This window comes from Vibrio sp. OPT20, assembly GCF_963889365.1.
GTDB classification, from domain to species: domain Bacteria; phylum Pseudomonadota; class Gammaproteobacteria; order Enterobacterales; family Vibrionaceae; genus Vibrio; species Vibrio splendidus.
Map to the genome: position 1 here is coordinate 267,288 of NZ_CAWPOA010000031.1, position 57,671 is coordinate 324,958.

General features: G+C 44.9%; 51 protein-coding genes. 32 read left to right on the forward strand and 19 right to left on the reverse strand.

The features are described 5' to 3' along the window. The 5 genes from AACR09_RS02345 to ebgR all read right to left on the reverse strand — a co-directional run. On the reverse strand, positions 1-613 hold a 613-nt coding region (locus tag AACR09_RS02345; protein ID WP_228010905.1), incomplete at its 3' end, for an amino acid permease. Between the two features lie 574 nt (positions 614-1,187). Further along, positions 1,188-2,612 (reverse strand): amino acid permease, encoded by a 1,425-nt coding sequence (locus tag AACR09_RS02350; RefSeq protein WP_004734429.1) that lies wholly within the window; start codon positions 2,610-2,612, stop codon positions 1,188-1,190. Between the two features lie 165 nt (positions 2,613-2,777). After that, on the reverse strand, positions 2,778-3,230 hold the full coding sequence (locus tag AACR09_RS02355; protein ID WP_193835958.1) for a beta-galactosidase subunit beta: 453 nt from the start codon (positions 3,228-3,230) through the stop codon (positions 2,778-2,780). A gap of 3 nt (positions 3,231-3,233) precedes the next feature. Then, on the reverse strand, positions 3,234-6,335 hold the full coding sequence (gene ebgA, locus AACR09_RS02360; RefSeq protein WP_193835959.1) for a beta-galactosidase subunit alpha: 3,102 nt from the start codon (positions 6,333-6,335) through the stop codon (positions 3,234-3,236). Positions 6,336-6,658: 323 nt separating this feature from the next. Beyond that, complete coding sequence (ebgR, locus tag AACR09_RS02365; protein WP_108121807.1) at positions 6,659-7,642, reverse strand: transcriptional regulator EbgR; 984 nt, start codon at positions 7,640-7,642, stop codon at positions 6,659-6,661. A gap of 393 nt (positions 7,643-8,035) precedes the next feature. On the opposite strand from ebgR, the gene galE reads away from it, so the two are divergent. The 4 genes from galE to galM all read left to right on the forward strand — a co-directional run bounded on the left by galE (position 8,036) and on the right by galM (position 13,027). Beyond that, positions 8,036-9,055 carry a UDP-glucose 4-epimerase GalE gene (galE, locus tag AACR09_RS02370; protein ID WP_193835960.1) on the forward strand — a complete coding sequence of 340 codons (1,020 nt, stop codon included), beginning with the start codon at positions 8,036-8,038 and terminating at the stop codon, positions 9,053-9,055. 340 nt (positions 9,056-9,395) lie between these two features. Then, entirely contained in the window at positions 9,396-10,451 is a 1,056-nt protein-coding gene (locus tag AACR09_RS02375; protein ID WP_193835961.1) for a UDP-glucose--hexose-1-phosphate uridylyltransferase, read from the forward strand. A gap of 224 nt (positions 10,452-10,675) precedes the next feature. Continuing rightward, a complete protein-coding gene (gene galK / locus AACR09_RS02380) occupies positions 10,676-11,836 on the forward strand; it encodes a galactokinase (RefSeq protein ID WP_004734423.1) in 1,161 nt (386 codons plus the stop codon). 111 nt (positions 11,837-11,947) lie between these two features. Beyond that, complete coding sequence (galM, locus tag AACR09_RS02385; protein ID WP_193835962.1) at positions 11,948-13,027, forward strand: galactose-1-epimerase; 1,080 nt, start codon at positions 11,948-11,950, stop codon at positions 13,025-13,027. A gap of 218 nt (positions 13,028-13,245) precedes the next feature. On the opposite strand, the gene AACR09_RS02390 is transcribed toward galM, so the two are convergent. Next, a complete protein-coding gene (locus AACR09_RS02390) occupies positions 13,246-14,244 on the reverse strand; it encodes a substrate-binding domain-containing protein (RefSeq protein ID WP_017080052.1) in 999 nt (332 codons plus the stop codon). Between the two features lie 197 nt (positions 14,245-14,441). Here AACR09_RS02390 and AACR09_RS02395 point away from each other — a divergent pair, with 197 nt between their 5' ends. Next, positions 14,442-14,774, forward strand: a complete 333-nt coding sequence (locus tag AACR09_RS02395) for a tRNA-binding protein (protein ID WP_004734420.1) — start codon at positions 14,442-14,444, stop codon at positions 14,772-14,774. A gap of 46 nt (positions 14,775-14,820) precedes the next feature. Here AACR09_RS02395 and AACR09_RS02400 read toward each other — a convergent pair whose 3' ends face one another. Beyond that, positions 14,821-15,375 (reverse strand): gamma-glutamylcyclotransferase family protein, encoded by a 555-nt coding sequence (locus AACR09_RS02400; protein ID WP_102495364.1) that lies wholly within the window; start codon positions 15,373-15,375, stop codon positions 14,821-14,823. 308 nt (positions 15,376-15,683) lie between these two features. Here AACR09_RS02400 and AACR09_RS02405 point away from each other — a divergent pair, with 308 nt between their 5' ends. Further along, the gene (locus AACR09_RS02405) at positions 15,684-16,868 is read left to right on the forward strand and encodes an NnrS family protein (protein WP_193835963.1); all 1,185 of its coding nucleotides are present in this window, start codon (positions 15,684-15,686) and stop codon (positions 16,866-16,868) included. 91 nt (positions 16,869-16,959) lie between these two features. Here AACR09_RS02405 and AACR09_RS02410 read toward each other — a convergent pair whose 3' ends face one another. After that, positions 16,960-17,970 carry an adenosine deaminase gene (locus AACR09_RS02410; protein ID WP_193835964.1) on the reverse strand — a complete coding sequence of 337 codons (1,011 nt, stop codon included), beginning with the start codon at positions 17,968-17,970 and terminating at the stop codon, positions 16,960-16,962. A 354-nt stretch (positions 17,971-18,324) separates the two neighbouring features. Here AACR09_RS02410 and AACR09_RS02415 point away from each other — a divergent pair, with 354 nt between their 5' ends. Then, complete coding sequence (locus AACR09_RS02415; protein ID WP_004734416.1) at positions 18,325-18,642, forward strand: DUF3622 domain-containing protein; 318 nt, start codon at positions 18,325-18,327, stop codon at positions 18,640-18,642. A gap of 193 nt (positions 18,643-18,835) precedes the next feature. On the opposite strand, the gene AACR09_RS02420 is transcribed toward AACR09_RS02415, so the two are convergent. Next, positions 18,836-19,882, reverse strand: coding sequence for a succinylglutamate desuccinylase/aspartoacylase family protein (locus AACR09_RS02420; RefSeq protein WP_004734415.1), 1,047 nt, complete (start codon positions 19,880-19,882; stop codon positions 18,836-18,838). Positions 19,883-20,153: 271 nt separating this feature from the next. Here AACR09_RS02420 and AACR09_RS02425 point away from each other — a divergent pair, with 271 nt between their 5' ends. Then, positions 20,154-20,693: a DUF3332 family protein gene (locus AACR09_RS02425; RefSeq protein WP_004734414.1), complete on the forward strand. Its 540-nt coding sequence runs from the start codon at positions 20,154-20,156 to the stop codon at positions 20,691-20,693. Positions 20,694-20,863: 170 nt separating this feature from the next. Here AACR09_RS02425 and AACR09_RS02430 read toward each other — a convergent pair whose 3' ends face one another. After that, positions 20,864-22,336, reverse strand: a complete 1,473-nt coding sequence (locus tag AACR09_RS02430; RefSeq protein ID WP_193835965.1) for an aminoacyl-histidine dipeptidase — start codon at positions 22,334-22,336, stop codon at positions 20,864-20,866. 1,065 nt (positions 22,337-23,401) lie between these two features. Here AACR09_RS02430 and AACR09_RS02435 point away from each other — a divergent pair. From AACR09_RS02435 to AACR09_RS02505, 15 genes are all read left to right on the forward strand, one after another. Next, entirely contained in the window at positions 23,402-24,691 is a 1,290-nt protein-coding gene (locus tag AACR09_RS02435) for an NCS2 family permease (protein ID WP_017080057.1), read from the forward strand. A gap of 84 nt (positions 24,692-24,775) precedes the next feature. Next, the gene (tet(34), locus tag AACR09_RS02440) at positions 24,776-25,240 is read left to right on the forward strand and encodes an oxytetracycline resistance phosphoribosyltransferase domain-containing protein Tet(34) (protein ID WP_017084190.1); all 465 of its coding nucleotides are present in this window, start codon (positions 24,776-24,778) and stop codon (positions 25,238-25,240) included. Positions 25,241-25,329: 89 nt separating this feature from the next. Next, on the forward strand, positions 25,330-26,583 hold the full coding sequence (frsA, locus tag AACR09_RS02445) for an esterase FrsA (protein ID WP_026012376.1): 1,254 nt from the start codon (positions 25,330-25,332) through the stop codon (positions 26,581-26,583). A gap of 143 nt (positions 26,584-26,726) precedes the next feature. Next, positions 26,727-27,116, forward strand: a complete 390-nt coding sequence (crl, locus tag AACR09_RS02450; RefSeq protein WP_004734391.1) for a sigma factor-binding protein Crl — start codon at positions 26,727-26,729, stop codon at positions 27,114-27,116. Between the two features lie 76 nt (positions 27,117-27,192). Further along, positions 27,193-28,377: a glutamate 5-kinase gene (gene proB, locus AACR09_RS02455; RefSeq protein ID WP_017084187.1), complete on the forward strand. Its 1,185-nt coding sequence runs from the start codon at positions 27,193-27,195 to the stop codon at positions 28,375-28,377. A 66-nt stretch (positions 28,378-28,443) separates the two neighbouring features. Next, a complete protein-coding gene (locus tag AACR09_RS02460) occupies positions 28,444-29,694 on the forward strand; it encodes a glutamate-5-semialdehyde dehydrogenase (protein ID WP_193835966.1) in 1,251 nt (416 codons plus the stop codon). A gap of 156 nt (positions 29,695-29,850) precedes the next feature. After that, entirely contained in the window at positions 29,851-30,300 is a 450-nt protein-coding gene (nrdR, locus tag AACR09_RS02465; protein ID WP_004734394.1) for a transcriptional regulator NrdR, read from the forward strand. Positions 30,301-30,310: 10 nt separating this feature from the next. Continuing rightward, positions 30,311-31,465 (forward strand): bifunctional diaminohydroxyphosphoribosylaminopyrimidine deaminase/5-amino-6-(5-phosphoribosylamino)uracil reductase RibD, encoded by a 1,155-nt coding sequence (gene ribD / locus AACR09_RS02470; protein WP_193835967.1) that lies wholly within the window; start codon positions 30,311-30,313, stop codon positions 31,463-31,465. Positions 31,466-31,549: 84 nt separating this feature from the next. Then, positions 31,550-32,206 carry a riboflavin synthase gene (locus tag AACR09_RS02475; protein ID WP_193835968.1) on the forward strand — a complete coding sequence of 219 codons (657 nt, stop codon included), beginning with the start codon at positions 31,550-31,552 and terminating at the stop codon, positions 32,204-32,206. Positions 32,207-32,314: 108 nt separating this feature from the next. After that, positions 32,315-33,424: a bifunctional 3,4-dihydroxy-2-butanone-4-phosphate synthase/GTP cyclohydrolase II gene (gene ribBA / locus AACR09_RS02480; protein WP_004734397.1), complete on the forward strand. Its 1,110-nt coding sequence runs from the start codon at positions 32,315-32,317 to the stop codon at positions 33,422-33,424. A 280-nt stretch (positions 33,425-33,704) separates the two neighbouring features. Further along, positions 33,705-34,175 carry a 6,7-dimethyl-8-ribityllumazine synthase gene (ribH, locus tag AACR09_RS02485; protein ID WP_004734398.1) on the forward strand — a complete coding sequence of 157 codons (471 nt, stop codon included), beginning with the start codon at positions 33,705-33,707 and terminating at the stop codon, positions 34,173-34,175. Beyond that, positions 34,175-34,642: a transcription antitermination factor NusB gene (gene nusB, locus AACR09_RS02490; protein WP_004734399.1), complete on the forward strand. Its 468-nt coding sequence runs from the start codon at positions 34,175-34,177 to the stop codon at positions 34,640-34,642. The genes ribH and nusB overlap by 1 nt, the downstream gene beginning before the upstream one ends. Before the next feature lie 115 nt (positions 34,643-34,757). Continuing rightward, positions 34,758-35,732, forward strand: a complete 975-nt coding sequence (gene thiL / locus AACR09_RS02495; RefSeq protein ID WP_004734400.1) for a thiamine-phosphate kinase — start codon at positions 34,758-34,760, stop codon at positions 35,730-35,732. Then, positions 35,732-36,238 carry a phosphatidylglycerophosphatase A gene (pgpA, locus tag AACR09_RS02500; protein ID WP_029222743.1) on the forward strand — a complete coding sequence of 169 codons (507 nt, stop codon included), beginning with the start codon at positions 35,732-35,734 and terminating at the stop codon, positions 36,236-36,238. Before thiL ends, pgpA begins: the two co-directional genes overlap by 1 nt. A 50-nt stretch (positions 36,239-36,288) precedes the next feature. Then, on the forward strand, positions 36,289-36,648 hold the full coding sequence (locus tag AACR09_RS02505) for a putative quinol monooxygenase (RefSeq protein WP_193835969.1): 360 nt from the start codon (positions 36,289-36,291) through the stop codon (positions 36,646-36,648). Between the two features lie 125 nt (positions 36,649-36,773). On the opposite strand, the gene dxs is transcribed toward AACR09_RS02505, so the two are convergent. From dxs to xseB, 3 genes are read right to left on the reverse strand one after another with little or no spacing between them, the layout of a single operon-like run. Next, a complete protein-coding gene (gene dxs, locus AACR09_RS02510) occupies positions 36,774-38,657 on the reverse strand; it encodes a 1-deoxy-D-xylulose-5-phosphate synthase (RefSeq protein WP_193835970.1) in 1,884 nt (627 codons plus the stop codon). A gap of 21 nt (positions 38,658-38,678) precedes the next feature. Next, positions 38,679-39,563 carry a (2E,6E)-farnesyl diphosphate synthase gene (gene ispA / locus AACR09_RS02515; RefSeq protein ID WP_004734404.1) on the reverse strand — a complete coding sequence of 295 codons (885 nt, stop codon included), beginning with the start codon at positions 39,561-39,563 and terminating at the stop codon, positions 38,679-38,681. A 20-nt stretch (positions 39,564-39,583) separates the two neighbouring features. Continuing rightward, a complete protein-coding gene (gene xseB, locus AACR09_RS02520; RefSeq protein WP_004734405.1) occupies positions 39,584-39,826 on the reverse strand; it encodes an exodeoxyribonuclease VII small subunit in 243 nt (80 codons plus the stop codon). Positions 39,827-40,124: 298 nt separating this feature from the next. Between xseB and pomA the strand changes: the two genes are divergently transcribed. From pomA to rlmM, 7 genes are all read left to right on the forward strand, one after another. Continuing rightward, positions 40,125-40,889 carry a flagellar motor protein PomA gene (gene pomA / locus AACR09_RS02525; RefSeq protein WP_004734406.1) on the forward strand — a complete coding sequence of 255 codons (765 nt, stop codon included), beginning with the start codon at positions 40,125-40,127 and terminating at the stop codon, positions 40,887-40,889. Positions 40,890-40,901: 12 nt separating this feature from the next. Further along, complete coding sequence (locus AACR09_RS02530; RefSeq protein WP_004734407.1) at positions 40,902-41,849, forward strand: flagellar motor protein MotB; 948 nt, start codon at positions 40,902-40,904, stop codon at positions 41,847-41,849. A 353-nt stretch (positions 41,850-42,202) separates the two neighbouring features. Next, complete coding sequence (gene thiI, locus AACR09_RS02535) at positions 42,203-43,651, forward strand: tRNA uracil 4-sulfurtransferase ThiI (RefSeq protein ID WP_004734408.1); 1,449 nt, start codon at positions 42,203-42,205, stop codon at positions 43,649-43,651. Positions 43,652-44,314: 663 nt separating this feature from the next. After that, positions 44,315-45,223, forward strand: coding sequence for a transcriptional regulator GcvA (locus AACR09_RS02540; RefSeq protein WP_017080068.1), 909 nt, complete (start codon positions 44,315-44,317; stop codon positions 45,221-45,223). Beyond that, on the forward strand, positions 45,216-45,839 hold the full coding sequence (locus AACR09_RS02545) for an alpha/beta fold hydrolase (RefSeq protein ID WP_193835971.1): 624 nt from the start codon (positions 45,216-45,218) through the stop codon (positions 45,837-45,839). The genes AACR09_RS02540 and AACR09_RS02545 overlap by 8 nt, the downstream gene beginning before the upstream one ends. Next, the gene (locus tag AACR09_RS02550; protein WP_004734382.1) at positions 45,829-46,227 is read left to right on the forward strand and encodes a DUF423 domain-containing protein; all 399 of its coding nucleotides are present in this window, start codon (positions 45,829-45,831) and stop codon (positions 46,225-46,227) included. The genes AACR09_RS02545 and AACR09_RS02550 overlap by 11 nt, the downstream gene beginning before the upstream one ends. Then, positions 46,224-47,315, forward strand: coding sequence for a 23S rRNA (cytidine(2498)-2'-O)-methyltransferase RlmM (gene rlmM, locus AACR09_RS02555; protein ID WP_004734383.1), 1,092 nt, complete (start codon positions 46,224-46,226; stop codon positions 47,313-47,315). The genes AACR09_RS02550 and rlmM overlap by 4 nt, the downstream gene beginning before the upstream one ends. Before the next feature lie 61 nt (positions 47,316-47,376). Here the strand turns inward: rlmM and AACR09_RS02560 are convergent, their stop codons facing one another. From AACR09_RS02560 to queF, 6 genes are all read right to left on the reverse strand, one after another. Then, complete coding sequence (locus AACR09_RS02560; RefSeq protein WP_193835972.1) at positions 47,377-48,138, reverse strand: DNA/RNA non-specific endonuclease; 762 nt, start codon at positions 48,136-48,138, stop codon at positions 47,377-47,379. A 161-nt stretch (positions 48,139-48,299) separates the two neighbouring features. Then, the gene (xni, locus tag AACR09_RS02565) at positions 48,300-49,076 is read right to left on the reverse strand and encodes a flap endonuclease Xni (protein ID WP_017080072.1); all 777 of its coding nucleotides are present in this window, start codon (positions 49,074-49,076) and stop codon (positions 48,300-48,302) included. Positions 49,077-49,217: 141 nt separating this feature from the next. Then, complete coding sequence (gene ppnN / locus AACR09_RS02570) at positions 49,218-50,585, reverse strand: nucleotide 5'-monophosphate nucleosidase PpnN (RefSeq protein WP_004734386.1); 1,368 nt, start codon at positions 50,583-50,585, stop codon at positions 49,218-49,220. A gap of 376 nt (positions 50,586-50,961) precedes the next feature. After that, on the reverse strand, positions 50,962-52,527 hold the full coding sequence (locus AACR09_RS02575) for a GGDEF domain-containing protein (protein WP_193835973.1): 1,566 nt from the start codon (positions 52,525-52,527) through the stop codon (positions 50,962-50,964). A 118-nt stretch (positions 52,528-52,645) separates the two neighbouring features. Continuing rightward, the gene (locus AACR09_RS02580; RefSeq protein ID WP_193835974.1) at positions 52,646-54,904 is read right to left on the reverse strand and encodes a tetratricopeptide repeat protein; all 2,259 of its coding nucleotides are present in this window, start codon (positions 54,902-54,904) and stop codon (positions 52,646-52,648) included. Between the two features lie 57 nt (positions 54,905-54,961). Next, entirely contained in the window at positions 54,962-55,807 is an 846-nt protein-coding gene (gene queF, locus AACR09_RS02585) for an NADPH-dependent 7-cyano-7-deazaguanine reductase QueF (RefSeq protein ID WP_054542962.1), read from the reverse strand. Between the two features lie 131 nt (positions 55,808-55,938). On the opposite strand from queF, the gene syd reads away from it, so the two are divergent. Then, complete coding sequence (syd, locus tag AACR09_RS02590) at positions 55,939-56,484, forward strand: SecY-interacting protein (RefSeq protein ID WP_017089736.1); 546 nt, start codon at positions 55,939-55,941, stop codon at positions 56,482-56,484. 4 nt (positions 56,485-56,488) lie between these two features. After that, the gene (locus AACR09_RS02595; RefSeq protein ID WP_004734369.1) at positions 56,489-57,265 is read left to right on the forward strand and encodes a Zn-ribbon-containing protein; all 777 of its coding nucleotides are present in this window, start codon (positions 56,489-56,491) and stop codon (positions 57,263-57,265) included. The last annotated feature ends 406 nt before the right edge of the window (positions 57,266-57,671 follow it).

Consider the following 57,671-nt stretch of genomic DNA (forward strand, 5'->3'; position numbering starts at 1 on the left):
TCCAAGTGATTACCCCAAGGAATGCCCAGTTAAAGCTTGGTGTCATCGCTTCAATGGTGATTGGGTCTGCTGGCTCGATACCACCGATCAAAGCACCGCCAGACAACAAGATGTAAGACATTGTTAGCAACAACATAAGCGACGATGTTAGTGAGGTGATGGGGCCTAGTAGTTTCGCGCCATTGTTTGAAATGTGCGTAGCAATCGCAAACAAAATGGTACTGAGGATCGCCGTGGTGATTGGCGTGAATATGTACTCAAACCCTAAGAACGCATACGACGCATAAGCGATGATTCTAGGCAGCAGAGAGGTGAAGAAGAACAGGTTAACAAACCAGTAGGTATAAGCCGAAATAAACGCCCAGCGGCCGCCTAGAGAGCTTTTAACCCAAGAATAAACGCCCGCTTCAGAGTTTTTATTCAGTGACACAAACTCTGCGACGATCAAACAAAAAGGCACAAAGTAAAAGATGGTGGCTAGAAAGAACATCGGCGCCGAGGAAAGGCCTATCTCGATGTTGTTGTTAATGATGTTGTTGAAGCTGTATACCGCCGCGAAGGTCATAGACAGTAGGGCAAACTTGCCTATCGTACTGCGTTTATTTTCGGACATGATGTTCTCCGGTGAATCACGTTGATGATCGTTATAACTTGGTCCTAGAGAGGGAGGCTCTAGGCCGCACTTTTATTGTTATGTTGGTTTGGCAAACACCCGCTTTGTTTTGTCAGGGTTGGCTCATTGTTGTTTTTATAGATTTACGATCGGACTTCTTAGCGCTTTTCTTTCTTGATTTTCAGTAAAGTTATTACCAAAACAAAGAGTTAAAGGTTAAGAGGTTCATCAAAGAGATTGTTTGTTTCATGAACGACGATTTGTAAGGCTTGTAGGGGCTTTTTGTCGTTTTTAAATATGAACTCTTTCGTCTCTTCAGCAAGAAGATTAAAGATTAAGCGGCGGGAAGTTAATCAAAATTGATCAAATATGTGACCTTGAGTAAATAAATTTAGTTAATGTTTTACCTTTGTTTTTGTTCGGGTTTTATTACGATTTAATTAACGTTTTTCGTGAAGTAAATCCTTGACGGAATGGCATTTTTATTTTCGGGTGTTGGTTTTTAATTGTCTGATTTAAAACAAAAAAGCGCCATGACAGGCGCTTTTGAAATTGGTTCTAATGCTGCTAAGTATTACGATTGTTTAGCCGCTTCTAGCTTTGCATCTTTACCTGCTTGCTTCTTTTCAAAGCGAGAGATCCACCACCAAGCGATAGCTGAGAATACAGCCGTCATAAATACGTTGACGAAGAACGCTTGCATTAAGTCTACACCCGTTGGGAATGCTGATGCCGTCATGCTTACAACAAAGATACCGATAAGTACTGACACAACCGACATACCTTGAACTCGAGTACCCATGCGGAAGTCACGTGGTGTATCGTCATGCTTCAAGCGGAATACAAAGTACGCCACCATGATGAAGATAGGCGGTAACATTGCGGTACCTGCTGTTAGGTTGATTGCTGTGTTCATCATGTCTTGTACAGACTCAGAACCGAAGCCGTTAACCACTAGCATTAGGAATACGAAAGCGAATTGCCACCATGCTGCGCGAACAGGCACGCCGTGCTCGTTAAGCTCAGTCGTTTTCTCACCGTAAACACCTTTAGGGATTTCAGAGAAGTGAATTTTTACTGGCGCTGCTGTCCACATCATCATCGAACCGAACATAGCGACGAACAGAATGATACCGACGAAGCGACCCGTTAGAGATTGTGAAATGTCGAAGTAGTTCGCCATACCAGTGAAGATTTCAACCATGCCGCCAGCATAAGTGAGTTCGTCACGAGCAACGAATACGTTCACTAATAGAGAACCGACTGCGTACATGATACCGATAGCGATACCCGCGCTGATGATCACCTTGATGAAAGACTTATGACCACCTTTAACATCGTTTAGGTAAGCGGCTGCGGTTTCTGCACCACCGGCTGCTTGGAAGATCCAACACATAATGCCTAACGTTGCCCAGTTGATGGTTGGTGTCATGGCTTCAAGCGTGATTGGCTCTACCGGCTCATGGTTACCACCGAGTGCCATCATTGCACCGATAACGTAAACCGCGAACAGTGCAAATACACCGTATGCAACGATCTCTGCAATTTTGCCTAACCAGCTCGCCCCTTTGGTCGAGATGTGTGTCGCTGCTGCAAACAGACCTATTGAGATTGCCGAAGTCACTATCGGAGAGAAGGCGTACTCGTAGCCAAGCATCGCGTAAGACGCGTATGCGATAACGTTGGGCAGTAATGATACAAACCAGAATAGGTTCACGAACCAATATAGGAATGAACCTAAGTAGGCCGCTTTGGAACCCAGCGGTTGTTTAAGCCAGTCATACATGCCTGACTCAGAGTTTTTATTTGCTGATACGAATTCAGCAATAATGAACACGAATGGAATGAAGTAAATAAGGGTGGCGAGCAAAAAGATAGGAGCAGAACTCAATCCCAATTCGATGTTGTTATTTACAATGTTGCGAACGTTAAATACCGCTGCAAATGTCATGGAGAGCAAGGCAAATTTACCTAACTTACCGCGTACAGATTCAGACATAGTGTCCTCCAAGGGTCACGTAATTATAGTCGTTATTTCTTTAGGCTTCCTTGTAGGGAAGAAGCGTAAAGGCGTTGTGCAGTGTGACTGAGCCTTGAACGGCAAGGCTCGGTACACACTGTGAATAGATCTTGTTGTTGCTTTCGTTTGTTTAGCTTCAGTTACTTACTTATTAAGGAAGTAACCGTCTTCGATAGTCACTTTCAGCACCACTTTACGAACTCGGTTATCACCGTGGAATCGGTAGGCTTTGCTGTTATCAAAGATCGCTACTTGGCCTTCAGCTAACTCGCAAGTCTCGCCGTTACCTATTAGGTGTTCTCGGTCAGTCTCATCGCTGTAAGCTTGGGTCTGTTCAAGTTGAGATTTATCTGAAAATTCAACCGTTTCACGACCTTCTAGGTAGTAATGCACGTCGAAGTAACGACGGTTACCAGTGAAGCTTTCTGTGTTTCGAGCCACACCGTCTTCAATCATGTAAGCCAGTGAGTCACCAATGGAATACATCACGCCATCTTTGATGTTGCCGATGTTTTCAATCGCTTCTACACAGCGTTGCCATTTACGACCGTCGCGGTAAACGACTTTAAATTGCTCTAGGTTGTCTAAAATGATCATCGCTTATGCCTCGTTCTGTTGTGGTTGAGCTTTCGGTGTATTCGCCGTAAAAAACTCATCGCCAAAGTTGTGATTGATTAGGTGTTGCGCGTCGCAATCGCCTGCTTGGAATGGAATCAGAGTTAAGCCGTAGCGGAACTCATCCATGTAAACTCGGTAAGAGTCGAGCACTTCGCTGCCCCAAGAATTCGAGCCTAAGCCCATCACTTGGTGGTCTAGGTTTAGCGTGATGTAACCGCTCTTCTCTAGCTCAATGGTGTGTTGTGCTTGATGTAGGTTTTGGTTGGTGTAGAACCATGCGCTGAAGTTGATTTCTTGCTGTGGTTTGACTGCAATACCATTACCCGCGCGGCTTGAAAGCGCAGCCCAACGAACGTGTTGGCGGTTGCCGTTGTTTTGTGGGAACGGGTAGTTCTCGAACATGTCAGCCACCGTTGATTGGTAAACATCAATCATGTTGGCTTGCTTGCTGTCTTGGTAGTTCTCTTCAGGGCCGCGGCCGTAGTATTGAACTTGGTCGAAGTCGCTGTTAATGCCCATGTCGAAACCAATCACTGGAATCACGTGAGGGTAATCACCGTAACGTTCGCCACTTAGCTCAACGTTCAGTTGACCTTCAGCACTGATTTGGTAGCGATACTCACAACGCATGCCGAAATCAAATACTGGTGGAGCAACGATGCTGGTGGTGGTGATCTCTACCTTGCCGTTAACTTGCTCAACGTTTAGCGTGCGGAAGTGCTCTTGCATGATCTGTAGGTGTGCAGGCTCCCAGTAACCATCGTGCTCTTGCTTATGGTTATCAATCATTGGCTTGAAGAAGTTCAGCTTAGGCTCAGACTTAATCAGTTCCTCGCCATTCACTAACCATGACGTCAGTTTGCCGTTCACTTTCGAGAAGTTCAGAGCAAAGTTGTGGCCTTTGATTAGGTAGGCTAAGCGAGATTCTTCAACATTCAGTGCTGTCGCATTGTTGTTGGTGAAGGCGTCAAGCTGTGCAGTGTTCTCTTTCACTTGGAACTGATAAACCGCAATGTCGTGGTTCGCTTCGCTGTATGAAGTACGAGAATCCTTACGAACTGTAAAGTTCACAAACACTTCACGCTCATCAAGCTCTGGCAAATTAAGCGTCAGTTCACGGCTAGAGTTCTCAGCCAGCTCTTCAACCTTGATATGCTGTACCGCAATGGTTTTACCCTCAGCACGGATTTCCGCAGTGATGGTGTAGTCATCGATGTTTGAGAACCAAAGCTTGTTGTCTACTGTGAAGGTGCCCGTTTGTGCATCGAAATCGCTAAGCTTCACTGGGGCAATCACTTGTTTGTACTCTTTCAAGCCAGGGCCTGGTGTTTGGTCTGGGTAGATCAAGCCGTCCATGCAGAAGTTGTAGTTGTTCGGGTAGTCACCATAGTCACCTCCGTACTTGTAGAACTCTGTGCCTGCTTCATCACGCGCTAGAATGCCGTGATCACACCATTCCCAAACGTAGTGACCTTGAATCGCGTCATGCTTGTAGAACACGTTTTGGTATTCAGTTAAACCGCCTGGGCCGTTACCCATTGCGTGTGCGTATTCACAGATGATGCGTGGCTTTTCGTGTGGGAATTCACCGAAGGCATTCATCAGTTGAGCACGTGAGTACATGGTTGAAATGATGTCGACCACTTCAGCATCACGGTCTTCTTCGTAGTGAACTAGACGGGTGTCATCAATCGCTTTTGCTGCATCGTACATAGAACGGATGTTGCAGCCGTAGCCTGACTCGTTGCCTAGCGACCACATGATGATAGAAGGGTGGTTCTTTTGAGCGTGGATATGACGTTCGATACGTTCAACAAACACCGCTTCCCATGCTGCATCGTTAGTGATGCGGCTTAGGTCGCCAACGTTAGCAAAGCCGTGAGTTTCAACATCGGTTTCGCCCATCACGAATAGGCCGTAGATGTCACACAATTCGTAGAAGCGTGGGTCGTTCGGGTAGTGCGCTGTACGTACTGAGTTGATGTTGTGTTGCTTCATCAGTACTAAGTCTTTCTCGACGCGATCCATGCCAACAGCACGACCTTTCAGGTGGTCGTTGTCGTGACGGTTCACACCGTGCAACATCACGTACTTGTTGTTGATGTAGAACAGACCATCGCGAACTTTAATATCACGGAAACCAACGCGTTGTGGAATCACTTCCAACACCTTGCCGTCAGCGTCTTTCAGCGTAAGCAACAGTTGGTATAGGTAAGGGTTTTCAGCGTTCCATTGAACAGGGTTAACCACATCAATAGAGAATTGAGTATCTACATTGCCGTCGACGGCTAAGCTATCTACAGAGCCTTGCGAGATAACTTGTCTGCCATCAAGCAATGCGTACTCAAGGGTTGCGTTTACCGCTGCTGCTAGGTTTTCTAGTTCCACTTTGCACGACAGAGTAGCGCTTTGGTAAGCGTCGTCGAAGTCAGTGCGAACGGTAACGTCTTGAACGTGCAGCTGTTCTTTGCCCACTAGGTAAACGTCACGGAAGATACCGCCCGTCCACCACATGTCTTGGTCTTCAATGTAGGTTGAATCGGCCCACTGCATCACACGAATAGAAAGTAGGTTGTTGCCTGCTTTTACATGGTTAGAGATATCGAATTCAGCGGTGAGGCGGCTGCCTTTGCTGAAACCGACGTATTCGCCGTTTACGTAAACTTCGAAATAAGTTTCAACGCCATCAAATTTGATGATGGTTTGTTTCTCGTCCCAGCTTTCGCCAAGGAAGAAAGAGCGTTGGTATGCGCCTGTTGGGTTGTCTGATGGGACGAAAGGCACATCAATTGGGAATGGGAAACCTTCATCTGTGTATTGAAGATCGCCGTGGCCTTCCATTTGCCACATGTTTGGAACCGTAATGTGGCCCCAGTCTTTCATTTCTTGAGAGTAGAACTCTTCAGGAACCAATAGTGGATTGGTGAAATAGCTGAAATTCCATTGGCCACTCAATAGTTGGAAGTGGCTGCTAAGTTCACGCTGAAACGTTTTTGCATTCTTTTCTGATGCGTATGAGAAGAAGTATGCACGCGGTGCCATACGGTTCTCATGTAAGTTCAGGAAGTTTTCCCAGTTGTTCACGTTGCCTCTCTCTCGGCCTAGATGCAATTTGCTGACCGACGTTCTTATGCGTAATTGGGTCGTAGTGAATACGAGTATTTTTGGACTGAGGTAATTATTAGTAAAAGTTTTACTAAATGAAATTGATGAAAACGTTTTACTTTAACTCCATCACGTTTTTTGTGGGCTTTTTACAGTGCTGTGTGATCCACTTAAAAGAATGCCATTTGGTGATTTAGGTGAGTATTTGAGAAGGGATATATGCGTATGTTGGCGTATATGAAAGACATAAAAAGGCCACCTTCAATAAAGGTGACCTTATTTTATATATTTGATTTATATGATTATTTTGTAGTGTCGCGCAGCTTGAGTTTACTTGGGACATAGACACGTAGTGGGATAGTACGGCCGTCGCGTACTTTCTCAATCAACAGGTTAACGCCTTGAATTCCCATTAGTTCAGAGTGAATACGAACAGTCGATAAAGATGGGAAGGTAAATTTAGCTGTTGGGATGTCATTTACACTAATCAGCGCAATATCTTCAGGAATGTTTAATCCGTGCTCATGAACGGCTCGTAAAACACCAATTGCGATGGAATCTGACGCAATAAACATGGCTTTAGGGTAGTCGCCCGTCGCTAGCATCTGTTTTGCAAGCTGATAACCTGAAGAGCTAGAGAAGTCTCCACGATAGATGTCTTGCTCGCTGACAACGTTCTTAAGGCTACCGTATTCAGCAAAGGCGACTTCGCGAATATCAGGAGTGTTGACGTTATCTTGTCCGCCAATAAAACCAATGCGTTGATAGCCTTGGTTGATAAAGAAGTTGGTGATCTCTTTGCTGATCAAAGCCAGGTCGATATCGACAGAGTCATAAGGTTCAGAGTGATCAGTGAAATCGACATAACAGATATTATCGCTTAGCTTTTTGGCTTGTTCGATAACCTCCGGTGTCATTCTTCCCACCAACAATACACCAGTGATAGGCGCTGAATTTACGTGTATTTTACTTTCATAACAGTTGGTTAGTTTAACTTCCATCTTGTCACATTGGGTTTCAATCCCGTGGCGAATCGATAGATAGTAAGGGTCGTTCACTTCAGCTTCTTGCTTGTAGTTATACAGCGCAAGGAAGTGATGATTTTGTTTTTTACTGCTAACGGCTTTTCGTGAGCTGCTGGTTTTGTATTCCAACTTCTCTGCAATTTCAAAGATACGCCTTTTGGTCTCTTCCTTGACGCTTAATGTTGGATCTTCATTGAGAACCCTTGAAACTGTAGCCAATGAAACATGTGCTTCAGTCGCGATATCTTTTAACGTTGCCATACTCACTTCCTGTTATTGGAACATTGCGCTGCTTTGAAATTGGTATTTAGTAAAAAAGCAATGCACCTCTTTATTCTACAGACCTATTGTAATCAAACTGGAAGTCATTGCATTAACTTTTAGTAAAATAAATGCTCAACTCCTCTATGATGTCTCAAATCTAACTATCTATAATTATCTTATTAAAATTCAATGAATTAGATGTGTTTTTTTATAGGTTCTCTCTATGTCACGTTCAGTAACAATGATATGAGTTAGTGTAAACGTTTACACTTCGTGGTTTTGATCACAGAATTATAGTCAAAATGGCTGCTACTATTTCTGGCATACGGTGCTACTGAGCTGAATGTCAGTTCGAGTTAGTCCAAGAATGACGACAAAGAGAGGTTGATTGTGAAAGTACTGGTTACGGGCGGCATGGGTTACATCGGAAGTCATACATGTATTCAAATGATACAGGCGGGTATGGAGCCAATCATTGTTGATAACCTTTGCAATAGCAAAGAGCTAGTACTGGAGCGAATCGAATCATTGACCGGTAAGCGACCAACTTTTTATCTTGGCGACATTCGTGATCAATCTTTTCTAGATAGTGTGTTTTCAGAAAACGATATCCAAGCCGTGATTCACTTTGCTGGCCTGAAAGCGGTTGGGGAGTCGGTGTCTAAGCCTTTGGAGTACTACGATAACAACGTCAATGGATCATTAGTGTTAGCTCGCAGCATGAAGAAAGCGGGTGTGAAGAGCATTGTATTTAGCTCTTCGGCTACCGTTTACGGTGATCCAGAAGTGGTGCCAATTACTGAAAGCTCTCCAACGGGTGTAACAACTAATCCTTATGGTCGCAGTAAGTACATGGTCGAAGAATGTTTGAGTGATTTGTTCCACGCTGAGAACGATTGGAGTGTGACATTACTGCGTTACTTCAACCCAGTTGGCGCCCATTCATCGGGCACTATGGGTGAAGACCCACAAGGTATCCCAAACAATCTGATGCCGTTTATTGCTCAAGTAGCGGTAGGTCGTCGCGACAAATTGGCTGTTTTTGGAAACGATTACCCAACAGTCGATGGCACAGGCGTTCGCGACTATATTCATGTTATGGATTTAGCGGACGGACACGTAGCCGCATTGAAAGCGGTTGGCGAGAAGGCGGGCTTACATATTTATAATCTAGGTACAGGTAAAGGTTCCAGTGTGCTTGAGATGGTTGAGGCCTTCGCACAAGCATCGGGTAAGCCCGTTCCTTATGAACTTTGCCCACGCCGCGCTGGTGATATTGCTGAATGTTGGGCAAGCACTAAAAAAGCAGAACGCGAGCTTGGCTGGAAAGCGACTCGCAGCGTGATGGAAATGACCGCAGATACGTGGAATTGGCAGTCGAATAACCCGAACGGCTATTCCCCTTCGTAATTGAAGCCGCAGCGTTGTTAGCTGCGCTTACCAATTCCAATCACATATAAGATCTATGCTCATGGATATTGGAAATCTTGCTGCCTAGCTGTAACTCCAATTTCTTTGGGGAAGGCAAAGACAAGAGATGAGAAAAGCGAGATTCCAGATATCTCGTCCCTCGATTCTGGAATGACGGATGAGCATAAGGCTATGAAGTGGTTGCCTTTGCACAAATAGCACAACGAGATCACACGTCATTCCCTACAGCGAGGAACGAGCGTGATAGGGAATCTCCTTGTAGAAGAATTATTCATCTTGGTGAATTGACCAAGACACAAAATTTGAGAGCAATCTAAACATGTCAAAAGTTGAATTTAACCCAGTAGACCATCCGCACCGTCGTTATAACCCATTAACGGGTCAGTGGATCTTAGTCTCACCGCACCGAGCAAAGCGTCCTTGGAGTGGCCAAGATGAAAAACCATCGACAGCGCAGCTTCCTGAGTATGAGAAAGAGTGTTTCTTGTGCCCAACCAATACGCGTATTTCGGGCGATGAAAACCCAGATTACGACGGCACTTATGTATTCAGTAATGATTTCGCGGCGTTGATGCCTGACTCACCTGATGCTCCAGAGTCTGATAACCCTCTATTCAAGACTCAAGGTGTACGTGGGTTGAGCCGCGTGATCTGTTTTTCTCCGGACCACAGCAAAACGCTGCCGGAGCTTCCGGTAAACAAGATCCGTGGTGTTATCGATACCTGGAATGAACAGATTGAAGAGCTAGGTAAAGACTACCTGTGGGTTCAAGCGTTTGAAAATAAAGGTGAGACCATGGGCTGCTCTCAGCCACACCCACACGGTCAAATCTGGGCAAACAGCTTTTTACCCAACGAGATTGAACGCAAAGAAAAACTGTTAAAAGAGTACTTTGAACAGCAAGGTTCTAATCTTTTAGTGGATTACGTTGAAGCTGAAATGAAAGACGGCTCTCGCACTGTGGTTGAAACTGAACATTGGATTGCAGTGGTGCCTTACTGGGCAGCGTGGCCATTTGAAACCATGTTGCTGCCAAAAGCACACATCCGCCGTATGAGTGAACTGACTGACGAGCAGCGTGATGATTTAGCGCTTGCGATCAAGAAGCTGACGAGCCGTTACGACAACTTATTCCAATGCTCATTCCCTTACTCAATGGGCTGGCACTATGCGCCGTTCTTCGAAGAAGGTACTGACATCGACCATTGGCAGCTACATGCGTTGTTCTACCCGCCACTGTTGCGCAGTGCTTCGGTTCGTAAATTCATGGTCGGCTACGAAATGTTGGCTGAGTCTCAGCGTGATTTAACCGCAGAACAAGCGGCACAACGTCTTCGTGATTTGAGTGACGTTCACTACAAAGAGCAGGAATAGCCTGTTCCGTTGATAGTAAAACTAATCGATAACTCGGTTACTAAATAAAAAAGCGAGATTCCTGATATCTCGTCCCTCGATTCTGGAATGACGGCAGGTGAGAAGCTGATGTTGTCATTCCCTACCGTGAGAGACGAACGAGATAGGGGATTTAAAAGAATTAAAGTGGTGCCGTAAAGGGGCCATAACCAATTGAACAAAGAGTTTAACCAGAGAGTTTACTTATGTCTGACCTAATCCAAAACGTGAAAGCATCTTTTGAGCAAGTCCTTGGTTACCAAGCGACTCATATTATCCAAGCGCCAGGTCGTGTGAACCTGATCGGCGAGCACACTGACTACAACGATGGTTTTGTTCTACCGTGTGCCATTAACTACCAAACGGTAGTCGCAGCGGCTAAGCGTGACGACAACATCGTGCGCGTAGTATCAGTGGACTACGGAAATGCAGTAGATGAGTTCGACTTAACTCAAGAGATCACATTCCAACAAGACAAGATGTGGGCTAACTACATTCGTGGTGTGGTGAAGTGCTTAAAAGGTCGTGGTTTTGAATTTACAGGTGCAGACATCTCTGTAACGGGCAACGTGCCTCAAGGTGCAGGTTTAAGTTCTTCTGCGGCACTGGAAGTGGTCATCGGTCAGACATTCAAGGTGCTTTACAACCTAGAGATCAGCCAAGCCGAAGTGGCGCTTAATGGTCAGCAAGCCGAAAATGAATTTGTAGGCTGTAACTGCGGCATCATGGACCAGATGATCTCAGCTGAAGGTCGTGCAAATCATGCGATGCTTTTGGATTGTCGTAGCCTAGAAACTCAAGCGGTTTCTATGCCTGAAGATATGGCTGTGGTTATCATCAACTCAAACAAGAAACGTGGCTTAGTCGACAGTGAATACAACACGCGTCGTGAACAGTGTGAAGAAGCGGCGCGCATCTTTGGTGTTCCTGCACTTCGTGATGTGACTATTGAACAATTCAAAGCGAAAGAGTCTGAGTTGGATGAAATGGTCGCGAAACGCGCTCGTCACGTGATCACTGAAAATGACCGTACCGTTGAAGCGGCTCAAGCTCTGCGTACTCATGATATGAAACGCATGGGTGAATTGATGGCTGAATCACATGCGTCAATGCGTGATGACTTTGAAATCACAGTCAAAGAAGTCGACACCTTAGTTGAGCTAGTAAAACACGTGATTGGTGATCAAGGTGGCGTGCGTATGACTGGCGGTGGTTTCGGTGGTTGTATTGTGGCATTGGTTCCACCTGCATTGGTTGATGAAATTAAAACAACCGTTGAGCAGAAATATCAAGCGGCGACGGGTCTAAAAGAATCTATTTATGTGTGCCAAGCGAAAGACGGAGCAGGCTTAGTTGAAGTAATCTAAACGCTTCGAGACTTAATATAGAGCTTACCAAGTAAAAAGATCATGGTAGGCCAAATGCTAAAGCCTTTATTTCAGATAGAGGCTTTTTACTGGCACTAGAAGGAATTTAGAATGACACAAGAGCAAAACCTGCATCAATCCATGACACAAACTCCAGCCTATGATGGCCAACCCGCTCAGTTAGTGACGCTATCAAATACGCATGGCATGCAAGTGACATTCATGGACATTGGTGCAACATGGTTGAGCTGTATCCTGCCAGTAAAGGGAAATAAAAGAGAGGTTTTGTTGGGTGTTAACTCAATGGAGAACTTCGATAAACAAGCCAGCTATATGGGCACAACTGTTGGTCGTTATGCTAACCGCATAGCCAATGGTCGTTTCAAAATTGATGGTCAAAACTACAAGCTGGAAACCAACCAAGCGGGCAATACTTTACATGGTGGTCCGAACGGTTTTGATAAACGTCGTTGGAATATTGCCGAGCAAACCGAAACGTCAGTGATGTTTACTCTTGAGTCTGCTGATGGCGACCAAGGATTCCCAGGGAATTTGAATGTGTCGGTGCGTTATGACATCACCGAAGACAATCGAGTTTCCATTAATTACTCTGCAACCACAGACAAGCCGACCGTAGTCAACCTAACGAATCATGCGTACTTCAATCTACTTGGTGCAGAAGCCGGCCACGATTGTTTGTCACACATTGTGAGCATCAACGCCAATCAGTTCTTACCGACCAACTCGGTAGGTATTCCATTAGGCAATCTTAAATCGGTGAAATCGACCAGCTTCGACTTCAATCAGCCTATTATGATCTCAGAGCGTTTGTTGGGTGATGAACAGCAGAAAGCAGCAAAGGGTTACGACCACTCTTTCTTATTGGCTGATGGCTGTAAGCGCACTCAATGCGCTGCGACCGTAACGTCACCGGACGCGCTAGTCTCACTAAAAGTATTTTCAACCAAACCTGCAATGCAGCTATACACCGGAAACTGGCTTGGTGGTACACCAAACCGAAGTGGTGGCAGCTATGAAGACTACGCTGGTTTGGCGTTAGAAACCCAGTTCTTACCTGACTCTCCTAACCACCCAGAGTGGAAGCAGGACAGTTGTATTCTCAAGCCTGAACAAGAATATAACTACCGTACCTGTTACCAGTTTGAATTTTCGGGGGATTCTTCAAACTAGTACGCTCTAGCTCAAAACGGTTATGCCAATTGCTTTTGTTTGTGAATAGAACGATGTGAGTTATCGCGTTGTTCTTGGGGGATGAGCAAAAGTGGCGCTCAACGAGTGTGTGATTTATTAAGCGCGATTGTTGGGTATCAGAGTAAGGTAGGAAAGCCCTAACAGAAGCGATTCTGTTAGGGCTTTTTTTGTTTGTTGTTTGGTGAGTTGACCAGAGCTTAGATTTTCTCTACCGAATTACGGCGCACCAAAGTCGGAGAGAACATCATTGGCTCCGTTGAGGTGTTTTCACCTTTGGCTAAGTGCAACGCGAGTCGTGTCGCTTTCTCTGCCATCATCTGAATCGGGTAGCGAATGGTGGTTAGCTTTGGATGAACATAGCGTGCAATCAAGCCATCATCGAAACCGATGATCGACATTTTGTCCGGCGCTTGAATACCGTTCTCATCTAAGACAGACAGAGCACCTGCCGCCATGTAATCGTTGTACGCAACAATGCCTGTGATTGGCAGTGATTTAGTCAAAAGGTTGGTCATGGCGTATTCACCCCCTTCACTGGTGGGAGCTGAGTACTCAATATAGCTGTCAGATAACGCTATTTTGTAATCCGAGAGTGCTGACAAGTAACCTTGTACACGCTCATCGGCATCTTCAATGCTGTGCGATGAAGCGATACAGGCAATATTTTTATGACCATGACGAATCAGATATTCAGTCGCAAGATACGCGCCTTTCTTGTTGTCCAAGAAAATACAACGGTTGGCAATCTCAGCAATATAGCGATTGATCAGCACTAAGCCTTTGACTTCTTTTGCATAGGCAATCAGTTCTTCGTCTGTCAGGCCTTTTGAGTGGATCACTAAGGCGTCGCAACGGCTATTGATCAGTAACTCAATCGCTTGTCTCTCTTCTTCACGATCGTGTGAGCCATTACCGACGAGGATATGCTTTCCGTTCTCACGAGCGACGTTATCGACAGCCTTAACCAGCGTGCCAAAAAAAGGATCGGAGATATCACCAACCAACACACCGACGGTATTGGTGCTCTGGCTTACCAGCGCGCGAGCATTGGCATTCGGGCGATAGCCGAGTTTAGACATCGCTTTGGTGACGGATTCAATTGAGTTCGCACTTGCCTTCGGAGACTTATTTACGACTCGAGATACGGTTGCAACAGAAACACCTGCTTCCCTTGCGACATCTTTAATTGTTGCCATTTTTAACCTCTATACATTGCTGCATCTATTTAACACCGACAATGAGTGCAAGGCAACGAAACTCTCATTTTACTTCCAGTAATGAGATCTTTACCGCTTGTAATTATTAGGCTTAATGCTAGTGTAAACATTTACATTTTACTTAATTTTAGTAAATGATTTAATGAGTGAAAATAAATCAATATAGGAAGTGAGAAATGGATACTGTCTCTTATGGTGACTTTGCTAAGTTAGAAATGCGTGTCGGTAAGATCATTGAGGTTGTGCGTCATGAAAACGCAGACAAGCTTTACATCGTGCAAGTGGATATCGGTGAGAAGACGCTACAAACGGTGACCAGCCTAGTGCCTTACTACACCGAAGAAGAGTTGATGGGTAAGCAGGTTGTTGTTTTGTGCAATCTAGCGAAGGCGAAGATGAGAGGCCACACTTCTGAGTGCATGTTGTTATGTGCCGAAACGGAAGATGAATCTGAAAGTGTATTGCTGACCCCGGAACGTGCGATGCCTGCAGGTATTCGTGTCGTTTAAGATCGCTTTAGGTTGGTGAGTCAATGTGTTCACCAACCTAAATCAACTAGCTGCGAACAGTCAGTATCAAGCCATCAATCACACTGTGGTGGTGATCTGAAACCCCAGCAAGATTGCCGTATTTAGGCTGGTGGCGATCATTTTCTAATGGGTGATGCCAACCTTGTGTGTGTTGAACAAAGTGCGCCGCAAAGCTTTCAGACACTTCTAAACATCCAGCTAAGACCGTATCGACATAGGTTTGAACGATAGGGCTGTTTTCGCAAGGTGCTTGAATCTCGTCTTTGATGTAAACCCAGATCGCTTGATCCTGTTTAAACTTATTTTGGCTTTCTATCTGAGAGGCCTTTAATTCGATTCGGTGATAACCACGCTCACGGCGATCAAACTCAGTCAGCGCAATATCATCCACTTCAAGCAAAACTCCATTCACTTGTCCCTCACCGAGATTGACGATCAAAGGTGACAAAACATAGCTGTCATCGATCTTACTCCAATGACGAACTAGGCCATGCACTATCGCAGGAATCGCTTGTCCTGTTTGACCTGTGAGTTGACGAGAAGAGGAGTTGATCAAGCTACCATAACCAAAAATATACATCGCGTTCCCTGTCTGTTCTTTTGTATTTGAGACTAGTCTTACTATATGTTTGGCTTCATCAAATGTCAGTAGTTTTTTACTTTGCACACTTATGAGTCTAAATGACTTTTATGGGGTGTGTTTAATTGACACTTTTTTGAAGCCTAAAGACTCCTTGTTGCTTGTTTTTATTGGCTTTATACCTTTGGCGCGTTTCATGCATTACGTTAGGTCATATTGCAGTGATGATTACTGCATCATGAATTTGACTATGAAATAGCAATTCCCAGAAGCCACTCTTGGCTTGTTATCTGAAATAAGGAATGAGTTTGTTAAATATCACAGATAAAAGTGTAGAAGATGCGATTCCTGCATATCTTCGATTAGGTTTTAGACCTTTCTTCTTTTTAGGCAGTCTCTATGCTGTGATCGCGATTGTCGCTTGGGTCATCATGTTCCAAAACGGTCAGCCAGAAATGCTAAAAGTACCGGCGCTTTGGTGGCATGTGCATGAAATGCTGTTTGGCTTTGCCATGGCGATTGTGGTCGGTTTTGTGTTAACTGCGGTGCAAACGTGGACGGGCGTTAATGGAACCAAACACTATCGATTAGCGGTACTGGTTGGTTTGTGGTTAGCACCTCGTATTCTGTTTTGGACCCCCGCACCGTTATGGCTGATCTCATCGGTTGAGGCGTTGTTCTTAATCTTCGCCGCTTACGAAATTGGTTTCCGAGTTGTTAAATCGAAAGGCTGGAAGAATCTATTCTTTGTGCCACTGTTTATATTGGCTATCGTGGCGAACTTTGCTAGTTACGCGACCGTTAAAGGTATGCCTCCATTCCCATCGTCTGCAGTATGGCACGCAATGTTATGGTGGTTTACCTTGCTGCTATCAGTGATGGGTGGGCGAGTGATTCCGTTCTTCACGGCACGTCGCTTCGATTTTGAAAAAGCACAACCACTAGTTTGGTTAGAATGGTTAGCGAATCTACCTTTGGTTGGCTTATTTGTATTGAGCTTCTTCCCATTGACCTTTGCTCAAGTCGGCAATGAGTTGATGGTATTTGCAGGTGTGACTCAGTTGGTGCGCTTTATCCGCTGGAAGCCTTGGACTACGTTATCTGAACCCTTGGTGTGGTCGCTGCATGCGGCTTACCTATGCATCCCTTTAAGCTTGCTGCTACGTGGTTTATTAGACAACCCGTTCGCGAGCCACAACATGCTGCACTTGTTTGCAATTGGCGGTTTGAGTGGGTTAATTCTTGCGATGATTACGCGCGTGACAATGGGGCACACGGGTCGTGCAATCTATAAAGGGCCAAGTATGGCGTTAGCGTTCTCGGCTATTTTTATCGCGGCTTTGATTCGCAGCGTAGGTGTGACTTTCTTCCCTGCGTATTTATTTGAGATGGTGAACATCAGCGCGGGTTTATGGACGTTAGCATTCGGGTTGTTTATCTGGAAGTTCGGCATGATGCTTTTAACGCCAAGAGTGGATGGTCACCCAGGCTAAGCCTATTGATTTTCGAACCCATTTTGAAAGGGAAGCACTGAGCTTCCCTTTTTTGATCGCAGCAAAGCTCCATTCTCAAAGCTCCATTCTCTTAGTGAGTATTCTCGGCAAGATATTGGCGCACTTGTACAATGAGATCTTCTTTGGCGTGAGGCGAGATGAAACTCGCTTCGACAGCATTAATACTGAATTGCGCTAATTCGTTTTTCGTCAGTGGATGAGCATTGGCGACGGCGAGGAAGTTATCATTCATATAGCCGCCGAAGTAAGCCGGATCATCGGAATTGATGGTGACGCACAGCCCTTTTCTCAGCAACTCGACGATATTGTGTTCTTGCATGGTGTCGAAGACCTTTAGCTTGGTATTCGATAGCGGGCATACGGTCAGCGGTGTGCGTTTAGCGATTAGCTGTTCCATCAAGTCTTCATCTTCTACACAGCGAACGCCATGATCAATACGGGTGATGCCCAACAAGCTCAGCGCGTCACTAATATTTTGCGCAGGGCCTTCCTCTCCAGCGTGCGCGACGGTCAGAAAGCCTTGGTTGATCGCCTCTTGGAACACATGCTTAAACTTCTCCGGCGGGTTCCCTTTTTCCGATGAATCCAGCCCGACGGCAATGATCTTATCTTTGTAGGGAAGGGCTTGTTTGAGTGTTTCAAAAGCGCTGTCTTCATCAAGATGGCGCAGAAAGCACATGATCAGTTGGCTGCTGATCCCTAGTTCTTGCTCGGCTTGATTCAAAGCTTGAGTAATCCCACTTATGATGACTTCAAAGGCAATGCCACGTTCGGTGTGGGTTTGAGGGTCAAAAAAGATCTCAGTATGAACCACATTATCTTGTTGACACTTGAGTAGATAAGCCCAAGTCAGGTCATAGAAATCCTGTTCATGAATCAGTACGTTAGCGCCTTGATAATAGATATCGAGAAAAGACTGAAGATTGTGGAATTGGTACGCGTCTCTTACTTGGTCTGGGCTATCAAAGGGAATCGACACGTTATTGCGCTTGGCCAGTTGGAACATCAGCTCAGGTTCTAGCGTGCCTTCAATATGTAAATGCAGCTCAACCTTGGGTAAATGTTTGATGAAGCTATCCATAGCAACTCCTTAGCTATTTTAATTATGGGCGGAGTAGGCGAGACAGTAGAGTCTGTAAACCTGAGCCTGCAGGTTATCTCTTTCATTTATCTCTGTTTGAGCATAGTTCATTTCATTGTTGTCGATAAAACTGCACAGAAGTTGATGATGAATCGAGAGTTACGAACCCATTGAAATCAGGCGCAAACGATTTGCAGCAATGGAGTGTGATCCGCTGCAAATATTTGCAGCAATATTCATTGATTTGTGCTCTAATACCGCGCTTACCAAGGGATGGTGTTAAAAGATGCTCACTTAGATGGAGTTATCAAAGTGACCGATCCCTTAATGATCTCCCTTAGGAAAAAATAGAACATGTCTAAGAACAAAAAATTTGATATCCGCCTTACAGAAAAACGCAACGGTTGGTGTGCAGAGATTACTCGTCAAGTAACGTCTCGCAGCACAACAGTATCTAAGCGTGAGTCTGGTTTCGAAACTGAAGCTCTAGCACAAGAGTGGGCAGAGAAAGAGCTAGCATCTTTCATCTCAAACCAAGCAGAACGTAACGAGCGTAAATCAGAGCAGCGTAAAGAGCGTGACGAACTACGTCACACTAAAGAGCTTAAAGCTGAGCAAGCACGTGAAGCACGCGCAAAAGCTCGTGAAGAAGAGCAAGAAGACGCTGAGTAATCCAGTGCACAATTAATTTACAGGTCCCTTAATTTTAAGATAAGGGACAAGTAAAAAAAGCCCCGATATAGCTTTTCTCTTTCTAGTTAAAAGTTTATCGGGGCTTTTTCATTTGTGGCGTATTAGTCTGGATCACGTAACCACTCATGGCTGGTGGCTAAGTATCTGATTCATTAATTACCCGAATTCGGTCCTAGTTGTTTAGCGCTGTCAGCCAATCGTCTTCCGCGACTTCTTCAATGTAACTCTCTACAGACTGTCCCACTTCATCATCATCTTGCTTGAAGTAAGCAATGTGGAATACTGCGTCACCTTCGTTTACCAACGGTAGAGTTTGTTGACCAATCACGATACCGCCTTTAGTGGTGATTACTTGGCCTTCTTGGTGACCCAATGGAGAACTGATGTAAGCCAGGGTTTGTCCTGCTTCAACTTGTTCGCCAAGCCTTACCATATTACGCAAAATGCCGTCTGATTCAGCGCGGATCCAACTGGTCGATTTACTCAATACTGGCTCTGGTAACTTCTTACGGTTAGGGCGCAGCATGCCGATTTCTTTCATCACTTGATGCACGCCAAGGTAACCCGCACGAATCGCTAGGTGATCAAAACGCAGCGCTTCACCACCTTCGTAAGTTAATACAGGAATACCCAGTTTTTCCGCTTCGCTGCGCAGTGAACCGTCACGCAGTGGAGAATCTATGATCACGGGTGTTGCGAACGCTTTTGCGATGCGCAGTGTTTCAGGGTTCGACAGGTTTGCACGGATCTGTGGCAAGTTCGTACGGTGAATCGCACCCGTGTGAAGATCCAAAATGTAATCACAGTGCTTCGCTACGTTCTCAAAGAAGGTGTGAGCGATGCGTGATGTCAGTGATCCTTTCTCACTTCCTGGGAAGCAACGGTTCAGGTCACGACGGTCTGGTAGGTAACGAGACTTATGGATAAAACCAAATACGTTAACGATAGGCACAACAAGTAGTGTTCCTTTCAGTTTCTTTGGATCAATCGCATTGGTCAGCTGTCGTGCAATCTCAACACCGTTTAATTCATCTCCGTGGATCGCCGCGTTTACCATCAGTGTTGGGCCCGCTTGGCGACCATGAATAATTTCAATCGGGATTGAAAGTGGAGAATGCGTGTAAAGCTGAGCCGCTTGCAGTTCAATCTCCATTCTCTGTCCTGGCTGAACAGTATAACCAAGTAATTCGAAGGGTTGATTAGGTTTTAGTCTTGCCATTTAGGTTGTTCTCAACATGGTGATAATTCGTTAACACGGAATGTATCAATCGTTGATTTTTAGTACGAATCAATCGCTTTACGGTGACGACAAAACTTTTTTATGGAGGGGTTTCTTAATTGGTTTCTGTTTTTGATTTGGCTAGTTAGAAGGGGTTTATAATTGTGAATTTCCTGACAATACATTGATTTAACGCTGATATTTATTGTTCGGTTGGTTGGTATTATCCATCGCCATTTTTTGGCGGCCAAATTCAAATATCGAGATCAAAATGAAAAAAACAATTTCAAAAGTTGTAGCACTAGCAGTGGTATCTGTTGCTCTATCTGGCTGTGTGGGTAGTAACGCAGTAACCGGTTATCTAATGAAGTTTAACGTGAAGGCTGTTGATAACCGTTACGCTCGTGGTGGTTTGAACATACTACTTGCACCTGCGTATGGTCTAACGGTTGCTGCCGATTACCTAGTATTCAACTCACTAGAGTTCTGGACGGGTAGCAACCCACTAACAGGTGCTCCGCACATCTTTGATACTAAGACTGATACTTACCTTGATATCAACGATCAGCTTGATAAGTCACTGACTGAAGCGCCAGTAGGCCCGATCACGAGTGCCGATATGATTGAGAAAGGTCAAATGCAGCAGATCGACGAAAACACTATCCAAATGGACATCACTTACCAGTCTGGTGAGCGTGCGACGTTAATCGGTGTTCGTGAAGGCGAGATGGTGACATACTTCATCGACGGCGAAGTAGTGGCACAAACTTCAATTGATGAGCTAGAAAGCTACGCGGCTTCACGCGCTTAATTATTTATTTAGTCACAAGTAGCAGTGACAAAGATTAGATACAAAAACAGGTACTCATTGAGTACCTGTTTTATTTTGTTCTTAATAAACGGTGTTTACTGAAAAGTGCTATTTATTGAAGAGCCCATTTATTGGAAACACCATTTACTGAAAAACACTAGCGAATCGATTTATGCTTTTTCTGGGATCGCAGCAAGCAGTGCAACCATTTGGTTCCAGAACAGCTCAACTGTGTCGATCTTCACTTTCTCATCAGGAGAGTGTGGGAACTTGATCGTTGGGCCGAAAGAAACCATATCCATGTTCGGGTAAGGTTCTTTGAACAGACCACACTCAAGGCCAGCATGGATAACCATGATGTTTGGTTTGTGACCGTAGATGCCTTCGTACATGTCGCGGAAGATATGCATGATCTCTGAATCTGCGTCTGGTTTCCAACCTGGGTAAGCACCAGAGAACGCGATGTTAGCGCCTGCTAGTTCAGCAACAGAGTGAAGCATACTTTCTACTTGGCTACGACCAGAGTCGATAAGAGAACGGATCAAGCAAAGTACTGTGATTGAATCTTCTTCCGTTGTGATAACACCTACGTTTAGAGACGTTTCAACAACGCCTTCAATCTCGTCACTCATACGAATCACGCCGTTTGGACATGCGTTAAGTGCCGCGATAAAGCGAGCTTGGTCTGCTGCCGCTAGTGCGCCCATTTCTACAGAAGCTTCTTCATTGAAAGTCACGATGCTGTCTTCTACTTTACCTAGCTCTGTTGAAAGCAGCTCAGTGTAGTAGTTGTATAGCGAAGCTAATTTCTCTTGGTTTGCAGCAGGAACCGCAACCGTTACGAAGCCCTCACGAGGGATCGCATTACGAAGGCTACCACCTTTGAATTCTACGATGCGAAGGTCTAGCTCTTTTGCGTGACCCGCTAGGAAGCGAGCAATCAGTTTGTTTGCGTTTGCACGACCGGTGTGGATGTCACAACCAGAGTGACCGCCTTTTAGGCCTTTTAGCGTTAGCTTGCGTGTTACGAAGTCAGCTGGAATCGCATTACGTGCAATTTCAAATGTCATTGCGCCGTCGATACCGCCCGCACAACCCATGTACACTTCGCCTTCTTGCTCTGAGTCAGTATTAAGAAGGATATCGCCTTCTAACCAACCCGCTTCAAGACCGAACGCGCCAGTCATGCCTGCTTCTTCATCTACAGTGAGTAGAACTTCGATAGGGCCATGTTGGATTTCGTTTGAAGCAAGAACGGCTAAGCAAGAAGCCATGCCCATGCCGTTATCAGCACCAAGCGTTGTGCCTTTTGCTGTAACCCATTCGCCATCGATGTATGGCTGGATTGGATCTTTTGTAAAGTCGTGATCAGTGTCTTCGTTCTTTTGTGGAACCATATCGATGTGAGCTTGTAGCACGACACCTTTTTTGTTTTCCATACCCGGCGTTGCTGGCTTTTTGATGAATACGTTGCCCGTTGGGTCGCGACGTACATCTAGGCCTTGCTCTGTTGCCCACGCAATAATGTATTGAGCAAGCTCCTCTTCATGTTTCGAAGGGTGCGGGATTGAACAAATTTTATCGAAAAACTGCCAAATAGGGGCAGGGGACAATTTACTGATCTCAGAATGGAATTCAGACACGGATGACTCCTTTTTTATTTGATAACCATATATTTAGGATTTCTATAGGTAAAAAATTAGAATAAAAATCTAAAATATGGGTCTGTTTTGATGGCAACAGCATACCACTTGAGCGTTTTGACGAGTAGCGGTTATAAACCTCAAATACCTCAAATTTTGAAAGCGATCTTGTCCACCTGATCATAATTAAGAGACTTGATGCTTATAAATGGCGCAAGCAAACGTTTGTTTAATTCCACTTTGTAATTTAATTACAGAAATAAGTTTTCAAAATAACCATAATTGGCCAAAAGTGTGATGTATAGCAAATAATGCTTGTAATCTTTTTTCTTTAGGGTATATTAATAACCAACTTCTGAGATGAAGAGTAAATGCTCAAAGGATGAGTCCGTTTTATCGCCTCCAAGGAACCGAGAAATCAAATTCGTTTTTTATTGATTTATTAAGGTGATAGTTATGAAAGGTTTACCATCTGCAATGTTCTGGATTAACAGCTCTGTTTACACTAGCAACTTTGCATACCCTACAAGCTTTGGTTACTAATACCGTAAGCATGTAACTCGAACAGTTTTGTTCACCCCTATATATTGGAATTCTTTTACAGCCCTTTTGGTTGACAGATTCTACCGCCACTCAGTTTTGAGTGGCGTTTTTTTTTGCCTGCTACTTTTCCAAACCGCTTTCGCTTGTCACTTTCTTTGCTGTTCTGAGTGGTTGTTTTTTAAACGCCAAAATATCAATTTGCGTCTTATTACTGATCCTGTTGAAAAATACACAACTCTTGTGGGTTTAAATTGAGAATATGATGGCTACATTCTCAATGGAAATAACCGACGGTTGAAAAAACAACCAAGTAATCTCATCGCCTTTATTTCATTTAATCTATTGTTTTTAATAGTTATTATTCTTTTTGTTCCTCATTTGTAATCGCTTTGTTTCATACGGCATTCTGATAAATATCGATTAGAGCCTTAATTCTATCTGGAATTTGTTATTTGATAACTTTATAATCCACAGCCAATCGTTTACGCAACCGTTTACTTTTTACCCTTATAGGATTCGATAATGTTCGAAAAGCTATTCAAACTCAGTGAAAATGGCACCAATGTGCGCACTGAAATCATCGCAGGTCTAACCACCTTCCTAACAATGGCTTACATCATTTTTGTAAACCCAATGATTCTAGCTGATGCTGGTATGGACCATGGCGCTGTATTTGTAGCAACCTGTTTAGCGGCTGCTATTGGCTGTTTCATCATGGGCTTTGTTGCTAACTACCCAATTGCTCAAGCACCAGGCATGGGCTTGAACGCATTCTTTACCTACGCTGTTGTAATGGGTATGGGTTATACGTGGCAAGTTGCTCTGGCAGCGGTTTTCGTATCAGGCGTAATCTTCATCTTCTTAAGTATCTTTAAGATCCGTGAATGGATTATCAACTCGATCCCTATGTCTCTGCGTGTTGGTATCTCTGCGGGTATCGGTCTTTTCCTAGCATTTATCGCGCTTAGCAATGCAGGCATCGTTGTTTCTAATCCAGCGACTAAAGTTTCACTGGGCGATATCACTGCGATTGCGCCAATGTTAGGTGCGCTTGGTTTCTTCATTACTATTGCTCTTGTACACCGTGGTGTGAAAGGCGCAGTAATGATCGCGATTCTCGCTATCACAGCGATTGGCATTGCGATCGGTGACGTTCAATACGGCGGCATCATGTCGACACCACCAAGCCTTGCTCCTACATTCATGCAGCTTGATTTCTCGGCTGTATTTGAAATCGGTATGATTTCAGTGGTATTCGCATTCTTGTTCGTCGATTTGTTCGATACCGCGGGTACCCTGGTTGGTGTTGCAACGAAAGCAAACCTAATCAAAGAAGACGGTAAACTACCGCGCTTGAACAAAGCACTGCTTGCTGACTCTACAGCAACATCTATTGGTGCATTGCTAGGTACATCAAACACAACTTCTTATGTTGAGAGTGTTGCGGGTGTTGCTGAAGGCGGTCGTACCGGTCTAACTGCTGTTGTTGTTGGTATCTTATTCCTACTGGCTCTTTTCTTCTCGCCACTTGCAGGTATGATTCCGGCTTACGCAACATCAGGTGCACTTTTCTATGTAGCAATTCTGATGATGTCTGGCCTAGTTGGCATTGATTGGCGTGATCTTACGGAAGCCGCACCAGTCGTGGTAACATGTCTGCTTATGCCGCTGACGTACTCTATCGCTGAGGGTATCTCACTAGGTTTCATCGCTTACGCTGCAATTAAGCTGCTAAGTGGTAAAGGTCGCGACGTTTCACCTGCTGTGTGGGTAATGTCGGTTATCTTTATTCTTAAATACATTTTCGCTTAATCGTCTAGATTTCTGCTTAATCGCTGAAGAGGCTATGTAAGGCATAGCCTCTAATAACATGACAAAATTATTAGGTTTTATACTATGAGCAACAAATTCGTTATCACTTGGGACAACATGCAGACTTACTGCCGTCAACTTGCTGAAAAGCAAATGCCAGCAGAGCAGTGGAAAGGCATCTGGGCAGTAAGCCGTGGTGGTTTGGTTCCTGGTGCAATCTTGGCTCGCGAACTGGGTATTCGTCACGTAGATACGATTTGTATTTCTAGCTACGACCACGATCACCAACGTGATATGACAGTCGTTAAAGCACCTGAAGGTGACGGCGAAGGCTTCCTAATCGTTGAAGACTTGGTTGATAGTGGTGATACTGCACGCAAGCTTCGCGAAATGTACCCTAAAGCGAAACTGATCGCTGTATGTGCTAAGCCATCTGGTGCTGATTTACTAGACGAGTACATCGTGGATATCGCTCAAGACACATGGATTGAGCAACCTTGGGATACTAGCCTAAGCTTCGTTGAGCCGGTAAATCGCAAGTCAAAATAAGTGTAAACTTAGTTTTTTGAGAAATGACCCTTTATAGGGTCATTTTTTTTTATATGATTAGTAACAACCATTTCTTATTAAGTATCCCAATGTCTGAATCAGAAGAAACGAGCTCGAACCTTTCGGAAACCTTGTTTGTAAAGCACAAGCAGGCCAAAGAGACCTCAATGCTTACTCGCTACATGCCAAGTTCTGAAGAACTGCTGGATAAAAAGCGTGAAGAGCAGAACTCATCTTGGTATCGAAACCTAAGACGTCTTCAGTGGGTATGGCAAGGCGTTAACCCGATAGAGCAAGAAGCGGTATTAGCACGCATCGCGTCATCCGATAATTCTCGTACCACTGATGAGTGGCTAGATACCGTGATGGGCTACCGCAGCGGTAACTGGGCATACGAGTGGACCAAGCTGGGCATGCAGCACCAAAATCGCTCGAATGAAAAGAACGGCGAAGAAATGGCTGAAGAGTTATTTTCAGCATCGCTGTGTTTCAGCATTGCGGGCTACCCACATCTAAAGAACGATAACCTTGCTGCTCAGGCACAGGTATTAGCGAATGCGGCGTATTCTGAAGCGATCAAACACACCAAATTGATCGTCAAACAAATCGAAGTGCCGTATCAAAACAAAAAGATTAAGGCGAACTTACATCTAACCAAAACAGACAAACCACAACCTGTCGTGATCGTGAGTGCAGGTTTAGATAGCCTGCAAACTGACATGTGGCGTTTGTTTAGAGATTACCTAGCACCGAAAAATATTGCGATGCTAACGATTGATATGCCGTCGATAGGGCACAGTTCGCACTGGCCACTAACCGAAGACTCTTCTTGCCTGCATCAAGCCGTGTTGAATGAACTGCCTAACATTCCATGGGTGGACCATCATAAAGTCGGTCTGTTCGGTTTCCGGTTCGGTGGTAACGCGATGGTGAGGTTGTCCTTCCTTGAGCAACATAAACTCAAAGCGTGTATCTCTTTAGGGGCTCCGATCCACGATATCTTTGTTCATGCCGACAAACTAAAGCAGATGCCTAAGATGCACTTGGATGTATTGGCTTCGCGTCTTGGTAAAGGGGCGGTGGATATCAATAGCCTTTCTGGACAATTGATGGCTTGGTCATTGAAGGTGCAAGGCTTGCTGGCTAACAGTAAAACCAGTGTTCCTATTTTGGCATTGGCTTTGGAAGGTGACCCTGTTTCACCGCATCTGGATAATCAACTGGTTGCTATTTACAGTGATTACGGCAAAGCGAAGAAAATCAAAACCAAATCAATTACACAGGGGTATGAGCAATCCCTCGAATTAGCGATAAAGTGGCTTGAGGATGAATTATTTAGATGACATTTCTCCGAAATTAGTTAAGCATGAAAAGTGTACAAAGTAAGTACCTGATACTCAGAGAAAATTTATAAAATCCAACTGCGTGCTTTCTACGTATTGCAGTCTGAGTAACGTCATTCTTAACATTGAAATGGAGATTCAATATGTCAGAAGTGACACAACAACCTACGCATTATCGCTTGTTAAACGTTTTAAAGGCTATTGGGCCTTACTTGAGGGAGCCGCAATCAGAAGATGGTCATTACATTTTTGATTGCTTGTCTGTGTGTGTGAACGATAAAAAGTCACCAGAAGAGCGTGAGTTCTGGGGCTGGTGGTTAGAGTTGGATAAGTCGGAAGAAGGATTCTCGGCGAAGTACAACACGGGTAAATACAACATTGATGGTAACTGGGATCCTTTGCCATTACCTAAAAAGGCGGTCGCTGAGGTCTCTCGAACTCAAGAAGCCTTTCACCAAAAGCTGGTTGACGAACTTCAAAAGAAATTTGAAATCGGCGTTCAGTTAGACGAAGAGTCTGTCGAATTCGTCTGATTTTGAAGGTTACTCTTCTCTATAAAGCAAAAAGGTGCGATTTCGCACCTTTTCTGCTTGTGAATTCCCCTGTTGATTGCTAAAACATCACCTCTTATTTGTTTTATTCATAAAAGACTTCATGACAACAAATCATCAAAGCGGGACAACAACACAGCGTAAAACTGTCGTTGTTAAACTGGGTACCAGTGTCTTAACTGGTGGAACATTGGCATTAGACCGCGCTCACATGGTTGAGCTGGTTCGTCAATGTGCTGAATTAAAAAAACAAGGCCACTCTGTGGTTATGGTTTCGTCTGGTGCAATTGCAGCCGGACGTGAGCACCTTGGTTACCCCGCACTTCCCAACTCGATGGCGAGCAAACAATTGCTTGCGGCAGTTGGGCAAAGTCAGTTGATTCAAGTTTGGGAGTCTTTGTTTGCTATCTATGGCCTTAAGATTGGCCAGATGCTACTGACTCGTGCCGATCTCGATGATCGCGAGCGTTTTCTGAATGCACGTGACACGATCAACGCGCTCGTTGAGCACGATATTATTCCGGTAGTAAACGAAAACGACGCAGTAGCCACCAACGAAATTAAAGTGGGCGACAACGATAACTTATCGGCACTGGTTGGTATTTTATGTGGCGCTGATAAGCTTTTGTTACTCACTGACCAAAAAGGTCTGTTTACCGCAGACCCTCGTAAAGACCCAAATGCTGAACTCATCAAAGAAGTAAAAACCATTGATGACACACTGCGTAAGATCGCAGGTGGCAGCGGTACGACGTTAGGTACCGGCGGTATGGCAACAAAACTGCAGGCGGCTGATATTGCCCGTCGTGCGGGTATTGAAGTGATTATTGCTGCGGGCAGTGCTGAGAATGTGGTGTTTGATTCATTGAGTGACAACCCACAAGGCACGCGTTTCTTGCCTTTAGCTGAAGCGCTTGAAAACCGTAAACGTTGGATTCTAGCAGGCCCAGCTTCTGCTGGTGACATCGTAGTCGACGATGGAGCGGTGAACGCAGTTAACACTAAAGGCAGTAGCTTGTTGGCGAAAGGGGTTGTTCGAGTTAAAGGCGAATTTTCTCGTGGTGAAGTCACCCAAGTCACAGACAGTAAAGGCAAAGTCATTGCACGTGGTATCGCCAGTTATTCAAGCCAAGACCTAGCAAAAATTGCAGGCAAGCACAGTAAAGATATTGGCGACATTCTTGGATACGATTATGGGTCAGAAGTCATTCACCGTGACGACCTTGTTGTAATCCAAGAGTAGCTCGTGATGATAAGGCGAATCGCCTTTTTGCATCCAAAGACAGACAGAATTTAGGGAGAGTTAAACGTGGATTTAACTAACATGGGTATCGCAGCAAAAGACGCTGCTTTCCACCTAGCGACCGCATCTACGGCGCAAAAGAATAAAGCATTGGCGATCATCGCTGATGAGCTAGAAGCAAACGCAGCTACGATTTTAGAAGCGAACGCAAAAGACATCGAACTTGGTCGTGAAGCGGGTCTGACTGATGCACTTTTAGATCGCCTGTTGCTCAACGAAGAGCGCTTAACCGGCATCGCTAACGATGTGCGTAACGTGATTAGCCTTAACGACCCTGTGGGCAGCGAGATTGACAGCAAGGTACTGGAAAACGGTATGTCACTCTCTCGCCGCCGCGTACCGCTTGGCGTGGTGGGTGTTATCTATGAAGCGCGTCCGAACGTAACCATCGATATTGCAGCTCTGTGTTTGAAGACAGGTAACGCAAGTATTCTACGTGGTGGTAAAGAGACGTTCTTCTCGAACATGGAACTGGTTAAAGTTATCCAGTCTGCATTAGAGAAAGCGGAGCTTCCAGCGGCTTCTGTTCAGTACATCGAGAAACCCGATCGTGAACTTGTCTCTCAACTGCTTAAACTGGATGACTACGTGGATATGATTATTCCTCGTGGTGGCGCTGGTTTGCACAAGATGTGTAAAGAGAACAGTACTATTCCAGTTATCATCGGTGGTTTCGGTATCAGCCATATCTTTGTTGATGAGAGCGCTGATCTTGAGAAGTCTGTTGATGTGGTTGAAAACTCGAAAGTTCAACGTCCATCTGCATGTAACTCATTGGATACGCTGCTAGTGCATGAAGCGGTTGCTGAGGCTTTCCTTGCTAAGCTGACACAGCGTTTAGCAGGCAAGGTTACCTTGGTTGCTGACACTAGCGCAAAATCTCTGATGGCAGGTTTTGAAGACCAACGTGATGCGGTTGAAGGTGACTTTGACACTGAATGGCTAAGCTACACGTTAGGCGTGAAAGTGGTAGCGGATGTGGCAGAAGCGATTGACCACATGCGCGTACACAACGCGAGTCACTCAGATGCGATCATGACTAACAGTCTAGAGAGCTCAGAGCGTTTCATTAACTCTGTTGGTTCTGCGGCGGTTTATGTGAATGCATCAACACGTTTCACTGATGGCGCACAGTTTGGTTTAGGCGCTGAAGTCGCAGTATCAACCCAGAAGCTGCACGCTCGCGGCCCAATGGGCTTAGAAGAACTGACAAGCTACAAATGGGTAGGTAAAGCGAACTATTTAGTTCGCGGTTAACGCTGGTCGTTAATTTTACTCCTCAGCTCATTTTTGAAATGGCGATCGAGTAGCAATAATCAATGAATCACCACACAAAAGGGCCTTAATTGGCCCTTTTTCTTTCCTAACGTTTGGCAATTCCGTTACACTGATATTCAATTATTTGGAGGTGATATGCATTGTCCTTTTTGTTCAGAGAACGACACTAAAGTAATCGATTCAAGACTGGTAGCCGATGGCCATCAGGTTCGTCGTCGCCGTCAATGCCTTGCATGTAGTGAACGTTTTACGACTTTCGAATCGGCAGAACTTGTGATGCCGAAAGTCATAAAATCGAATGGAAACCGCGAACCATTTAATGAAGATAAAATGGTGGGTGGTGTACAGCGCGCCCTAGAAAAACGCCCAGTGAGTGCTGATGCGATTGAACTTGCGATCAGTACGATTAAGTCACAACTCCGTGCAACTGGTGAGCGTGAAGTACCAAGCGAGATGATTGGTAATCTTGTGATGGGCCAATTGAAAGAATTGGATAAAGTGGCGTACATTCGTTTTGCCTCTGTTTACCGCAGCTTTGAAGACATCCGAGAGTTTGGCGAAGAAATCGCTAAATTAGAGGATTAACGCCTCAATCATGTCAAACTTTACTCCCCTAGATTTTCAAATGATGTCGCGTGCTATTCAGTTAGCAAAACGCGGCATTTACACCACTGCACCCAACCCGAATGTGGGTTGTGTCATCGTACAAACCGACGGTCAGATCGTTGGCGAAGGTTTTCATGCCAAAGCCGGTGAGCCTCATGCTGAAGTATATGCTATGCGAATGGCGGGCGACAAAGCAAAAGGTGCGACTGCTTATGTAACGCTAGAACCTTGTTCTCATTACGGTCGAACGCCGCCTTGTGCTGAAGGTTTGATTAAGGCTCAAGTAGCCAAAGTGATTTGTGCCATGCAGGACCCAAACCCAAAAGTTGCAGGTCGTGGTATCAAAATGCTACGCGACGCAGGCATTGAGGTTGAAATCGGTTTATTAGAGCAAGATGCTCTCGACTTGAACCCTGCATTTATCAAGCGTATGCAAACGGGCATGCCATTCGTTCAGTTAAAGATGGCGGCTAGCCTCGATGGGCAAACGGCATTGGAAAATGGTCAAAGCCAGTGGATCACATCGCCAGAAGCGCGTCGTGATGTTCAGAACTACCGAGCAAAATCAGGCGCGGTGCTATCAACCAGCCAAACGGTGATTGAAGACAACGCGTCGCTGAATGTTCGTTGGGCAGAGTTGCCAAGCAGTACCAAAACAAATTACGTTGAAGACGAGTTGCGCCAGCCGATTCGCGTGATTCTTGATCGTCAAAATCAACTGCGTCCTGAGCTAAAGTTATTCCAAACTCCAACATCGGTATTGAGAGTCGCTGAAGCGTCTGCTGATATTGAAGTCGGAACCACAGAGGCAGGTCAGCTCGATTTGCACGATCTGATGCGTCAATTACCTGCAAATCATATCGACCATATTTGGGTCGAAGCGGGCGCGACATTGGCAAAAAGCTTGATTGAAGCACGGCTAGTGGATGAGCTAATCCTCTATTTAGCACCTAAACTTATGGGCAGTGACGGACGAGGTTTGATGGGCGCATTAGGGCTCACTTCAATGTCTGACGTTATTGACCTAGAAATTAAAGATGTTCGACAGGTTGGTGTGGATATTCGCATCGTGGCTAAACCTATTATTGCGAAATCAATTGTTACGAAACCTACTGTCGCGAAACCAATTGCGGCTAACCAATAGTCGCGAAATAAATCGTGACGAAACCACAGTAGAAATAGTTACTCCAACTGCATACGTGTTGTTGACAACAAAAAGAGTTTTAAAATGTTTACAGGAATTGTAGAAGCCGTAGGTACATTGAGTGCAATCACTCCCCGCGGAGAAGACATCACCGTAACGGTTAATGTTGGTAATCTTGATATGGCTGACGTTAAGTTAGGCGACAGTATCGCAACCAATGGTGTGTGTTTGACGGTTGTTGAGTATAACGACCACAGCTACAGTGCAGACCTTTCGTTTGAGACCCTGAAAAAAACGGGTTTTGTCGATTACCAAGCGGGCGACAAGGTCAACCTAGAGAAAGCAATGTTACCGACCACGCGTTTCGGTGGTCATATCGTATCGGGTCACGTTGATGGCGTGGGTGAGATTGTTGAGCGTAATCAAGTCGGTCGTGCGATTGAGTTCTGGGTAGAAATGCCTGCAGAGATCTCAAAGTACGTAGCTCAAAAAGGTTCAGTCACTGTTGATGGTATTAGCCTGACTGTGAATGATTTACGCAAGAATGCCTTTAAGTTGACTATCGTTCCTCACACCTCTTCAGAAACCACCATTGATCAATTCAATGTTGGTCGAAAAGTGAATCTAGAAGTCGATGTATTAGCGCGTTATATGGAGCGTCTACTGCAAGGCCAGCAGCAAGAGTCTGAGCCTGAATCTCGATTGACGATGGAATTCTTACAGCAGAATGGTTTTGCCTAATCGTTGATACAAAGTGTTTTAAGCGAGACTTTGTAAAGCGAAGCAATATCATCAGGTTTAAATAGTGTCGGTTCTAGGAAGCAGAACCATTTCAAAGGATATAGAACAATGCCAATTAGTACTCCTCAAGAAATTATTGAAGACATTCGCCTAGGAAAAATGGTTATCCTGATGGATGATGAAGATCGCGAGAATGAAGGCGATCTGATCATGGCAGCAGAACATGTCACGCCAGAAGCGATTAACTTCATGGCGATGTATGGCCGTGGCTTAATTTGCCTAACGTTGACCAAAGAGCGTTCAAATCGCATGGGTCTAGCGCCTATGGTTCAAGACAACAATGCTCAATACACGACGAACTTTACGGTTTCAATTGAAGCTGCTGAGGGCGTAACAACGGGTATTTCTGCATCAGACCGCGCTGTTACCGTTCAAGCGGCTGTGGCAAAAGATGCGAAAGCGGCTGACTTAGTTCAACCTGGTCATATCTTCCCACTGACAGCTCAAGAAGGTGGTGTTCTAACACGCGCAGGCCACACTGAAGCAGGCTGTGATTTAGCTCGTCTAGCAGGCTGTGAGCCAGCTTCGGTGATCGTTGAGATCCTAAATGACGACGGCACCATGGCACGTCGCCCTGATCTTGAAGTCTTCGCTGAAAAACACGATATCAAATTAGGCACTATTGCTGACTTGATTGAATACCGCAACAACACAGAAACGACGATTGAACGTGTAGCACAATGTCATTTGCCAACAGAGTTTGGTGACTTTGAGCTTGTGACTTACCGTGACACGATTGATAACCAGATCCACTACGCGATGCAAAAAGGCGACTTGTCTGTAGGCGCTCCTCTAGTACGTGTTCACCTGCATGACACGTTTACCGATTTACTTCACTCAGACCGTGGTACAGAGCGTAGCTGGTCACTAGATAAAGCGATGAAGCGCATTGGCGATGAAGGCGGTGTGTTGGTTATTCTTGGCAACGAAGAGTCGTCTGATTCTTTGATTCACAAAGTGAAGACATTCGAAGCGCAAGACAAGAACGAGCAGCCAACCATGGCGAAGAAGCAAGGTACCTCGCGTCGTGTTGGTGTCGGTTCTCAGATTCTTCAAGACCTAGGCGTACACGATATGCGTCTGCTTTCTTCAAGCACCAAGCGTTACCACGCATTGGGTGGTTTTGGTCTTAACGTTGTTGAGTATGTTTGCGAGTAAGTCGACATATCTCTGTTAATAGCAACATAATTTACCGATGATTCCAGTAGCTCTTTTGGTGATTAGTTTTGCCAAAAGAGCAAAGTAGTTAAGCCCGATTCAAAACGTGTGAAATACACGAGCTTGACTACTGGTTGCTCCTATATGGTTGAGAGCCGTGCTGCGTTATCATCTTTACATCTCCGGTGTCTGTTCTTCTAAATTAGCATTAGATATTGCTCACAGTTTTGTGCTAGAATCCGGCGATTCTCACTTGATGAAAATAGTTAAAGGAAGGCTTATGAAAGTGATCGAGGGTGGCTTCCCAGCGCCAAATGCAAAAATTGCTATCGTTATTGCTCGTTTCAACAGTTTTATTAACGAAAGTTTACTTTCTGGTGCAATCGATACTTTAAAGCGTCATGGACAAGTAAGCGAAGACAACATCACTGTTGTTCGTTGCCCTGGTGCAGTAGAGCTTCCACTTGTAGCGCAACGCGTTGCAAAAACAGGTAAGTTCGATGCGATTGTATCTCTTGGTACAGTAATCCGTGGCGGTACACCTCACTTTGACTATGTTTGTAGTGAATGTAATAAAGGTTTGGCACAAGTGTCTCTGGAATTTTCTCTTCCAGTAGCGTTTGGTGTTCTTACTGTTGATACGATCGATCAAGCTATTGAACGCGCAGGAACCAAGGCTGGTAATAAGGGTGCAGAAGCCGCACTTAGCGCACTTGAGATGATCAACGTTCTTTCTGAAATCGATTCCTAATGGGGGCCAGTGTGAAACCAGCCGCACGTCGTAACGCACGTCAATTTGCTCTACAAGCAATTTATTCTTGGCAAATTACTAAAGAAAATATTGCTACCGTTGAAGAACAGTTCTTATCTGGTGGTAAGTATGATGAAGAAGAGCATCATGCCGCAGAACCTGCTCTAGCTATGCCAGAAACAGACGTTGCATACTTCCGCGACTTACTAACTGGTGTTGCTCTTAGCCACATGGAACTTGATAGCAAGCTTCGTCCATTCGTATCTCGCCCTATGCAAGATCTGGATTTGATGGAACTAGCGCTTCTACGTTTAGCTATGTACGAGATGACTCGTCGCGAAGATGTACCATACAAAGTGGTTATCAACGAAGCTATCGAGCTTGCAAAAGTATTTGCAGCAGAAGACAGCCATAAGTTTGTTAACGGTGTGCTTGATAAAGCTGCACCACACGTTCGTAAGAAATAAGACGTTCGTATATTGAATCTAAAGGTCAGCTTTTATGCTGGCCTTTTTTGTAACTAAATTTCTGTAATCTCAATAATTACGGTGATTTGTATGAAGACTAAAGATAGGGCATGTGATGTCTGGCGAATTTAACCTGATTGAAAAATATTTTGTAAATCGACAACCACAACGTAAAGACGTACATCTGGCTGCTGGCGATGACTGTGCTTTGGTCAAAGCGCCGGGCAATGTTGAGATAGCGATCAGTACGGACACCTTAGTGGCGGGCACTCACTTCCTAGCGGAAGCAAACCCAGCTTGGGTGGCACACAAAGCCTTGGCTTCGAACATCAGTGATCTTGCGGCTATGGGCGCGACACCTGCTTGGGTTTCATTTGCGTTAACTATGCCAGAAGTCGATGAAGAATGGCTTGCTCCCTTCTGTGATTCCTTCTTCAAGCTCGCTGACTACTTTGGTATTCAGTTAATTGGTGGTGACACAACCAAGGGGCCACTAAGTCTGACATTGACTGTACAAGGCTTTGTACCAGAAGGTCGAGCACTGCGTAGAGATGGCGCTAAAGTGGGCGACTGGATTTACGTCACGGGTAACCTAGGTGATAGCAAAGCCGGCCTAGAGGTGATATTAGACCCTGAACAGAACAAAGTTAAACCTTATGCTCTTGAGCTTGAAGAAAGGCACTATATGAGCGTTCCTCGAGTATTGGCTGGTCAAGCGCTCGTGAACCTTGCTTCGTCTGCTATTGATATCTCTGACGGTGTTATTGCTGATTTAAAACATATCCTTAAGCGTTCTCAGGTTGGTGCGAGCATTGATGTGAGTACGCTGCCAATTTCTCCAGAACTACGTCAGTTTGCATCCGATATTGCTTCGGCTCAACAGTATGCGTTGACCAGTGGTGAAGAGTACGAACTGTGCTTTACTGTGCCGGAAGAGAATAAAGGCTCATTGGAAAGTGCTTTGTCACACACTGGAACAAAAGTCACCTGCATTGGCCAGATAAGACCTGTAGAATATTTTGAATTACACAATAATGGTGAACCACTGAGTTGGAACTTAACTGGTTACGATCACTTTAAGGTTAATTGATGACAAACCCACTTTCTCTTATTTCTCTTAAAAATCCTTGGCACTTATTGGCAACGGGTTTTGGTAGTGGCTTATCGCCGATTATTCCCGGCACCATGGGCACGCTTGCGTCGATCCCATTTTATCTATTGCTGGTTCAGTTACCTTTCCCTATTTATGTCATTCTTGTGGTTGTGAGCTGCATTATTGGTATCAAAATATGCCAAGTGACGTCTGATGACATGGGCGTGCACGATCACGGCTCTATTGTATGGGATGAGTTTGCGGGCTTTTGGATCACCATGGGCCTAGTGCCGTTGTTGGGTATTCCTGTTAATGATTGGAAATGGCTATTCGCTGGCTTTGTTCTGTTTCGTTTTTTCGATATGGTAAAGCCTTGGCCGATTGGTTGGTTAGACAAGCGAGTTCACGGCGGCTTAGGTATCATGATTGATGATATCGTGGCGGGTATTATGGCGGCGATTTCGCTGTATGCAGTGGCTCATTTTTCAGGTTGGCTCGTTTAAGAATCAATATCCAAATAACGAACAATAATAGATAAAAACAAGGAATTACAATGTCTAAGAAGGTTTACTGTGTTGCTCAATTTCAGCCTAAAGAAGGCAAATTGAACGAGTTGTTTGAAGTTCTGAAATCACTAGAGCCAAACACAATGCGTGAAGACGGTTGTATCCAATATACAGTGACTCGTCACATTCAGAGCCCATTAGCAGAGGGTGAGAGTTTCCCTATTGCATTCAATGAGATCTGGGCGGACAACGAAGCATTCGAAGCACACTGTCAACGTCGTGAGATTCAACAGTTCTTCCAAGAGCAGTGTGTTGAAGAGACAGGCTTAGTTGAGAACTTCAACGTTGCTATCTACTCTGACGAACCAGAGAACTATGACGCACCTGTGCTTAAGCCTTGTTGCTAAGCAGGCTTAATTGCTAATAACTAACAGCTAAACAACGAATAGTTTATCAGTTAGCAGATACTAAAAAGGTTGACCCTAGGGCCAACCTTTTTTGTTTTGTCGCTTATGCTGTTTGCTTGTGAAAGCTATTTGGCAAGGTAGTCTGAGATAGACTTCTCAATACCTTTCGCATCTAAGCCAAGCTCTTCATGCAGCTCACCTTGAGTACCTTGAGCAATAAACTTGTCAGGTAGGCCAAGGTTTAACACAGGGATTAGCAGCTTCTCTTGCATCAAGAATTCAATCACACCCGCACCCGCACCACCTGCAATCGCGTTTTCTTCGATAGTCACTAGTACATCGTGGTCAGCAGCAAGTTGCTTGATCAGAGCTTCATCTAGCGGTTTCACAAAGCGCATGTCTGCAACTGTCGCATCGATAGCGTCTGCGGTTTGAAGTGCACTTTCAAGGAAAGTACCAAAGCTCAGAATAGCGACTTTCGAGCCACCTTTTACTTTTGCACTTTCGCGAACGATACGGCCTTTACCAATCTCTAGCGCAGTAAACTCACTTTGAATCTCTGTACCCATGCCATTACCACGAGGGTAACGAACGGCACTTGGGCCTGTGTGCTGGTGGCCAGTGTATAGCATTTGGCGACATTCGTTTTCGTCGCTTGGTGCCATGATCACCATGTTTGGAATGCAGCGCATAAAGCTTAAGTCGAACGCACCTTGGTGTGTTTGACCATCGGCACCGACAAGACCTGCACGGTCAATAGCGAACATAACCGGTAGATCCATGATTGCAACATCGTGGATCAGTTGATCGTAGCCACGTTGTAGGAAAGTTGAGTAGATAGCCACAATCGGTTTATCACCCGCAATCGCCATACCAGTTGCTAGTGTCACAGCGTGTTGCTCAGCAATTGCTACATCGAAGTACTGTTCTGGATACTCTTTCGAGAAACGCACCATACCAGAACCTTCACGCATTGCTGGCGTTATCGCCATTAGCTTAGGATCTTGAGCGGCCATATCACACAGGAAGTCGCCAAAAATCTTAGAGAAAGTTGGTTTAGAGCTGGTGCTCTTAGGCAGACTTGAATGTGCAGGATCGAATTTCGGTACGCCATGGTAGCCAATTGGATCTTTCTCAGCTGGCTCGTAGCCTTTGCCTTTCTTGGTCATGATATGCAGGAACTGAGGGCCTTTAAGATCTCTCATGTTCTTCAGCGTTTTAATCAGCTCATTGACATCGTGACCATCAATTGGACCAATGTAGTTAAAACCTAACTCTTCAAACATGGTGCCAGGGACAACCATGCCTTTTAAATGTTCTTCTGTACGACGAACGAGCTCTTTAATTGGAGGAACGCCTGATAGCACTTTCTTACCACCCTCACGAATTGACGTGTAAAGACTGCCAGAAAGAACTTGAGCGAGGTGGTTGTTTAGAGCACCGACGTTTTCAGAGATCGACATCTCGTTATCGTTAAGGATAACCAGCATGTCATTGTGAATATCGCCCGCGTGGTTCATGGCTTCGAAGGCCATACCTGCGGTAATCGCGCCATCACCAATCACACTCACGACTTTACGGTTCTTACCTTCTTTCTTCGCACTGATCGCCATACCAAGTCCGGCGCTGATCGATGTTGAAGAGTGACCAACAGATAGGGTGTCGTATTCGCTCTCTTGACGCCATGGGAATGGGTGCAGTCCATCTTTTTGACGGATAGTCGACAAGCGGTCGCGACGACCCGTAAGAATCTTGTGTGGATAGGCTTGGTGGCCAACATCCCAAACCAATTGGTCAAAAGGCGTGTTGTACACATAGTGCAGAGCAACGGTTAGCTCTACTGTACCTAAGCCTGACGCTAAGTGACCACTTGACTGGCTCACCGAGTTAAGAAGATAGGTACGTAATTCATCACAAAGCTGTGTAAGCGTCTCTTTTGGAAGTAGACGCAAATCCTCTGGCTTATCAGCCAAAGCAAGAGTTGGGTACTTTGATATATCAAGAGTCATAGGTAATGCGCGCTTATTGTCTTAGTTCTTGCGCTCGATGACGTATCGGGCGAACTCTTCGAGTGACTGGGTATTGTATGGGATTGCAGCCAAAGCTTGAAGCGCTTCCTGTAGCAGAGTTTGCGCTTTTTCTTGAGCGCCCTCTAAACCTAACAAAGAAGGGTAGGTGCTTTTGTTCAAATCTTGGTCAGAGCCCTGTGGTTTACCCAAAGTTTCGGTATCGCTAATGATATCTAAAATATCATCCTGAACTTGGAAGGCTAACCCGATTGCATCGGCGTACTTATCTAATTGAGGCATTACTTCAAACGCTTTTTCGCCAGCAGCCAGAGCACCTAAACGAATCGCACTCTTCATTAGAGCGCCAGTCTTGTTACGGTGAACTTCTTCTAACTCTTCTAGCGTGACCGAGCGGTTTTCAGCTTCAATATCAAGAGCTTGTCCAATGCACATACCTTGTGCACCAGATGCTTCTGCTAGGCGTTGAATCATTCGAACGCGATTGCTTTCCCCGTCAGCACTTAATGTGCCTTCCGCAAGTATAGTAAACGCGAGAGTTTGTAGGGCATCGCCAGTTAAAATTGCCGTTGCTTCATCGTATTTGATGTGACAAGTCTGATGGCCACGACGAAGTTCATCGTCATCCATTGCTGGAAGGTCGTCGTGAATCAGAGAATAGGCATGAATACATTCGATTGCTGAAGCTGGAGTATCGAGTTCTTCAGCGGTACAGCCGAGCATTTCCCCTGTAATGTAGACAAGAAATGGACGTGCGCGTTTGCCGCCTAAAAGTAACCCATAACGCATCGCGTTGATAAGGTTCTGATTTTGGTGTGGCAGGCGATCAAGCCAAAGGTTCAGTTGCTCGTTATTACGTGCTTGATAAGACAATAAAGTCTCGATCATAGGGGATCTCATACAATTCGTTATTCTGGTTGTGGGTTAAAGTCACTAAGTTCTGCATTTTCATCATTTTGCAGTAAGATGCTAACACGCTGTTCAGCATCGTTTAGTTTACTTTGACCAGCACGAGCGAGGGAGATGCCTCGTTCGAACTTTTTCAGCGCATCATCTAAAGCTAGATCACCATTTTCTAGTTGATCAACCAAGCCATCAAGCTCTTCGATAGCCGCTTCAAAGCTCATATTTTCAGGTTTCTTAGTAGCCATAATAAATCTGCGTTTGGAAATATGAACGAACGTTACCCTAGGCCGCTGAGATGGTCAAATGTAACCAAGAAATTTTGCTAGAAAGTTCGTTTTTAAGGGGCTTGAACTCACTTTGGTTGAATAACCTTAGCTTTATCGAGTTTATGCGCTAAGGATAAGAGCAATGTAAGCCAATAATTGTGATTCAAAAACGAAAAGTGTGATATTTAGGCCAAGAATTTACTAAAAGATCTTATAGTCTGGCCGATAAAAAGATTATCGTCGACGTAGAGCTACAAAAAAGCATGAGGAGTGCTCAGTGGATTTAGCAACCCTAATAGGTTTGATTGGTGGATTTGCCTTTGTAATCATGGCAATGATCCTAGGTGGAAGCCTCGGGATGTTCTATGACACGACATCCATTTTGATCGTGGTGGGTGGTTCAACGTTTGTTGTTCTAATGAAGTTCACCATGGGACAATTCTTTGGAGCAACCAAAATCGCTGGCAAAGCATTTATGTTTAAGGCCGATGAGCCTGAAGATCTTATCGCTAAAGTGGTAGAGATGGCGGATGCAGCACGTAAAGGTGGCTTCTTGGCACTTGAAGAAATGGAAATCAGCAACAGTTTCATGCAAAAGGGCATCGACCTATTGGTAGATGGCCATGATGGAGATGTGGTGCGTGCTGCACTGCAAAAAGACATCGCATTAACCACAGAGCGTCATGAGCAGGGCGCGAAGGTGTTCTCTGCATTTGGTGATGTAGCACCCGCGATGGGTATGATTGGTACCTTGGTTGGCTTGGTTGCCATGCTTTCTAACATGGATGATCCAAAAGCGATCGGCCCTGCGATGGCGGTAGCACTTTTAACGACCCTGTACGGTGCAATTCTTTCGAACATGGTGTTCTTCCCAATTGCGGACAAGCTTGCGCTGCGTCGTGACCAAGAGACACTCAACCGTCGTTTGGTTATGGATGGTGTATTAGCGATTCAAGATGGTCAGAACCCACGAGTTATCGATGGTTACCTCAAGAGCTACCTCAATGAAGGTAAGCGCACGATTGATGGTGAACCCGCGTAAGAGGATTTGAAGATGGATGAAGAAAATCCATGTAAATGTCCTCCTCCGGGGTTACCTCAATGGATGGGGACATTTGCTGACTTGATGTCACTGCTGATGTGTTTCTTCGTACTGCTGCTCTCATTCTCTGAGATGGACGTACTGAAGTTCAAACAGATCGCTGGCTCGATGAAATTTGCGTTTGGTGTACAAAACCGCTTGGAAGTGAAAGATATTCCTAAAGGTACTAGCATCATTGCGCAAGAGTTTCGCCCTGGTCGCCCAGAGCCGACTCCTATCGATGTGATCATGCAGCAGACCATTGATATTACGCAGCAAACGCTTGAGTTTCATGAAGGTGAATCTGAGCGTGCTGGCGGCACAATGCGTGACCAAGGCAAGATGACGGGAGGCAAGTCGCCAGAGGTTTCAACTCACGACAATCAAAATTCTGAGTCAGACCAACAGCAACAGCAAGCTGAAGCTCAATCGCAAGAGATGGAAACCTTGATGGAAAGTATCAAGAAAGCGTTGGAGCGAGAGATCGACCAAGGCGCGATTGAGGTGGAAAACCTTGGCCAGCAGATTGTGATTCGAATTCGTGAGAAAGGCGCGTTCCCGTCGGGTTCTGCTTTCCTACAACCTAAGTTTCGACCATTGGTTAGACAGGTGGCTGAATTGGTAAAAGATGTACCAGGTATTGTTCGTATTTCTGGCCACACCGATAATCAGAGACTTGATTCAGAGCTTTATCGTTCTAATTGGGACTTATCATCGCAGCGTGCGGTGTCTGTGGCTCAAGAGATGGAAAAGGTGCGTGGCTTCTCTCATCAACGCTTGAGAGTGCGCGGTATGGCCGATACCGAGCCTGTTGAACCCAATGATACAGAATGGCAGCGTAGCCTCAACCGCCGTGTTGAAATCAGCATTATGCAGGGTGAGCCGCTTTACAGTGATGAAGTGCCTGTTATTGGTCAGTAGTAGGCAGAGAGACAGCGATTAGTCTCAGATGCACATACATTAGATATACATACGTTAGTCAGCAGATAGCATCGAAAGCCCAACCTTATGATGAGGTTGGGCTTTTTGTTTTCTGGTCTTCAATGATGCTCTCAGCGGTATTTATGTCGTTTTGAAACCTGCTACTTTTAATAACAGGCGGTTTAATTATCGGGTTAAAGCAACCACTCTTTTCCTTGCTTCACTTTCTCATGTATAATTCGCGCCCTTAGATTTAATATTGATCTATTATTGCTTCAATAACTATGTGAAATGACCTTTTACGTGGTGATGAACCTACTAAAATTTGTGAACCTTATTGGCGTGAAAGTACTATGAAATTTATTGTTAAGCCTCATCCGGAAATTTTTATTAAAAGTGAATCGGTGCGTAAGCGCTTCACAAAGATTCTAGAACGTAATATTCGTACTATTCTTCAGCGTCGTACTGAGTCTGTGGCTGTCTTCAACCGCCGTGACTACATTGAAGTGACGTCTGAGAGCGACAAGTACTTTAAAGAAACACTCGAAGTATTGACGCAAACTCCGGGCATTCATCACTCCCTTGAGGTTCAGCAATCAGAATTTAAAGACCTGCACAATATTTACGAGCAAGTTCTTGAACGAAGCGGTGCTCTTATTGAAGGCAAGACTTTCTCTGTTCGAGCCAAGCGTCGTGGTAAACATGACTTTACTTCTATTGAGCTAGAACGCTACGTAGGTGGTGGTTTAAACCAAGCGGTTGAATCAGCAAAAGTAAAACTGAAAAATCCAGATATTACCGTTAAAGTTGAAGTCGAGAACGAAAAGCTAAACCAAGTTATTGAACGTCATAAAGGCCTAGGCGGATTCCCTCTAGGTACTCAAGAAGATCTATTGAGCTTGATCTCTGGCGGTTTCGATTCTGGCGTTTCAAGCTACTTACACATCAAACGTGGTTCTAAAGTGCATTACTGCTTCTTTAACCTAGGTGGCCCAGCGCACGAAATTGGTGTTAAACAAGTTTCTCACTATCTATGGGATAAATACGGCTCATCGGCAAAGGTGAAGTTCATCTCTATCGATTTTGAACCGGTAGTCGCAGAGATTCTTGAGAACGTTGAAGATGGCCAAATGGGCGTGGTTCTTAAGCGTATGTTCATGCGTGCTGGTGGTATGGTTGCAGAACGCTTCGGTATCGAAGCCCTAGTAACCGGTGAAGCATTAGGTCAGGTTTCTAGCCAAACGCTAACTAACCTTCGCCACATTGACAACGTGACCGATACTTTGATCCTTCGTCCGCTTATTAACTGGGACAAAGAAGACATCATCGACCTGTCTCGTAAGATTGGCACCGAAGACTTCGCGAAAGTAATGCCTGAGTACTGTGGTGTTATTTCTAAGAAGCCAACAGTGAAAGCGAAGAAAGGCAAATTAGAAGCAGAAGAAGCTAAGTTTAACTTTGAAGTGCTGGAGCAAGTGATCGAGAACGCTCGAGTTATGGATATCCGTGACATCGAGAAAGAGAGCCAAGAGCAAGCGCCGGAAGTTGAACAAGTTCAAGCTGTTGCTGAGCACGCTATCGTTCTTGATATCCGTAGCCCAGACGAAGAAGACGAAAGCCCACTAGAGATCGATGGTGTTGAAATTAAACATATCCCGTTCTTCAAGCTTTCGACTCAGTTTGGTGACTTGGACCAAGCAAAAGAGTACTTGCTATACTGTGACCGTGGTGTAATGAGCCGTCTACAGGCGCTTTATCTAAAAGAGCAAGGCTTCCATAACGTGAAGGTTTACCGCCCATAGTGGTATAGAGTAGCCGAATATTTTGCAAAGCCGTTTACTGAAAAGTAAGCGGCTTTTTTATTTTCTATTGTGAATGTTTTACAGTAGGCAGTAAGAGGCGCGAGTTTGTCGAGTTATCATCATGCTCTGTCTTGAGATTCTGAGATTGAAATGATGGGGTTTAAGTTGGCTTGTAGGTGACCGAAGAAGTGTGAGTATCTGAGGAACTCTGTTACTTTTTAGTGCTATTCAATGGTTCTATTTGTATGTGTTCAGTTGATTATTTGAGTGGGTGTCTAATTCTGTGATTAACGATGAAAAATAACAAAGATTAATTAGCACAGCTATTGATAAACTTGTTGTTATTTTTCTTTGCACATAAAAAAACACCGCCCATAAGGCGGTGTAAACAAATTTGACAGACAGGTCAAAATAAATACAGGAAGTACATGTCTCGTTTCAGTATAGAACTGCAACAAAACATTTGGTAGAACTCTACCCAACTCGAAAAGAACGAGTTTGCAAACACAACATCGCAGGAGCTAAACCAATTGATTCTAGAGAGAATCAAGCCGTTCAGGCTAGCTGCTGCGGGATGAAATATAGAATTTCTCTGGCCGCTAGGCAATGGACAAATTATAATGTTTCAGATAAAAAAAACTAATGCTTATTTAGAGAGTACCTATGTCTCGTCGATTACCCCCATTAAACTCGCTAAGAGTGTTTGAAGCAGCTGCTCGACACTTGAGTTTTACGCGCGCTGCAGAAGAGTTGTTTGTTACTCAAGCTGCAGTGAGTCATCAGATTAAAGCGCTTGAAGAATTCTTGTCTTTGAAGCTGTTTCGTCGAAGAAATCGCTCTTTGCTGCTGACTGAAGAAGGTCAGAGCTACTTCTTAGACATCAAAGATATTTTTACATCACTGGCTGAAGCGACGGATAAAGTGCTTGAGCGAAGTGAGAAGGGCGCATTGACCATCAGCTTACCGCCAAGCTTTGCCATTCAATGGTTAGTGCCAAGGCTTGCAGACTTTAATCAGCAAGAACCCGATATCGACGTACGAATTAAAGCCGTTGATATGGATGAAGGCTCGCTGACCGATGACGTAGACGTAGCTATTTATTATGGTCGAGGCAATTGGTCGGGGCTTAGAGCCGATAAGCTTTATCAAGAATACTTGATCCCTCTTTGCTCACCTTCAGTGTTGCTTGGTACCAAACCATTAGAATCTCTAAGCGATTTAGCATGTCATACGCTATTACATGATACTTCTCGAAAGGATTGGAAGCAGTTCGCTAAGCAAAATGGCATCGATGGGGTAAACGTCAATCACGGTCCTATCTTTAGTCACTCAACCATGGTGTTGCAGGCAGCAGCTCACGGCCAAGGCATTGCACTGGGTAACAACGTGTTGGCGCAACCTGAAATCGAAGCGGGTCGTTTGATTGCGCCTTTTGACGAAGTGTTGGTGAGCAAGAATGCCTTCTATGTGGTTTGTCATGAGAAACAAGCCGATATGGGCCGTATCGCCACCTTCCGCGATTGGATGCTGGCGAAAGCGCAAAGTGAACAAGAGGATTTACTCGATGAATAACGTCATCATTGACGGTGAACATAATCCAATCACCTTTATCTTTGCACATGGTGCTGGCGCAGGTATGGATCATGAATTCATGCAGTCGGTGGCAAAAGGGTTAGCCTTTAAAGGGATACGAGTGATTCGTTTTAATTTCCCTTACATGATTAAACGTGCTGAAGATGGCAAGCGTCGTCCACCTGACAGAGCCCCTAAGCTGCTTGAAGCTTACCAAGACATCATTAAGCAGTGTGATGCCGATAAGCTTGTGATTGGCGGTAAATCGATGGGAGGGCGTATGGCGAGCCATTTGTCTGAAGTTGATAAGGTGGCAGCGATGGCCTGTTTAGGCTTTCCTTTCCACCCTCCAGGTAAGCCAGAGAAGTACAAAGGTGAGCACTTAGCTGAGTTACAAAAGCCATGTCTTATTTTGCAGGGTGAGCGCGATACCTTTGGTAAGCGTGAAGAGTTTGCTGATTTCGACCTGTCGGATTCTATTCGTGTTGAATTTATCCCAGACGGTGATCACAGCTTTAAGCCTCGTAAGAGCTCTGGTTACACAGAGCAGCAGAATATTGCCTTAACCGTTGAGAAGCTGTCAGCGTTTATCAAAGAGGTACTCAATGAGAAGTAAGTATTTACTCACGTTTGCAGGTATCTCTGGTGCGATTGCTGTGATGCTTGGTGCCTTCGCGGCTCACGGGTTGAAAGCTATCTTGCCAGAATATCTGCTAGGCGTGTTTGAGACGGGTGTTCAGTATCAGTTTATCCATACTTTAGCGATATTGGCGTGTGGCGCTCTGCTGCAGATGAAACTTGGCGCTAAATCACAAAAATATTTTTTCATTGCGGCAATTTGCTTTATCATCGGCATCCTTTGTTTTAGTGGCAGCCTTTATGGCTTGGCACTGACAGGAATAAAATGGTTTGGCCCTATCACTCCGTTTGGTGGTCTACTATTTATCATTGGTTGGGGAGTCTTCTCCTTCGCTGCTTTGAATATAAAAGAGGTAACTCAGTGAAACACGTACTACTTTATTGTCGCTCTGGTTTTGAAAAAGAATGTGCTGGCGAAATTCAAGACAAGGCAACACAACTGGAAGTGTTTGGTTTTCCTCGCTTAAAGAACAATACAGGCTTTGTATTGTTTGAATGTTATCAAGCAGGCGAAGCCGATAAATTGGTTAAAGAGATCGACTTCCAATCGCTGATCTTTGCTCGTCAAATGATCGCGGTAGCCGCTGAAATCAAAGATCTTCCGACTGATGATCGTATCTCTCCAATTCTTGAGGCGCTTTCTGAGAAAGAAGGTTTCCCACGTTGTGGCGATATCCGTATTGAAACGCCAGACACCAATGAAGCGAAAGAGCTTTTGAAGTTCTGCCGTAAGTTTACCGTGCCAATGCGTCAAGCTATGCGTGGTAAAGGTCTGATGACAGCGAAAGACAATGTTAAGAAGCCTGTGCTTCACTTATGTTTTATCGCTCCGGGTCATTGCTTGGTCGGTTACTCATACCCAACCAACAACTCACAGTTCTTTATGGGTATTCCTCGTTTGAAGTTCCCATCAGATGCGCCAAGCCGTTCTACATTGAAGCTAGAAGAAGCGTTCCACGTATTCATCCCTCGTGATGAGTGGGATGAGCGTCTTGCTCCAGGTATGTGGGGCGTAGATTTAGGTGCGTGTCCAGGTGGTTGGACTTACCAACTGGTTAAGCGTTCTATGTTCGTTCACTGTGTTGACAACGGCATGATGGCGGACAGCCTAATGGAAACGGGTCAAATCAAGCACCATATGGTAGATGGCTTTAAATTTGAACCTGACCGTAAGAACGTGACTTGGATTATCTGTGACATGGTTGAGAAGCCAGCTCGTGTTGCTCACTTAATGGGTGAGTGGATCATCAAAGGCTGGGCGAAAGAAGCACTGTTCAACCTTAAACTGCCAATGAAAGGCCGTTACGATGAAGTACTGCAGGATATCGAGAACCTGAAACAGTTCCTGATTGATAACAAAGTTAAATTCAAGATGCAGGCGAAGCACCTTTACCACGATCGCGAAGAGATCACGGTTCATATTCAGTCGCTTTCGAATATCTCGCCGTACTAATACGCGGTTAATGAACATACAAAACGCTCCTCATAAGGAGCGTTTTTTTGTTATGAGAGGTTTACTCTGAGGTAGGCCACATTTCCCAAAGCATTGCTTCCATATTACTTTCGACATCATCGCTAGTGTTTGAGAAGAAATCCAAGTTAGTGCGGGCTTCTACTTCATCAATGGTTGTGACAAAGCTTTCGAGTTCACTGCTTGATACATCACGGTGCGGCACAATAAAAGCAATCGCATCGTTGTAATACGGGTCGAGAATCACTTTGTAGAATGCACTTGGAATCATAACGCCATTGCCAATAAAGGTTTCATTCCCGTCATAAATAGGGCCTGTCACCACATAGAGCTCTTGATATTCATTGGCAAGGTCACGTACATGCTCTTCTAGCAATCGCCAACCAACTCGATTAAACCCTGGAAGCTGTGGTGACATATTGCTTAGTAAGAAACTTTCTTGCATCGATATTTCGCTGAAGTCCATTGCTGCAGACGGAGCAAGGTGGCCACGGTCATAACCGGATTTGGAGTAGTCGCTTAGTGTTGATTGGGCGTATTCGGGGAGTTCTGAATCGGCTTTAAAGCGGTTACTTCGTTTGAACTGTCCATTGACGCTTTCTGCGGTGACATGATAGGCGACCCAATCAGCATTCTTCATGGAATAGTTGTAGCCAATGGCATAACCGGTTCGACAAAGCATTTGATCAGAGGATTCTGAAGGCAAACCTTTGACTAGGTGTTCACCACAGGCTTCGGTTGCGACAACAAGAGGCGCGATATTAAGTAAGAGGGTAGTTAATGATAGTAATAGTATGTTTTTCATTGTGTTTCTCCTTATTGGAGCAATGAAATTAAATACTTATATCAATAAGACTGTGATGAAGGCTAGATGTTAATCAATACTCGATAAGGTATTGATTAACATTATGATTAGGTTGTGAATGTAACGGAGAACACAACAGAAAAGATGAACATCCAGAAGTGTTAAGTTTGGCTGCCAGAGAAGCGAATATCTTGAAGATTGAAGCCCAAATCGATGTCTGTTTTGAGTGCTGAAACGAGCTTGCATACACGAGCCGATTCAATATGCTCATCGAATTTCTTGCGATACTTTTTCGGTAAGTCTTCAGCTAGGAATGCCGTTTCTATATCTGGATACGTTGTTAATATCTCTTTGGCCGCTTTTGGTCCAACTCCAGGAATCCCCGGCACTTGGCTTGAGCTAACGCCCGTTAATCCCCAGTAATCTGCGAGCTGTTCAGGTTTTACGCCAAATTCCGCTTCGATAAAGGGTTTATCTAACCAACGGTGCTGAAAGTAATCACGGATCTGTAGCGTTGGTGATAACAGTTGGCAGTAGCCCTTATCCGTCGAGATGATGGTGACCGTTTCTCCGTGATCGGCCACTTTCTTAGCGAGCGTAGCGACTAGATCATCCGCTTCATCACCATCAGATAGCAGTGAATCGATCCCTAATTCCCACCAAGCTTGTTGGATAGCATCAAGGCCTTTCATTAATGGTTCAGGCATCGGCTTGCGGTTTTGCTTGTAGGCAGGAAGGACTTCAGCGCGCCAGCCTCGATCTTGTAAATGATGATCAAATACTGCAATGATATGGGTTGGCTTTGATTCTTTTAGGATGCGATTAAGCGTACGAGCAGTAGTGGTGATGGTTCTTGCAATATCGGTTGGGTCCGGCTGAACAGAGTGAACGCGTCGGATGAGATTCAAAGCATCGATAATAACAAGATGGATAGACATAAGTTTCCACTAAATAGGCAATAAATAAGGGGCTGCTAGCCCCTTATAGTAACGTATCACTTAGTGAGTTGAAACGTTGGTGACGTAAACGTCATGACTTGTTTAGCTTTATGCTTATGGCCTGTTATCAATCACTTGTCGTTATTCGCTGCTAGGCATAATTTTATAGCAAGGAACGTAGTCAGTGCCGCCCGGCAGTTTCATTCGATGTTGTTCAACAAAGTCATTCAGCAGTTGGTCCATTTTGGTCATCAGCTCTTTGTCGCCATCAATCAGGAATGGGCCGTGTTTCTCTATCTCTAGAATACCTTCGGCTTTGACGTTACCGGCCACAATGCCAGAAAACGCTTTGCGTAAATTAGCCGCAAGGCTTTCTGTTTTCTGGTCCATATGAAGATCAAGTGCCGCCATAGACTCATGTGTCGGATCGAAGGGCAGTTGGAACTCCGGCTCAATATGCAGTGACCAGTTATAGCTGTATGCATCGCCGGTCTCTTTACGGTGAGAGCGTACATCTGGCATCGCTTGTTTCATGATTTTCGCTGCGCGTGCTGGATCATCAATCACGATTTCGTAGTGTTTCTGAGCCTCTTCCCCGAGGGTTTCCCCAATGAACTTATCGATAGAGCGGAAGTAAGCTTCACTCTCTTTTGAACCCGTTAATACAATCGGCATGGGTTGGTCGACGTTATTTGGGTGCATCATGATCCCTAAGATATACAGCAACTCTTCAGCCGTACCGGGGCCACCAGGGAAAATAATGATGCCATGTGCCATACGAACGAATGCCTCAAGACGCTTCTCGATATCTGGCATGATCACCAATTCGTTCACTATCGGATTTGGCGGCTCAGCAGCAATGATTGAAGGCTCGGTAAGCCCCAAGTAACGATGATCAGTATAGCGCTGCTTAGCGTGACCAATCGCCGCGCCTTTCATTGGCCCTTCCATTGCACCCGGTCCACAACCCGTACAGATGTTGAGTTCACGTAGGCCAAGTTCATTACCTACTTCACGAGTATATTGGTATTCAGTGGCATTAATTGAGTGGCCACCCCAACACACGATCAGGTTCGGTTCGATGCCCGGCGTAAGTGCGCCTGCATTTCTCAAAATACCAAATACTAGGTTGGTAATATGAGTGGCATTAGTCAGGTTGAGTCTTTGGTTGTCTGCAAGATGCATGTTGACGTAGACAATGTCACGCAGCACTGAGAATAGGTGCTCTTGGATACCCTTGATGATTTCACCATCGACAAAGGCATGCTCTGGTGGGTTGCTCAGTTCGAGCTTGATACCACGCTCACGTCGCACGACTTCAACATCAAACGATTGATACTTGTCGAGCAACTCTTTGGAGTTGTCGGTGTGGCTTCCCGAGTTAAGTACCGCTAACGTACAGTTACGATACAGTTGGTACAGATCACTAGACGCGGTTTTCTTAAGACGCTCAACTTCAAGTTGAGAGAGTAAATCCATGCTACCGGCAGGGCTGATATGAGTGATCATAGTGCCTCCTTGTTGAAAAGAGCAGGGGGACGTTGAAGTGACCCTCTGGCTCGAGAGTGAGAAGCAAACGTTGAAAGTGTTTGGTTAAAGGTGAGAGAGTTAACCAGACGAAACGGTTACGACAGCGTTGCTTAATGGATTATATAGTCGTGCTTAACAGTCTATATGAAGGTGCTTAACGGTATATACATGGGTGCTTAATAGCAGATGTATAGATGCTTAAGAGCTAATATAAAATAAATTAAGAGCGTATATACAGCATTGCTTGCCAAGAATGCTTGTTAAGCGAATGTTAATCATTAGCTTAGCAAACATTGAGGGAAATGGTATGTGATAAGTATTTGAAAAAATGAAATAAATTAAATCTAAGGCTGACTTAGTTCCAAACAAGTTGGTTGGTACCGCGTTGCTTTGCTTTGCTTAGCGTCTTATTAAGCCTCTCTAATACTTCTTCAGGCGTATCAGACTCTTTAAACTGAGTACTTGCCGCACACAAGGTAATCGTGATTTGTTGGTCACGGAACTTAAAGGGTAGGCGGCTTACTTGAGCTTGGATGTTTTGAATCACCTGGTGGCAATATTCATCGGTTTGTTCTGGCAACAGCAAGACAAACTCTTCTCCAGAAAAGCGAGCCACGGTATCGGTTGTGCCTGCTTCTTTAGTAATAGTTCTCGCGATGATTTTAAGTGCCTTATCACCCGCGGTATAACCAAAGCTATCGTTGATGGCTTTGAAGTTGTCGATGTCGAGCAGCACTACGCGCAGTGAGTGTTGTGCTCGAATCCAACGGCGATACTCAAGCTCTAAGCGATCAGTAAAGGCGGTGCGATTGTAAACCTTAGTGAGCGGATCAAGCAGCATACGCTGAGCCTGATCTTCTAAGCGCTTGCGGTAATCTTGGGTGACTTCATAGAGTGAATCTAACTGAGTCTTTCCATAACTCATTCTCTCTATCAGAGCTTGTTCTTTCTGTTCTGCGTGATTCAGTCTTTCTGAAAGAGAGGCGATTTCAGTGAGTAGCGGATTAATCGTTCGCTTTAAACTATCAATTTCCTTCGCTTTCTCTACAGAGTTCTGGCTCTTAATGACAAGTTCACTTAACTCAGAGTTAAGGCCTTGGCGGTGCTCAAAGTAACTTTGGCTCTGATCGGCATTTTGGTCTGCCGTTTTGATACTGGAGGCCAGCGAAGAGTTTAGCTGATCGATAAATTGTTCAGACTTCTTACGCTCTAGGTTGGTGCCTTCAATTACCAGTTTGAGGATCTGAAGTGTCAGCTCAAGCAGATTTTGTGTGGAAACACCCAGTAGCAGTTTCGCTCGAATATCGGTAAGCAAATCACCCGATTCACCCTCGAAATCGAGTTCAGTGATCAGATGTTGTAATTCGTTTGATAGGTCGGAAAGGAGTTCTTGTTCCGGAGAATGCGTAACGTCGGCAAAATGAGTGCGTGAGTTATTCGCCATAATCTTAATGGCACGCTCATAAATACCGAGAAGTTTCATGGCATGGTCGACTTTCTGACTGCCATTGCATTCGGAGAAGCTAAGTAAGTTTCGTAGGTCGCGTTTAAGCTGTGCTGGAAGGCCTGTTATGCGTTGCAGCGTTTCCCCACTGTGCTTAATGCTATCGTCCAGATATCCGTTCTGTTTATCCATAGCCAACGTTTTCTGCTTAAGCATCCTTTCTAATACTGCCAGCTTTGGGATCATCGAGCTAATGTCTTTTTGCTTTTCTAGCTCTTCCCGAAGGGCAATGAGGTTTTCATCTAAATGGCTGTTACTGCCAACACATGCGTCACTTAAAGATGTGACGATACGCTTTAGAACTTTTTGTTCTCTAATAAATTTGAACGAGGTGTCTCTTTGCGTCAAACGGACCTGCTCCAACTGAAGTTTCAGCTGGTGGAGTTGCGCCTGAATGTCTTTTTCAAGAATGCCCATAGATGTATTAATTAGCGCCGCGTAGACCGAGCTCGATCATTTTGATGAAATTCCGTTGCATCGATAATAACAAAACTAAAAATAAGGTCACGGCTTGCCGCTCTTAACCGCTCGCAAATCAGTCATCTTTTAGCATTTTTTTGATGTTGTCCTCATTCTGGTATGACGATTGTATCTTTATTAACCCTTGATTAATCGCATGTTTACACGCTTCTCTTATGTTACCAGTTGCAAGGCTCGCTGCGGGCGCATTATCGATAGCTTTTAAGTATACCCATTGACTGCTGCGCTCTTTGAGACTGATCTCACGCGCTAGATTCGTCGACATCAATAACACATCGAGCAGTTCTTGGTCGTTAATTGCAGTGTAAGCACGTGGCAGGAACGGGTAGTCAGCGATGCCCATACGGACTGTTCGGTTGATGTTTCGCTCGGGTTCGAAGTTATTAACCCAAGATTGAATCTTTCTGAACAGGGCTTCAGGTGATAAATCACGGTCAGCGTTGGGCTCGATATAAAGCAGGTTTGCATCCGAGAAATGGTAGACACGAGCTGGGCCTTCAAGCTTAGATTTGAGGAATTCGCCAAAAGCATCTTCGAGTTCTAGACCCGCTTTGTAACCGTTCTGCGTGTACATATTACGTAGGAAAGGTAAGTCAATCATCACGAAGCGTAAACGGTCGTTGAGCGGTTCATGAATCAATTCACCAAGCTGCCACTGCTCAAAGGTTTGGCTGGTTTGTTCCAAGGAATTTGAGAGTTTCGCATTCAGCATTCTTAGATTAGGAAGCTTAGAACGCGAATGCGTAAAGAGGTCGGTACGCAGTGAATCGACCTCTTTGGCTAAGGTTTGAATGAGGTAGCCTCGGCGCAGCACAAAGAAGAATAAGACAATGCTGAACAAGAATAGGGCAAACGAAATCTTTTGGAACTTACGATGTTCTAGTTTGTATTTCTCTAGCTCTTGCTCTTGGCCTGCATAGTGCAGAGTTTGTTCGGCAAACTCTTTTTGTTGGCGGAATGCGTCTTCCCCAACACGGTTGAGTTTTTGCTGCTCTAAAGAGACAAGGCTGTTGTATTGCTTGAGATTTGCCAACGCTTGCTGTGGACGACCTGCCTGTTCATAACCCAAAGAGAGTAAATAGTATGAGCGTTGCGACAGGCGCATATTTTCTACCTGTCGCGATATCTCAAGTGCACGTGTCGCATGCTTGATCACATCTTCGCTCTCTTGCAGGTGGTAAGCCAATCCTGCTGATAATAGCGCAGCACGACCTTCCAGTTTTGGAATGTCGGTGTACTCTAGCAGTTCAAGGGCCCGGGTTAAGTACTGCTCAGCTAGAGGGTAGTTATAGAGGCGTAAGTAAGTTGCCGATAGACTTAGACGAATATCGATGACTTGGTGGATATCTCTGTCGGTACTTTCGTGGTCAAGGACGTTGAAAAAATGCACTAGAGCAAGGTTATATTTACCTTGTAAGAAGTACACATCACCCATCTTTTTAAGTACTTGAGCTAATATGGGAGAGTTTTCAAAGTTATCGTAAAAATCAGCAGCTTGAGATAGGTGTTCTAATGCCTTATCTAAGACTTGGCGCTCAAAGAAAAGCTGTGCAAGCAGGCGATTGACCTTGGCTAAGCGTGAACTCAGGTTACCTTCTACTGATTTCCAGTAGCCATACAGCAACTCAGAGAGTGCGTGGTTGTATTCTTTATGGGTTAGATAAAATTCACCGACCGAGATGTGGTAGTCGATGGTAACTTTTTCTGAGTAACGCTGATCGAGGTAGGTTTTCGCTTCTTGGTAGAACTTCTCGGCTTCGTCGACCTTATTGTCATAAGAGGCGATATCAGCTTTCAGCATGATCAAACGATAGGTAATACCTTCTGTTAAACGTAAGGTTTTATTCACCGATTCTAGGTTTGCTTCAATACTTGTCAGCTCTGCTGTTGCTGTGGCTGACTTTCTGTCACTCAGCCAAAGTAAGCGAACTTTTAGGATCTGAAGGTCCAACTTTAAGTAATTAAGCTTATAGGTTTTTGCGAGCTCAGAGGCTTTGTCGATGTTTTTAATCGCAATACGAATGTTGCCTAGGTTGTATTCCGCCTTGGCTAAGATCTTATACGCATCGATACTGCTGTTTGGCGTTCTAATTGAAGAGTCTGTCTCTTCGCGAGAAATTGCTGAAGGGCTTTTCTCACGTTGATCAGAAAGGACACGAAGCGTTAGGTAGCCGTTGGCCATTTGTTTTGCTTGGCTCGGCTCGATCTCAACCAAGTTATTGGCTTCATTGAGTAGCGCCGACGAATAAACCGACGCATTGACCGATGTGCTTAAGCTTAAAATAAATAGACTAACAACGTATAACCAACGCATTTCAATGTCCCTTTAAAGATTTGGTAGGTTCAAATAAGTGTGGGCGGTTCACGCCGACTATTGGCGAGCCATACGCTTATTGTGGCTTGGTCTATCTTGCTCTGTTGAACGGTATGGATTGATATCCAGACCACCACGACGCGTGTAACGTGCAAACACGGTTAGCTTCGATGGCGCACAGTATTTCATGATATCAGTGAAGATACGCTCAACGCATTGTTCGTGGAATTCATTGTGCTCACGGAAAGAAACTAAATAGCGTAGCAGAGCTTCACGGTCAATTTGCTTGCCTGAATATGCGATCTCAACGCTGCCCCAATCCGGTTGGTTGGTGATCAAGCAGTTCGACTTCAACAGGTGGCTATGCAGAGTTTCTTCTACTTTTTGTTCGCCAGCTGCACCTTCAAGCAGTGACGCTTCAAAATCATAGCTGGTGATTTGGATATCTTGGTTGTCGATACAGTCACCTTCCATCGTCACGATAGGTTGGTTCGTGTAGTCGGTTACTGAGTTTACATTCACAACCACAGGTTCGCCTGCACATGCAGACAAATCTTGGGTCAGGCGCTCTGTGACTTGAGCCCAGTTTTCAAATTGAGTCTGGTTATAGCTGTTTAGGTACAGCTTGAAAGATTTTGATTCAATTAAATTTTGGCTGGTGGCTGGGATGAAAACTTCGCCCACCGCTACTTGTGGTAGACCGTTGGTGTTTAGCCACGAAAGCTCGTACATCGTCCAAATATCATGACCAACAAAAGGCAGCTCGCCGTTTAGCGCAAGATCATCGCGATTAAGGCTACGAGGTACTGGCTGCAATAAACTTGCATCGTATTGGTTAGAGTACTCAGTTTTTTGGCCAAGGGTTAAACCCGCTAGCTCTTTTGCGTCAGAATATTTGCTCATACTTTCGTTTCAAATTCGATTAGAATGGGGTCGATTTTACTGAATCCCCATTACCCTGTCATTAAGTCATCGCTTAATCGGTGCTGAAAGGGCTCGGATTCTATTTATTATTTTGTGTTTAGGAGATTTTCATGACTCAACGTGCTCAAGACGCACTACTTTCTTTTAGTCAGCGATACGTTGACGCGTGGCAGCAGCAACACCAAAGCTTACCTCGTAATGAGGAGTTGGTGGACATCGTATCGCCATGCGTAGAAGAAAAGAGTGGCGACGCCGTGTTGTGGAAGCACTATCCACGTGAGCAATTCGCGGATTTCACCAACGTTGAAACCGGTATTGAGTTGACTCTGCATGAAGACATTAAGACTTTCTACGGTGCACAATTCAGCGCAGATATGAACGCGACCTTTGATGGTAACGAGCTGACTCTGTTACAGATTTGGAGTGATGAAGACTTCGAATGCCTGCAAGAAAACATTTTAGGTCACCTAGTCACTCAGCGTCGTTTAAAGCTAAAGCCAACGGTTTTCATTGCCGCGACCGATGCAGAGCTTGATGTTATCTCTATCTGTAATCTGACGGGTAACGTGATCTTAGAGCGCTTAGGCACCAAAAATCGTGATGTACTAGCCGAGACATTGGCAGAATTTTTAGAAAAGCTACAACCAGCGGTATAAATAGATGTACGTACTAGAACTTCAATTTGAGTGTTTTGATAACACAACGGTCAGCGCTGTCGATAAGGCAGTTAATGGCTTGATGGATGCACTTCGTTACAACGGACAAGTGCTAGGCCGTGAGTTTCCAATCGTGATGGGCGACGGCGAATTCTATGTTCGCGTTGTGTGCCCAGAGCAAGACAGCTTGCACCCACGTAATCATTCAGATTTCGTAAAGGTCTGTTTTGAACGCTTATCAGCTGCGAGTTTATTAGCACCTAAGATGCGTCTGCTTGGTCGAGATCTGAACTCAGAAGAAGTGGCAGAAGATGAAACGCCAAGTTGGCAGGTGTTATACACGACATTCGTGCATACCTGTTCGCCGCTGCGTAGTGGCGATAGCTTGTTGCCTATCCCTTTGTACCGCAACCCGCCAACCTTCAATGGTGACCATAAAGCCGTGTTGAAATGGCAGACTGAATGGCAAGCCTGTGATGAAGTACAAATGGGCGGGGGTTGCCGTGCTGAACATGCAACGCTGACCGAGATTAGCGATACCAAAAGCGTATTGTTCAAACGCGGCTGGGGCTTGAGAGGGCGCATTGAGTACCTCACTAAGATCCCAACGTATTACTACTTATACCGTGTGGGCGGCATTAGCTTAAAAGCTGAAAAAGAGCGTAAATGCCCACAATGTGGTGGCGAATGGCTGCTTGATGCGCCTATTCACGATATTTTCTATTTCAAGTGTGATGACTGTCGATTGGTGTCAAACATCTCTTGGGATCACCTGAAGTAACCCTTCTGTGGTTATTTAAACGTCATATTTTAGATATCGGAGTATTGCTTAAGTGCTCCGATATCGATTTCCCCTTTATATCAATCGTTTATCATCTTGTTTTCTTACTCGATTTCGCGACTCACAAGCTATCTTTTCCCAATCTTTATTACTCCCTAATTGTTCGCTACTGTTCCCCCCCCCCAAGTAGGTACAGAACGTGATATTCCCCTCTTTCTGTAGCTCCAACGTATTCATAGAAATAATCCAACACCCATCAACTTTTAGTTACCTCAATAGTTAGCCTGATCACAATAATCAATCAGTTCTCTTTCAATTTATATTCTTCTCAATATAAATGGGATCGATCCCATGGGAATGTTCCCATTTATAAAAATAACCTGATTCTAGATCTGAAAGGAATGGA

Bases quoted from the DNA above. Each gene is read 5' to 3' on its own strand.
- crl (WP_004734391.1), top strand. From the start codon at position 26,727: ATGTCAGAAGTGACACAACAACCTACGCATTATCGCTTGTTAAACGTT.
- AACR09_RS02540 (WP_017080068.1), top strand. From the start codon at position 44,315: ATGTCTCGTCGATTACCCCCATTAAACTCGCTAAGAGTGTTTGAAGCA.
- AACR09_RS02415 (WP_004734416.1), top strand. From the start codon at position 18,325: ATGTCTAAGAACAAAAAATTTGATATCCGCCTTACAGAAAAACGCAAC.
- thiI (WP_004734408.1), top strand. From the start codon at position 42,203: ATGAAATTTATTGTTAAGCCTCATCCGGAAATTTTTATTAAAAGTGAA.
- galM (WP_193835962.1), top strand. From the start codon at position 11,948: ATGACACAAGAGCAAAACCTGCATCAATCCATGACACAAACTCCAGCC.
- AACR09_RS02545 (WP_193835971.1), top strand. From the start codon at position 45,216: ATGAATAACGTCATCATTGACGGTGAACATAATCCAATCACCTTTATC.
- pgpA (WP_029222743.1), top strand. From the start codon at position 35,732: ATGACAAACCCACTTTCTCTTATTTCTCTTAAAAATCCTTGGCACTTA.
- AACR09_RS02550 (WP_004734382.1), top strand. From the start codon at position 45,829: ATGAGAAGTAAGTATTTACTCACGTTTGCAGGTATCTCTGGTGCGATT.
- nusB (WP_004734399.1), top strand. From the start codon at position 34,175: ATGGGGGCCAGTGTGAAACCAGCCGCACGTCGTAACGCACGTCAATTT.
- AACR09_RS02575 (WP_193835973.1), bottom strand. From the start codon at position 52,527: ATGGGCATTCTTGAAAAAGACATTCAGGCGCAACTCCACCAGCTGAAA.
- galK (WP_004734423.1), top strand. From the start codon at position 10,676: ATGTCTGACCTAATCCAAAACGTGAAAGCATCTTTTGAGCAAGTCCTT.
- AACR09_RS02350 (WP_004734429.1), bottom strand. From the start codon at position 2,612: ATGTCTGAATCTGTACGCGGTAAGTTAGGTAAATTTGCCTTGCTCTCC.
- syd (WP_017089736.1), top strand. From the start codon at position 55,939: ATGACTCAACGTGCTCAAGACGCACTACTTTCTTTTAGTCAGCGATAC.
- AACR09_RS02420 (WP_004734415.1), bottom strand. From the start codon at position 19,882: ATGGCAAGACTAAAACCTAATCAACCCTTCGAATTACTTGGTTATACT.
- AACR09_RS02560 (WP_193835972.1), bottom strand. From the start codon at position 48,138: ATGAAAAACATACTATTACTATCATTAACTACCCTCTTACTTAATATC.
- AACR09_RS02400 (WP_102495364.1), bottom strand. From the start codon at position 15,375: ATGTATATTTTTGGTTATGGTAGCTTGATCAACTCCTCTTCTCGTCAA.
- xni (WP_017080072.1), bottom strand. From the start codon at position 49,076: ATGTCTATCCATCTTGTTATTATCGATGCTTTGAATCTCATCCGACGC.
- dxs (WP_193835970.1), bottom strand. From the start codon at position 38,657: ATGACTCTTGATATATCAAAGTACCCAACTCTTGCTTTGGCTGATAAG.
- AACR09_RS02435 (WP_017080057.1), top strand. From the start codon at position 23,402: ATGTTCGAAAAGCTATTCAAACTCAGTGAAAATGGCACCAATGTGCGC.
- ribD (WP_193835967.1), top strand. From the start codon at position 30,311: ATGTCAAACTTTACTCCCCTAGATTTTCAAATGATGTCGCGTGCTATT.
- AACR09_RS02375 (WP_193835961.1), top strand. From the start codon at position 9,396: ATGTCAAAAGTTGAATTTAACCCAGTAGACCATCCGCACCGTCGTTAT.
- AACR09_RS02425 (WP_004734414.1), top strand. From the start codon at position 20,154: ATGAAAAAAACAATTTCAAAAGTTGTAGCACTAGCAGTGGTATCTGTT.
- xseB (WP_004734405.1), bottom strand. From the start codon at position 39,826: ATGGCTACTAAGAAACCTGAAAATATGAGCTTTGAAGCGGCTATCGAA.
- AACR09_RS02355 (WP_193835958.1), bottom strand. From the start codon at position 3,230: ATGATCATTTTAGACAACCTAGAGCAATTTAAAGTCGTTTACCGCGAC.
- frsA (WP_026012376.1), top strand. From the start codon at position 25,330: ATGTCTGAATCAGAAGAAACGAGCTCGAACCTTTCGGAAACCTTGTTT.
- ppnN (WP_004734386.1), bottom strand. From the start codon at position 50,585: ATGATCACTCATATCAGCCCTGCCGGTAGCATGGATTTACTCTCTCAA.
- nrdR (WP_004734394.1), top strand. From the start codon at position 29,851: ATGCATTGTCCTTTTTGTTCAGAGAACGACACTAAAGTAATCGATTCA.
- ribBA (WP_004734397.1), top strand. From the start codon at position 32,315: ATGCCAATTAGTACTCCTCAAGAAATTATTGAAGACATTCGCCTAGGA.
- AACR09_RS02410 (WP_193835964.1), bottom strand. From the start codon at position 17,970: ATGGATAGCTTCATCAAACATTTACCCAAGGTTGAGCTGCATTTACAT.
- AACR09_RS02395 (WP_004734420.1), top strand. From the start codon at position 14,442: ATGGATACTGTCTCTTATGGTGACTTTGCTAAGTTAGAAATGCGTGTC.
- AACR09_RS02475 (WP_193835968.1), top strand. From the start codon at position 31,550: ATGTTTACAGGAATTGTAGAAGCCGTAGGTACATTGAGTGCAATCACT.
- AACR09_RS02595 (WP_004734369.1), top strand. From the start codon at position 56,489: ATGTACGTACTAGAACTTCAATTTGAGTGTTTTGATAACACAACGGTC.
- thiL (WP_004734400.1), top strand. From the start codon at position 34,758: ATGTCTGGCGAATTTAACCTGATTGAAAAATATTTTGTAAATCGACAA.
- AACR09_RS02390 (WP_017080052.1), bottom strand. From the start codon at position 14,244: ATGGCAACAATTAAAGATGTCGCAAGGGAAGCAGGTGTTTCTGTTGCA.
- ribH (WP_004734398.1), top strand. From the start codon at position 33,705: ATGAAAGTGATCGAGGGTGGCTTCCCAGCGCCAAATGCAAAAATTGCT.
- ebgR (WP_108121807.1), bottom strand. From the start codon at position 7,642: ATGGCAACGTTAAAAGATATCGCGACTGAAGCACATGTTTCATTGGCT.
- ispA (WP_004734404.1), bottom strand. From the start codon at position 39,563: ATGATCGAGACTTTATTGTCTTATCAAGCACGTAATAACGAGCAACTG.
- AACR09_RS02505 (WP_193835969.1), top strand. From the start codon at position 36,289: ATGTCTAAGAAGGTTTACTGTGTTGCTCAATTTCAGCCTAAAGAAGGC.
- queF (WP_054542962.1), bottom strand. From the start codon at position 55,807: ATGAGCAAATATTCTGACGCAAAAGAGCTAGCGGGTTTAACCCTTGGC.
- AACR09_RS02580 (WP_193835974.1), bottom strand. From the start codon at position 54,904: ATGCGTTGGTTATACGTTGTTAGTCTATTTATTTTAAGCTTAAGCACA.
- AACR09_RS02530 (WP_004734407.1), top strand. From the start codon at position 40,902: ATGGATGAAGAAAATCCATGTAAATGTCCTCCTCCGGGGTTACCTCAA.